General features: G+C 34.2%; 48 protein-coding genes, 2 tRNA genes and 1 riboswitch (1 of these 51 running past the window's edge). Of the genes, 26 read left to right on the top strand and 24 right to left on the bottom strand.

Features of this window, described 5'->3' with window-relative positions; translation table 11 throughout:
* The 11 genes from thiH to ACHRV0_RS00200 form a co-directional block, all read right to left on the bottom strand.
* Nucleotides 1-394 carry the 5' end (the start) of a 2-iminoacetate synthase ThiH gene (gene thiH, locus ACHRV0_RS00250; protein WP_129023990.1) on the bottom strand. It extends 743 nt beyond the left edge of the window, so the window shows 394 of its 1137 coding nt (coding positions 1-394); the start codon lies at nucleotides 392-394; its stop codon lies beyond the left edge, outside the window.
* A 79-nt stretch (nucleotides 395-473) separates the two neighbouring features.
* On the bottom strand, nucleotides 474-851 hold the full coding sequence (locus tag ACHRV0_RS00245; protein ID WP_129023989.1) for a GxxExxY protein: 378 nt from the start codon (nucleotides 849-851) through the stop codon (nucleotides 474-476).
* A gap of 143 nt (nucleotides 852-994) precedes the next feature.
* Nucleotides 995-1771 carry a thiazole synthase gene (locus ACHRV0_RS00240; protein ID WP_129023988.1) on the bottom strand — a complete coding sequence of 259 codons (777 nt, stop codon included), beginning with the start codon at nucleotides 1769-1771 and terminating at the stop codon, nucleotides 995-997.
* Nucleotides 1752-2390, bottom strand: a complete 639-nt coding sequence (locus tag ACHRV0_RS00235; RefSeq protein WP_129023987.1) for a thiamine phosphate synthase — start codon at nucleotides 2388-2390, stop codon at nucleotides 1752-1754. Before ACHRV0_RS00235 ends, ACHRV0_RS00240 begins: the two co-directional genes overlap by 20 nt.
* Entirely contained in the window at nucleotides 2380-3135 is a 756-nt protein-coding gene (locus tag ACHRV0_RS00230) for a hydroxymethylpyrimidine/phosphomethylpyrimidine kinase (RefSeq protein WP_395439540.1), read from the bottom strand. Before ACHRV0_RS00230 ends, ACHRV0_RS00235 begins: the two co-directional genes overlap by 11 nt.
* Nucleotides 3102-3716 carry a thiamine phosphate synthase gene (locus tag ACHRV0_RS00225; protein ID WP_395439538.1) on the bottom strand — a complete coding sequence of 205 codons (615 nt, stop codon included), beginning with the start codon at nucleotides 3714-3716 and terminating at the stop codon, nucleotides 3102-3104. Before ACHRV0_RS00225 ends, ACHRV0_RS00230 begins: the two co-directional genes overlap by 34 nt.
* Nucleotides 3717-3747: 31 nt before the next feature.
* Nucleotides 3748-5571, bottom strand: a complete 1824-nt coding sequence (gene thiC / locus ACHRV0_RS00220) for a phosphomethylpyrimidine synthase ThiC (protein ID WP_395439536.1) — start codon at nucleotides 5569-5571, stop codon at nucleotides 3748-3750.
* 85 nt (nucleotides 5572-5656) lie between these two features.
* A complete protein-coding gene (gene thiS, locus ACHRV0_RS00215) occupies nucleotides 5657-5863 on the bottom strand; it encodes a sulfur carrier protein ThiS (RefSeq protein ID WP_395439535.1) in 207 nt (68 codons plus the stop codon).
* A gap of 86 nt (nucleotides 5864-5949) precedes the next feature.
* A riboswitch (TPP riboswitch) is annotated at nucleotides 5950-6046 on the bottom strand.
* A gap of 98 nt (nucleotides 6047-6144) precedes the next feature.
* Entirely contained in the window at nucleotides 6145-6714 is a 570-nt protein-coding gene (locus ACHRV0_RS00210) for a DNA-3-methyladenine glycosylase I (protein ID WP_395439534.1), read from the bottom strand.
* Entirely contained in the window at nucleotides 6714-7394 is a 681-nt protein-coding gene (locus tag ACHRV0_RS00205; protein WP_395439533.1) for a hypothetical protein, read from the bottom strand. Before ACHRV0_RS00205 ends, ACHRV0_RS00210 begins: the two co-directional genes overlap by 1 nt.
* 14 nt (nucleotides 7395-7408) lie before the next feature.
* Entirely contained in the window at nucleotides 7409-8074 is a 666-nt protein-coding gene (locus ACHRV0_RS00200; RefSeq protein ID WP_089052684.1) for a queuosine precursor transporter, read from the bottom strand.
* A 171-nt stretch (nucleotides 8075-8245) separates the two neighbouring features.
* On the opposite strand from ACHRV0_RS00200, the gene ACHRV0_RS00195 reads away from it, so the two are divergent.
* Nucleotides 8246-10366, top strand: coding sequence for a M3 family metallopeptidase (locus ACHRV0_RS00195; RefSeq protein WP_395439532.1), 2121 nt, complete (start codon nucleotides 8246-8248; stop codon nucleotides 10364-10366).
* A 109-nt stretch (nucleotides 10367-10475) separates the two neighbouring features.
* Here the strand turns inward: ACHRV0_RS00195 and tsf are convergent, their stop codons facing one another.
* The 6 genes from tsf to ACHRV0_RS00165 all read right to left on the bottom strand — a co-directional run bounded on the left by tsf (nucleotide 10476) and on the right by ACHRV0_RS00165 (nucleotide 15146).
* Nucleotides 10476-11438 carry a translation elongation factor Ts gene (gene tsf / locus ACHRV0_RS00190; RefSeq protein ID WP_089052686.1) on the bottom strand — a complete coding sequence of 321 codons (963 nt, stop codon included), beginning with the start codon at nucleotides 11436-11438 and terminating at the stop codon, nucleotides 10476-10478.
* 139 nt (nucleotides 11439-11577) lie between these two features.
* Nucleotides 11578-12348 carry a 30S ribosomal protein S2 gene (rpsB, locus tag ACHRV0_RS00185; RefSeq protein WP_129023979.1) on the bottom strand — a complete coding sequence of 257 codons (771 nt, stop codon included), beginning with the start codon at nucleotides 12346-12348 and terminating at the stop codon, nucleotides 11578-11580.
* 176 nt (nucleotides 12349-12524) lie between these two features.
* Entirely contained in the window at nucleotides 12525-12911 is a 387-nt protein-coding gene (gene rpsI, locus ACHRV0_RS00180) for a 30S ribosomal protein S9 (protein WP_017497947.1), read from the bottom strand.
* Nucleotides 12911-13366, bottom strand: a complete 456-nt coding sequence (gene rplM / locus ACHRV0_RS00175; protein WP_026983738.1) for a 50S ribosomal protein L13 — start codon at nucleotides 13364-13366, stop codon at nucleotides 12911-12913. Before rplM ends, rpsI begins: the two co-directional genes overlap by 1 nt.
* Before the next feature lie 194 nt (nucleotides 13367-13560).
* Nucleotides 13561-14373, bottom strand: coding sequence for a ferritin-like domain-containing protein (locus ACHRV0_RS00170; RefSeq protein WP_129023978.1), 813 nt, complete (start codon nucleotides 14371-14373; stop codon nucleotides 13561-13563).
* Between the two features lie 26 nt (nucleotides 14374-14399).
* Nucleotides 14400-15146: a ferritin-like domain-containing protein gene (locus ACHRV0_RS00165; protein ID WP_395439530.1), complete on the bottom strand. Its 747-nt coding sequence runs from the start codon at nucleotides 15144-15146 to the stop codon at nucleotides 14400-14402.
* Nucleotides 15147-15340: 194 nt separating this feature from the next.
* Between ACHRV0_RS00165 and ACHRV0_RS00160 the strand changes: the two genes are divergently transcribed.
* Nucleotides 15341-16366 (top strand): LacI family DNA-binding transcriptional regulator, encoded by a 1026-nt coding sequence (locus ACHRV0_RS00160; protein WP_129023976.1) that lies wholly within the window; start codon nucleotides 15341-15343, stop codon nucleotides 16364-16366.
* Nucleotides 16367-16400: 34 nt separating this feature from the next.
* On the opposite strand, the gene ACHRV0_RS00155 is transcribed toward ACHRV0_RS00160, so the two are convergent.
* The 3 genes from ACHRV0_RS00155 to polA are packed head-to-tail and all read right to left on the bottom strand — an operon-like array spanning nucleotide 16401 to nucleotide 21522.
* The gene (locus ACHRV0_RS00155; protein ID WP_395439529.1) at nucleotides 16401-17519 is read right to left on the bottom strand and encodes a hypothetical protein; all 1119 of its coding nucleotides are present in this window, start codon (nucleotides 17517-17519) and stop codon (nucleotides 16401-16403) included.
* A 24-nt stretch (nucleotides 17520-17543) separates the two neighbouring features.
* Nucleotides 17544-18671: a hypothetical protein gene (locus tag ACHRV0_RS00150; RefSeq protein ID WP_395439528.1), complete on the bottom strand. Its 1128-nt coding sequence runs from the start codon at nucleotides 18669-18671 to the stop codon at nucleotides 17544-17546.
* 10 nt (nucleotides 18672-18681) lie between these two features.
* Nucleotides 18682-21522: a DNA polymerase I gene (gene polA / locus ACHRV0_RS00145; RefSeq protein ID WP_129023973.1), complete on the bottom strand. Its 2841-nt coding sequence runs from the start codon at nucleotides 21520-21522 to the stop codon at nucleotides 18682-18684.
* 313 nt (nucleotides 21523-21835) lie between these two features.
* Here polA and ACHRV0_RS00140 point away from each other — a divergent pair, with 313 nt between their 5' ends.
* The 7 genes from ACHRV0_RS00140 to ACHRV0_RS00110 all read left to right on the top strand — a co-directional run bounded on the left by ACHRV0_RS00140 (nucleotide 21836) and on the right by ACHRV0_RS00110 (nucleotide 26626).
* Nucleotides 21836-22081, top strand: a complete 246-nt coding sequence (locus ACHRV0_RS00140) for a hypothetical protein (protein WP_395439527.1) — start codon at nucleotides 21836-21838, stop codon at nucleotides 22079-22081.
* A 62-nt stretch (nucleotides 22082-22143) separates the two neighbouring features.
* Nucleotides 22144-22326 carry a hypothetical protein gene (locus tag ACHRV0_RS00135; RefSeq protein ID WP_395439526.1) on the top strand — a complete coding sequence of 61 codons (183 nt, stop codon included), beginning with the start codon at nucleotides 22144-22146 and terminating at the stop codon, nucleotides 22324-22326.
* Nucleotides 22327-22512: 186 nt separating this feature from the next.
* Entirely contained in the window at nucleotides 22513-23187 is a 675-nt protein-coding gene (locus tag ACHRV0_RS00130) for a response regulator transcription factor (protein ID WP_395439525.1), read from the top strand.
* A gap of 9 nt (nucleotides 23188-23196) precedes the next feature.
* The gene (locus ACHRV0_RS00125) at nucleotides 23197-24531 is read left to right on the top strand and encodes a sensor histidine kinase (RefSeq protein WP_395439524.1); all 1335 of its coding nucleotides are present in this window, start codon (nucleotides 23197-23199) and stop codon (nucleotides 24529-24531) included.
* A gap of 109 nt (nucleotides 24532-24640) precedes the next feature.
* Nucleotides 24641-24841, top strand: coding sequence for a hypothetical protein (locus ACHRV0_RS00120; RefSeq protein WP_395439523.1), 201 nt, complete (start codon nucleotides 24641-24643; stop codon nucleotides 24839-24841).
* A gap of 175 nt (nucleotides 24842-25016) precedes the next feature.
* Nucleotides 25017-26252 carry a metallophosphoesterase gene (locus ACHRV0_RS00115; RefSeq protein WP_395439522.1) on the top strand — a complete coding sequence of 412 codons (1236 nt, stop codon included), beginning with the start codon at nucleotides 25017-25019 and terminating at the stop codon, nucleotides 26250-26252.
* 71 nt (nucleotides 26253-26323) lie between these two features.
* Nucleotides 26324-26626, top strand: coding sequence for a co-chaperone YbbN (locus tag ACHRV0_RS00110; RefSeq protein WP_089052699.1), 303 nt, complete (start codon nucleotides 26324-26326; stop codon nucleotides 26624-26626).
* Nucleotides 26627-26647: 21 nt separating this feature from the next.
* On the opposite strand, the gene ACHRV0_RS00105 is transcribed toward ACHRV0_RS00110, so the two are convergent.
* Nucleotides 26648-27283 carry a polysaccharide deacetylase family protein gene (locus ACHRV0_RS00105; RefSeq protein WP_089052700.1) on the bottom strand — a complete coding sequence of 212 codons (636 nt, stop codon included), beginning with the start codon at nucleotides 27281-27283 and terminating at the stop codon, nucleotides 26648-26650.
* A 92-nt stretch (nucleotides 27284-27375) separates the two neighbouring features.
* Complete coding sequence (locus ACHRV0_RS00100) at nucleotides 27376-30657, bottom strand: DUF2723 domain-containing protein (protein WP_395439521.1); 3282 nt, start codon at nucleotides 30655-30657, stop codon at nucleotides 27376-27378.
* Nucleotides 30658-30902: 245 nt separating this feature from the next.
* On the opposite strand from ACHRV0_RS00100, the gene ACHRV0_RS00095 reads away from it, so the two are divergent.
* Both ACHRV0_RS00095 and ACHRV0_RS00090 read left to right on the top strand, forming a co-directional pair.
* Nucleotides 30903-30973: transfer RNA gene (locus ACHRV0_RS00095), tRNA-Gln, on the top strand.
* 108 nt (nucleotides 30974-31081) lie between these two features.
* Nucleotides 31082-31152: transfer RNA gene (locus ACHRV0_RS00090), tRNA-Gln, on the top strand.
* A 74-nt stretch (nucleotides 31153-31226) separates the two neighbouring features.
* Here the strand turns inward: ACHRV0_RS00090 and ACHRV0_RS00085 are convergent.
* On the bottom strand, nucleotides 31227-32051 hold the full coding sequence (locus ACHRV0_RS00085; protein WP_395439520.1) for a universal stress protein: 825 nt from the start codon (nucleotides 32049-32051) through the stop codon (nucleotides 31227-31229).
* A 174-nt stretch (nucleotides 32052-32225) separates the two neighbouring features.
* Here ACHRV0_RS00085 and rimP point away from each other — a divergent pair, with 174 nt between their 5' ends.
* From rimP to infB, 3 genes are read left to right on the top strand one after another with little or no spacing between them, the layout of a single operon-like run.
* Nucleotides 32226-32690, top strand: coding sequence for a ribosome assembly cofactor RimP (gene rimP / locus ACHRV0_RS00080; protein ID WP_164973666.1), 465 nt, complete (start codon nucleotides 32226-32228; stop codon nucleotides 32688-32690).
* 13 nt (nucleotides 32691-32703) lie between these two features.
* Entirely contained in the window at nucleotides 32704-33957 is a 1254-nt protein-coding gene (nusA, locus tag ACHRV0_RS00075; protein WP_089052704.1) for a transcription termination factor NusA, read from the top strand.
* Between the two features lie 59 nt (nucleotides 33958-34016).
* On the top strand, nucleotides 34017-36896 hold the full coding sequence (infB, locus tag ACHRV0_RS00070) for a translation initiation factor IF-2 (protein WP_395439519.1): 2880 nt from the start codon (nucleotides 34017-34019) through the stop codon (nucleotides 36894-36896).
* A 550-nt stretch (nucleotides 36897-37446) separates the two neighbouring features.
* Here the strand turns inward: infB and ACHRV0_RS00065 are convergent.
* Entirely contained in the window at nucleotides 37447-37836 is a 390-nt protein-coding gene (locus ACHRV0_RS00065) for an SPOR domain-containing protein (RefSeq protein WP_395439518.1), read from the bottom strand.
* Nucleotides 37837-38055: 219 nt separating this feature from the next.
* Here ACHRV0_RS00065 and ACHRV0_RS00060 point away from each other — a divergent pair, with 219 nt between their 5' ends.
* From ACHRV0_RS00060 to ACHRV0_RS00005, 12 genes are all read left to right on the top strand, one after another.
* On the top strand, nucleotides 38056-39384 hold the full coding sequence (locus ACHRV0_RS00060; protein ID WP_089052707.1) for a c-type cytochrome: 1329 nt from the start codon (nucleotides 38056-38058) through the stop codon (nucleotides 39382-39384).
* A gap of 32 nt (nucleotides 39385-39416) precedes the next feature.
* Nucleotides 39417-42470 carry a TAT-variant-translocated molybdopterin oxidoreductase gene (locus ACHRV0_RS00055; RefSeq protein WP_395439517.1) on the top strand — a complete coding sequence of 1018 codons (3054 nt, stop codon included), beginning with the start codon at nucleotides 39417-39419 and terminating at the stop codon, nucleotides 42468-42470.
* Nucleotides 42471-42504: 34 nt separating this feature from the next.
* Nucleotides 42505-43908: an NrfD/PsrC family molybdoenzyme membrane anchor subunit gene (nrfD, locus tag ACHRV0_RS00050; RefSeq protein ID WP_089052709.1), complete on the top strand. Its 1404-nt coding sequence runs from the start codon at nucleotides 42505-42507 to the stop codon at nucleotides 43906-43908.
* Complete coding sequence (locus ACHRV0_RS00045; protein ID WP_089052710.1) at nucleotides 43901-44425, top strand: DUF3341 domain-containing protein; 525 nt, start codon at nucleotides 43901-43903, stop codon at nucleotides 44423-44425. Before nrfD ends, ACHRV0_RS00045 begins: the two co-directional genes overlap by 8 nt.
* A gap of 8 nt (nucleotides 44426-44433) precedes the next feature.
* Nucleotides 44434-44979, top strand: a complete 546-nt coding sequence (locus ACHRV0_RS00040; RefSeq protein ID WP_089052711.1) for a cytochrome c — start codon at nucleotides 44434-44436, stop codon at nucleotides 44977-44979.
* Between the two features lie 27 nt (nucleotides 44980-45006).
* Nucleotides 45007-46401, top strand: a complete 1395-nt coding sequence (locus tag ACHRV0_RS00035) for a quinol:cytochrome C oxidoreductase (protein ID WP_129053101.1) — start codon at nucleotides 45007-45009, stop codon at nucleotides 46399-46401.
* A 19-nt stretch (nucleotides 46402-46420) separates the two neighbouring features.
* Nucleotides 46421-47611: a cytochrome c oxidase subunit II gene (locus ACHRV0_RS00030; protein ID WP_089052713.1), complete on the top strand. Its 1191-nt coding sequence runs from the start codon at nucleotides 46421-46423 to the stop codon at nucleotides 47609-47611.
* A 30-nt stretch (nucleotides 47612-47641) separates the two neighbouring features.
* Nucleotides 47642-49444 carry a cbb3-type cytochrome c oxidase subunit I gene (locus tag ACHRV0_RS00025; RefSeq protein WP_089052714.1) on the top strand — a complete coding sequence of 601 codons (1803 nt, stop codon included), beginning with the start codon at nucleotides 47642-47644 and terminating at the stop codon, nucleotides 49442-49444.
* Nucleotides 49445-49550: 106 nt separating this feature from the next.
* Complete coding sequence (gene ruvB, locus ACHRV0_RS00020) at nucleotides 49551-50573, top strand: Holliday junction branch migration DNA helicase RuvB (protein WP_089052715.1); 1023 nt, start codon at nucleotides 49551-49553, stop codon at nucleotides 50571-50573.
* Nucleotides 50574-50578: 5 nt separating this feature from the next.
* A complete protein-coding gene (locus tag ACHRV0_RS00015) occupies nucleotides 50579-51928 on the top strand; it encodes a cytochrome P450 (RefSeq protein WP_395439516.1) in 1350 nt (449 codons plus the stop codon).
* Nucleotides 51922-52848: a tRNA epoxyqueuosine(34) reductase QueG gene (gene queG, locus ACHRV0_RS00010; RefSeq protein WP_164975041.1), complete on the top strand. Its 927-nt coding sequence runs from the start codon at nucleotides 51922-51924 to the stop codon at nucleotides 52846-52848. The genes ACHRV0_RS00015 and queG overlap by 7 nt, the downstream gene beginning before the upstream one ends.
* Before the next feature lie 552 nt (nucleotides 52849-53400).
* On the top strand, nucleotides 53401-57671 hold a 4271-nt coding region (locus tag ACHRV0_RS00005; RefSeq protein WP_395439515.1), incomplete at its 3' end, for a beta strand repeat-containing protein.

The raw sequence follows: 57671 nt of genomic DNA, 5'->3' as shown, positions 1-57671 counted from the left end.
CTTCTCCAGTAACCAGTAAAACATGGTCAAAACCTGTATTTTTTAAGGCCTCAATTTCGATTTTTATTTCGGTATCAGTAAGTGTTTTTCGTTTGATTTTATTGTCTAAACTAAATCCGCAATACGTACAAATATTTTGACATTCGTTGCTTAAATAAAGCGGCGCATACATTTGAATCGTTTTTCCGAAACGTTTTTTAGTGATTTCATGGCATTTTTGTGCCATTTCTTCCAGATAATTTTGAGCTATGGGCGAAATTAAAACCAAGAAATCATCGAGACCGTATTTGGTTTTGGCTAAAGTTCGCTCAACATCTTTTGATGTGGTTTGGTATATTCTGGACTGGATATCATCCCAATTATATTGCTCAAAAATAGATTTGAATGTTTTCATTTTATTTTTTTATTTCACGCAGATTTTGCAGATTTAAGCAGATTAAAAATGATTTTTATTTTATTGCATCTTGCGTTTTTTATATTTTATTGGCAATTCTTTTAATATCACTTAAAATATTAAGAGTATTAAAATTAACGAGTATGCCTAATTTTTTATTAGAAAGTCGAAGGTAGGTTGCAATTTGCTTGTAATGTATCGGTGCTAATTCTTCGACAGATTTTAATTCAATTATTACTTTATCTTCAACTAGTAAGTCAAGTCTAAAAGCGGCATCTAATATTATTTCTTCATAATTAATGATAATTGCTACTTGTTTTTTGACTTTCAGTTCTAATTTTTCTAATTCATAGAATAGAGCGCTTTCATAGACAGATTCAAATAGTCCTGGTCCTAAATTATTGTATACTTTAAAAATTGCTCCTCGTACTAGATATGAAATTTCATTTTCTGTCATAATTCTTTAGTTTTAAAATTACTCAAAATTAAAGAATTTTCTTTCTTTTTTTGTTTTGTTAGTTTTTAAAAATTTGCAGTTTAACAATTTATTAATCAATATAAAATCTGCTTAAATCTGCAAAATCTGCGTGAAACAAAAATTTAATCATATAAAAATGAAGTTAAAGGGCTAGAAGCCACAGCATAGTTTTGTTGATTAGCAATTTTGGCTTCAAAAGCTTTTCTTCCTGCAATAACCGCTTCTTTAAATGCTTCTGCCATTAATTTTGGATTTCCTGCAACGGCAATTGCTGTATTTACCAAAACGGCATCAGCGCCAATTTCCATTGCTTTTGCAGCATCAGACGGAGCACCAATTCCTGCATCTATAATAACTGGAACATTGCTTTGTTCGATTATAATTTCTATAAAATCAATTGTTTTTAAGCCTTTATTACTGCCTATTGGTGATCCTAATGGCATAACGGCTGTTGTTCCAGCATTTTCTAAATGTTTGCACAACACAGGATCAGCGTGAATGTAAGGCAGTACAAAAAAGCCAAGTTTAGCCAATTCTTCGGTTGCTTTTAAAGTCTCAATGGGATCAGGCAGTAAATATTTTGGATCTGGATGAATTTCGAGTTTTACCCAATTTGTTTCTAAAGCTTCACGGGCTAATTGAGCAGCAAAAATGGCTTCTTTTGCATTTCTTGCGCCAGAAGTATTGGGTAATAAATTGATATTTGGGTGTTGTAAATGCGATAAAATGGCATCAGTATCAGTTTCTAGATCAATGCGCTTTAAGGCAACCGTAACTAACTCACTTTCTGATGCTAAAATAGCTTCCTCCATTTCTTTATTGGAGCCAAATTTTCCTGTTCCCAGAAATAAACGAGATTTGAAGGATTTATCCCCAATATTAAACAATGACGTTTGCATATAATTTTTCGTTTAATTGTTGAATTAATAGTTCTTTTTCGTCACTTTTTGTGATGATGCCTGAAACTGCAATTCCGTGAATTCCAGTTTCAATCAACGGATTTAAATCTTTCAGGGTGATTCCTCCAATGGCATACACTGGAATTTCAATGTTATTTTTTTTCAATTTTTCTAGGATTTCATAATAGCCAGATAAGCCTAATATGGGACTTAATTTTTCTTTTGTATTCGTAAATCTAAAAGGTCCTAAACCAACATAATCACAGCCATTTTTTGTATGATTTACAATATCTTCGAATGTATTTGCGGTTCCTCCAATAATTTTTGTAGCCCCTAATATTGCTCTTGCTTCATCGATTTTCATATCTGATAAACCTAGATGAACACCATCGGCAGCAATTTGCTGTGCGAGATATATATTATCATTTACAATAAAGTTGGCGAGATATTCTTCGCATAAAAATTTTACAGCTTCAGCTAATGCAAAGCTGTTTTTTGCAGTCTGATTTTTAAATCGCATTTGTATCCAGTCGCATCCTGCATCTAAAGCTTGATGAATGTTGTACAATTGTTGTTCGATTGTTTTTCCTTGTGAAATGTATTGCAATTTATTGTACATGATGATATCCGATTAAAGTTGATGTTGAACTCAGGTATTTTTCTATGTAGGTTTTAGCATTTTTACAAGCTTCATATAAAGTTTGGTTTAATGCAAGATTTGAAGCAATCGCAGATGATAAGACGCAGCCTGAGCCGTGTTTTTCAGAACATTTTTTATCGGTAGGAAGCAAATCAAAAACTTCATTTTTTAGAAATAAATGATCTGTTCCAACTGCGGCTTCGTTATGTCCGCCTTTCAATAAAAGATTAACAGGAATTTCATTTTGTAACCAAAGTTTCTTTGAAATAAACCCAGGATATAAAACTTCAATTTCATTATAATTGGGTGTGATTAGATCGATTTTGGATAATATCTTATTTAAATCCGAATAATCAGTAATTGAGAGAAATTCAAATTTTGTAGTTGATTTTAAAACAGGATCCCAAACGATTTGTGTAGTTGGAGATAACAGTTTTATAGTTGACAGAATTCGATTTAAATAATGAGCAGAAGGAACAATTCCGATTTTGACCACGCTGATTTTATAACTCAAAAAAAGAGTTTCAATTGAGCGAATCACAAAACTTAAATCCGTCCACTGAATTTCATAAAAGGTATCTTCAGTTTGAATAGTATTGGCAGTGATAACTGCAAAACCATTGACTTTATGCTGCTCAAAAGTTTTAATATCGGCAAGAATACCAGCCCCTCCCGAAGGATCAAGGCCGGCTATTGTAAGTGCAAAAGGGCGATTTGCTGACATAATTTAAATTCTTTTACAGGGTTTGTGTTGTTCCAAACAGCACCTAAAAGTGCGATGTTATCAAAACCATTCTCGAGCGTTTTTTGAATGTTTTCAGAATTAATTCCGCCTAAAGCAATGTTTTTTGTTTTATAATTTGTTCTTGATTTTAATGCTTCAAAGAGATCTGTTTTGGGATGATAGTTTTCTTTAGAAATACTTTTAAAAACAGGACTTAAAAAGGCATAATCGAAATCATTTTCTAGTGAATTAAAATCGTCTATAGAATGTGTTGATGTTGATATGAACTCGCTTTTATCTTTGACAGAATCTGAAAACTTTGAAAAAAGATGACGTTGATTTTTTCTTTCTTTTTCAGAAAAATGAATTCGATTAATACCAAAGTCTTTAGCCAAATCATGATGACTGTGTAAAACCAGTTTCGATCTAAATTCCATTTTTATTGGATGAATAAAATGTGCCATTTCCAATTCAGAAAAATCAGGTTTCCGAATATGAAGTAAAGACAATCCTTCTTCAAATAAAGAATGAAGAATTTCAATTTCATCTTCAATAAAAGAAGGATTCGTAATCACAATCATAACTTTCTTCTTGTTTCTTTTATCTTTTCACTTAAATATAAATCTCTTTTCCCTGCTCAATAAACTCTTCTGATTTCTCCTGCATTCCTTTTTCTGCGGCAGCAACATCTCTAATTTCCTGAGATATTTTCATAGAACAGAATTTTGGTCCGCACATCGAACAAAAATGCGCCACTTTTGCACCATCAGCAGGAAGTGTTTCATCGTGAAATTCTCTCGCTGTATCAGGATCTAAAGCTAGATTAAATTGATCTTCCCAACGGAATTCAAAACGGGCTTTACTTAAAGCATTATCGCGGTACTGAGCTCCTGGATGACCTTTTGCTAAATCTGCTGCATGTGCCGAGATTTTATAGGTGATTACGCCATCTTTAACGTCTTTTTTATTAGGTAAACCAAGATGTTCTTTTGGTGTTACATAACACAACATAGCACATCCGTACCAGCCTATCATTGCAGCGCCAATTGCTGATGTTATGTGGTCGTAACCCGGTGCAATATCTGTTGTTAAGGGGCCTAAAGTATAAAACGGAGCTTCATGACAATGCTCTAATTGTTTGTCCATGTTTTCTTTAATCATGTGCATTGGTACGTGTCCCGGGCCCTCAATAAAAACCTGAACATCATGTTTCCAAGCAATTTTGGTTAATTCACCTAAAGTTTCTAATTCGGCAAATTGTGCGGCATCATTGGCATCTGCAATCGAACCCGGACGTAAACCGTCTCCTAAAGAAAAAGCAACATCGTATTGTTTCATAATCTCACAGATTTCTTCAAAATGAGTGTACAAAAAGTTTTCTTTATGATGAAATAAACACCATTTTGCCATGATTGATCCACCGCGAGAAACGATTCCCGTTACGCGATTTGCAGTTAAATGAATGTAACGAAGTAAAACTCCAGCATGAATTGTAAAGTATGAAACACCTTGTTCTGCCTGCTCTATTAAAGTATCACGGAAAATTTCCCAAGTTAAATCTTCTGCAATTCCTTTTACTTTTTCTAAAGCCTGATAAATAGGAACGGTACCAATTGGAACTGGTGAATTTCGAATAATCCATTCTCTGGTTTCATGGATATTTTTTCCAGTAGATAAATCCATTATTGTGTCAGCGCCCCAGCGGCAAGCCCAGACTGCTTTTTCAACTTCTTCCTCAATACTTGATGTTACAGCGCTGTTACCAATATTGGCATTGATTTTTACCAAGAAATTACGTCCAACAATCATTGGTTCGCTTTCAGGGTGATTAATGTTATTAGGGATAATAGCTCTTCCGCAGGCAACTTCAGCTCGTACAAACTCGGGTGTTATTTTACTTTTTGGAGTATTTGCACCAAAACTATTTCCGCCGTGCTGGCATTGCATTGTTTTTGTTTGCTCATTTAAAAGCTCGATACGTTGGTTTTCGCGAATAGCAATGTATTCCATTTCAGGGGTAATAATGCCTTGTTTAGCATAATATAACTGCGTTACATTTGCGCCCTTTTTAGCACGTTTTGGCTGATGAAGATATTCAAAACGAAGATGATTCAGGTTTTCGTCGCGCAATCGGCTTTGACCGTAATCTGAAGAGATTTCATTTAAAATTTCGACATCATTTCGATCTAAGATCCAATTTTCGCGCAAGCGCGGCAGTCCTTTTCTAATATCTATTTCAACATTTGGATCAGTATATGGACCTGATGTGTCATAAACGGTTACGGGAGGATTTTTTTCAACTCCTCCGTTTGAAAGTTTGGTGTCGCTAAGATGAATTTCGCGCATAGCAACTTTTATCGGATGAATTTCTCCGTCGATGTAAACTTTCTTAGAATTAGGAAATGGTGTTCTTGATATTTGTTCTTCTGTAGTCATAGGGAAAAGAAGTTGTGAGTTATGAATTATTGTAGAGGTGCACAGCAGTGCATCTCTGTTTGAGTATGAAATTGGAGTTTAAATTCTATCCTCCCTGCGTAGCAGAAATAATTAAAATTTCGTCGGTTTCTTGTACGAGGAATTCGTTCCATTTGATTTTTGGAACAACAGTATTGTTAATAGCAACGGCGATTCCGTTTTGCTTGTGGGGAATTTCGAGATCAAGTAATGACTGAATGCTTAGAGATTCAGCATTAAAATGTTTAGTTTGTTGGTTGATTTTTAGTTCCATTCCTTTGTTTTTTTCGGTTTATCTAAGATTCACTGAAGTGAATCTCTACCTTAGGAATGGCTGCAATTGCGCATAAAAATGCGCTCAGAAGTCATCTTACTTTTCCCTACGCTAGTATGAACTAGATCAGGTTCAGAGGGTAAAATCTCAGCCTGCAAGTTGCAGACACCCCTAAAGTGTGAAGCAAATGTAATAAAATTTGTTTAGAAGTTTCAGGTTTTAAGTTTCAAGTTTTTTGAAAACTGAAAACGGTGACTGAAAACTACAATTGTAATTGAAAGCTATTTAGTTCTCGTCCAGCAATCTTCAATATGATCGTTGACCATTCCGGTCGCCTGCATATGGGCATAGATAACGGTTGAGCCAACGAATTTGAAACCACGTTTTTTTAGATCTTTGCTAATTGCATCAGAAATTGGAGTTGTGGCAGGAACATCTTTTAGACTCTTCGGATTATTGTCAATAGGTTTTCCATCTGTGAATTTCCATATATAATCAGAGAAAGTTCCAAATTCATCCTGAATTTTCATAAATGCCTGAGCATTTGTAACTGCTGACCTAATTTTGAGTTTATTTCGAACAATTCCCGTATTTTGAAGCAATTCTTCGATTTTATCTTCAGAATAACGGGCAATTTTTTTATAATCGAAATTGTCGAAAGCAGTTTTAAAGTTTTCTCTTTTATTTAAAATGGTAATCCAGCTCAATCCCGCCTGAAAGGTTTCTAGAATTAAAAATTCAAATAGAGTAGGGTCGTCATAAACAGGAGTTCCCCATTCTTCATCATGATATTTTTTGTATAAATCGCTTGAACTGCACCAGCCGCAGCGAATGATGTTTTCGTTTTTCATTATTTTCCAATTTGCCAGCTGTAGCCTTTTACAGTTGGAATGTAAGCCGAACGGCCTATTATAACTAAATTATTATAGATTTTTTTGTTGTATTTAATGCCAATTGCATTGCCAGAAGTATATAGTTTATTTTCTTTAAATACCACTTTTAATCGCCCATCTTGAAGTTTAGCATCAGATATTTTTTCAATAAACCAGGTTGAATGCCATTTAACTTCGATTTCATTTTGGGCAGTTTTGGTTACGCTTTTAACAAGTTTGACTGCTTCTTTTTGAATTTCAAAGTTTTGAGTAAGCTCTTTTTGAGTTAAGGTTTGTCCAATTTTACAGTTGCTTAATATTTTATGAAGGTTTGAAAAGCTTAATAATTTATTTTCGTTAGGGTCATTTTTTGGTTCAGAAGCGGCGGTGCTAATTGGCGTTTTTGATTCTTGAGTACGCTCGTTAATTTTGATTGGCTTTTTTACAGCAAAAGTATTTTTTCTACTAGAAACGGAGTCAGTAAGAATTTCTTTTTGTACAATGGTTTTTGAAGAAGCAGATGAAATTTCTTTTAGCGGTGCCGTTTTCAAAGAATTAACAGGGTGCACTTTTTTCTTAGGCTGTTTTTTCTCGTCATTTCCGCAACCGAAAAAAAGGAAAGCGATAAGGAATACTAATATCGTACAGTTTTTTTTCATGGCTTCATTTTGGTTTATCCTTTGTGAGATGAGCCTTCCTCGTCCAAATATTTTTTTATCAAATGATGTCCAGCATAAATTAATGGGGTTAGTAAAATTGCAATTGATAATTTAAAAGTGTATCCAATTAAAGCGGAAGAAAGAAAAGTATCAAAATCAATTTTTCCAGGCAGCCAAAAAGCAATTCCAAGAACAATAAACGAGTCAAATAATTGCGAAACTACGGTTGAACCTGTTGTTCTAAGCCAAATTTTTCGCTCGCCTGTGCGTCTTTTAAAGAACCAAAAAATCCATACATCAATTAATTGAGATGCCATGAAAGCGATCAAACTCCCTACGATAATCCACATACTTTGTCCAAAAACAGCTTGAAATTGCTCGTCGTTTACAGGACTTATTCCTTTTGCAGCAGGAATTACTATTGCCATAAAAAGGATTAAAAATGCATAAGCGATCAAACAGGCAGTTATAAAAGAGAGTTTTTTTACCCCTTTTTCTCCAAAATATTCATTAATCAAATCGGTTGTTAGAAAAACAACAGGCCATGGCAAAATTCCAATGCTCATTACAAATGGGCCAATTTGAATTAGCTTTCCACCAATAAGTTCTGCAACAACTGCATTCGTTATAAATATTCCGGCAAGGACAACAAAAACAATTTCTTTTCGGGTTTTAAACATCTTAATTTGGTAAATGATGTTTCAAATTTAAACTATTTCTTTATAACTTAAAAAGGATTGATTTTAAATTAAGCTGTTGTATTTAAGAGAATCGGAAAGTTAAAATTCTATTTTGAACGCTGATTTTAGTTACATTTGGAACAATAATATATTAGTTAAAAAATAATGATAATGAAAAAATTAATGACAATTTTTCTCATGGGAACAACTTTTTTTGCGGCCACCGCACAATCAAATTCAGATAACCCATTGCTCAAAAACTGGACAGGGCCATATGGCGGAGTACCTGCGTTTAATGAGTATAAGGTTGCGGATTTTAAGCCGGCAATTCAGTTTGCAATTCAAGAAAAACTAAACGAGATTGATGCTATTGCTAATAATCCGAAGGCACCGACTTTTGAAAATACAATTGCTGAGCTGGAACGTTCTGGAAAAACAATTACTAGGATTTTGACAGTATACGGAATTTACAGATCGAATTTGAGTACACCTGAGTTTAGTGCTGTAGATCGCGAGATGTCTCCTAAGTTTTCTGAATTCTCTGATAAGATTAATCAGAATAAAAAACTTTTTGCTAGAGTTGAGGCTTTGTACAATTCTAAAGAAAGTAAAAAACTGACCAGCGAACAACAGCGTTTAATCTGGTTGTATTATACTGATTTTGTTCGTGAAGGAGCTAAATTGAATGTGGCTGATAAAGAAAAAGTAGCTGATATTAATAAAAAACTAGCGAGTCTTTTTACTAAATTCAGCCAAAATTTATTGGCCGAGGAAAATAATCAATATGTAGCTTTAAAAACAGAAAGTGATTTTGATGGTTTACCGCTAGAAGTAAAAAATGCTGCTATTGCTGAAGCAAAAGAGAGAAAACTTGATGTTTTGGGCTGTATTGCTAATACACGTTCTTCAATTGAGCCATTCTTAACTTTTTCGAATCGTAGAGAGTTAAGAGAAAAAGCTTTCGATATTTTTGTGAAACGCGGTGATAACGGAAATGCAAATGATAATAATGCGACTTTGGTTTCTATTTTGCAATTACGTACTCAAAAAGCGAAATTATTAGGATTTCCAACTTTTGCAGATTGGAGTTTGTCTAATAAAATGGCAAAAGATCCTAAGAAAACATTGGATTTGATGATGTCTGTTTGGGAGCCGGCTGTAGAAAAGGTGCATCAAGATGTTGCTGAAATGCAGAAAATAGTAGATGCTGAAGGTGGAAAATTTAAAATTCAGCCTTGGGATTATCGCTATTATGCTGAAAAAGTTAGAAAAGCAAAATATGATTTAGATCAAAATGAGGTTAAGCCTTATTTGCAATTAGAGAATTTACGTGAAGGAATGTTTTGGGTTGCTGGAGAATTATTTAATTTAAGCTTCAAACAAGTTACAAATGTTCCTGTTTATCATCCAGATGTTCGTGTTTGGGAGGTAAGTAACAAAATAACGGGTAAAACAGTTGGGTTGTGGTATTTTGATCCGTATGCACGTGCTGGTAAACGTTCTGGTGCTTGGATGAATGCGTATCGTGATCAGCAAAAAATGGACGGTGAAGTACTTACAATTGTATCTAATAACTGTAATTTTATTAAAGGTGCTGCAAACGAACCTGTTTTGATTTCTTGGGAAGATGCAACTACATTGTTTCATGAGTTTGGACATGCGCTTCACGGATTATGTTCTAACGTAACTTATCCTAGTTTGGCAGGAACATCTGTGGCTAGAGATTATGTCGAGTTCCCGTCGCAATTATTAGAGCATTGGCTGGCTACACCAGAAGTGTTGAATAAATTTGCATTACATTATAAAACAAATCAACCATTGCCTCAGTCATTAGTAGATAGAATTGAAAAAGCGGCTAATTTTAATGAAGGTTTTGCTACTGTAGAAACCATTTCTAGTTCTTTAATAGATATGAAACTGCACTTGGCAACTACAACTATTGATCCTCATAAATTTGAGAAAGAAACTTTAGACGCGCTTCATATGCCATCAGAAATTGTAATGAGACATAGAATTCCTCAATTCGGACATATTTTCTCAGGTGATGGTTATGCGGCTGGATATTACAGTTATTTATGGGCAGATGTGATTAATGCTGATGCTTGGGAGGCTTTTACAGAAGGAAAAGGTCCTTATGATAAAGAAGTAGCAAAGCGTCTTTATGATAATGTTTTTAGTGTAGGAAATACTATAGATCAGGAGAAAGCATATGAGAATTTTAGAGGCAGAGCTCCAAAATCTGATGCATTAATGCGTGCTAGAAATTTTCCAATTGTAGAAAAGAAAAAGTAAAAATACTTTGCAATTGTAATAGACGCACTGCGGTGCGTCTTTATAATTTGATAAACATAAAAAAGCCCGAATAAATAAATATTCGGGCTTTTTCTATTGAAATAATATATTAACCTAAAGTAACTCTTTTGAAACCTGTAATTTCAACGTTGAATCCTTTAACGTAATCACCAACTTTTTTACTGTCATCTTTGATGAAGTTTTGATCAAGTAAAGCTTTTTCTTGATCTAAAGTAGTATTGTCAGAAATGAAACGTTGTACTTTTCCTGGAATAATTTTGTCCCAGATTTGTTCTGGTTTACCTTCAGCTTTTAATTCAGCTTTAGCATCTTCTTCCGCTTGTTTTAAAACTTCTTCAGTTAATTGAGAGAAAGAAATATATTTAGGAACATTTTTTAAAGTTTTTCCTAAACGTTTTGCTTCTTCGTTATCTTTTTCGATTACAGCAATACGAGCAGCAAGTTCAGATTCAACGAAAGCAGGATCAAAATCTTTGTAAGATAATGTATCAGCTCCCATAGAAGCAACTTGCATAGAAACATCTTTAGTTAAAACGTCAGCGTTAGGAATTGCAGCAGAAATTGCAGTTAAAGCAGCAATTTTGTTAACGTGAACGTAAGATCCAACAAAAGCACCTTCTAAAATTTCGAAACCACCGATTTCGATTTTTTCTCCGATAACTCCAGTTTGCTCGATTAATTTCTCAGCAACTGTAATTCCGTTGAAATCAGAAGCTAAAAATTCTTCTTTAGAAGAGAAGTTGATAGCTCTTTCTACTAAATCTTTAGCTAAAGTTACGAAAGCTTCATTTTTACCTACGAAGTCAGTTTCACAGTTTAAAGTAATGATAGCTCCTTTAGTGTGGTCTGCATTGATGAAAGAAACAGCAGCTCCTTCAGAAGACTCACGGTCAGAACGGTTAGCAGCAACTTTTTGTCCTTTTTCTCTAAGGATTTGTATAGCTTTATCGAAATCTCCTTCAGCTTCAACTAAAGCTTTTTTACAGTCCATCATTCCGGCACCTGTAGATTGTCTTAATTTATTTACGTCTGCAGCAGTAATTGTTGCCATAATATTTTTGAATTTTAATGTTAAAAGTAAAAATTCCATCTTCTAAATCCCAAACTCCAATTTTATTAAATTATCAACATAACGTTTTTAATTTTGTATTTGGAGTTTGGAATTTAAAATTTGGAATTTAAAATTTGATTTATTCTTCAGTTGCAGGAGCAGCTTCAGCTTCAACAGCAGGAGCAGCTTCTTCAGCAGGAGCTTCAGTCTCTTTTTCAGAACCTCTGTCAGAAAGACCTTCGATTACTGCAGTAGTTACTAAAGATAAAATTTTGTCAATTGATTTAGAAGCATCATCATTTGCTGGAATTACGTAATCAACCTCTCTTGGGTCAGAATTCGTATCAACCATTGCGAAAACTGGAATGTTTAATTTTTGTGCTTCTTTTATTGCGATGTGTTCAGCTTTGATATCTACTACGAACAATGCAGCTGGTAGTCTAGACATGTCAGCGATTGAACCTAAGTTTTTCTCTAATTTAGCACGTAAACGATCAACTTGCAAACGCTCTTTTTTAGATAACGTCATGAAAGTACCATCTTTCTTCATTTTATCGATAGAAGACATTTTTTTAACTGCCTTTCTGATAGTTACGAAGTTAGTAAGCATTCCACCTGGCCATCTTTCAGTGATGTAAGGCATGTTTGCAGCTTTTGCTTTATCAGCAACGATGTCTTTTGCTTGTTTTTTGGTAGCTACGAATAAAATTTTTCTACCTGATGCAGCGATTTTTTTCAAAGCTTCATTAGCTTCTTCAATTTTAGCTGCAGTTTTATATAGATTGATAATGTGAATACCATTACGCTCCATATAAATGTAAGGAGCCATGTTTGGATCCCATTTTCTAGTCATGTGTCCGAAGTGAACACCTGCTTCTAGTAATTCTTTTACTTCTATTTTGTTTGCCATTTTTGTACTAGTTTACGTTCTGTTGATTAGCAATGTATAAATGGCGATTTCTCTGGCTTTATACATTTAGATGCTAAACTATATCCTACCTCGGTAGGAGAGCAACAATAACTGTGTTTTTTAATTTCAATAAATAATTGATAATGTCTTGTCCCATTTGAACAAGACAGGTAATATTAACGTTTAGAGAATTGGAATCTCTTACGAGCTTTCTTCTGACCGAATTTCTTACGTTCAACCATTCTTGGATCTCTTGTTAATAAACCTTCTGGTTTCAAGATAGCTCTGTTTTCGATGTTCACTTCACACATTACACGTGCTAATGCCATTCTTACAGCTTCTGCTTGACCAGTTGAACCACCTCCGTAAACGTTTACTTTTACATCAAAGTTACTTGCATTTTCTGTCATAGATAATGGTTGTAAAACTTTGTATTGTAAAGTTGCAGTTGGAAAGTAAGTTGCGAATTCTTTTTTGTTTACAGTGATTTTACCTGTTCCTTCAGAAACATATACACGTGCAACAGCGGTTTTTCTTCTACCGATTTTGTGAATAACTCCCATTACTTAAGATCGTTTAGGTTAACAGTTCTAGGTTTTTGAGCTCCGTGAGTATGCTCAGCACCTACAACAACATTTAGATTTCTAAAAAGTTCAGCTCCTAATTTGTTTTTAGGTAACATTCCTTTTACAGCTTTTTCTACTAATAATGCAGGGTTTTTAGATTGCAATACTTTAGCAGTTAAAGTTCTTTGTCCTCCTGGGTAACCTGTATGACGCATGTAAATTTTGTCATTCATTTTTGTACCTGTAAGGTTAATTTTTTCTGAGTTGATAACAATTACGTTATCTCCACAGTCAACGTGCGGTGTGTAACTTGGCTTGTACTTACCTCTTAAGATCATCGCAACCTTTGAAGCAAGACGTCCTAAGTTGTGACCTTCTGCATCAACAACAATCCACTCTTTAGTTACAGTGGCTTTGCTAGCTGAAATTGTCTTGTAGCTTAATGCGTCCATAATATTATTTTAATTAAACATTCCATCCCCAATAAAGGGGATGCAAAAGTACAATTAATTATTTTAAAACCAAATACCTTAAAAGAATATTTTATATCCTGAAAATCAGGCTCTCAGTTTTTATTTTTAAAACTAAAAAAAAACCAGCTTCACATTAAGGCGAAGCTGGTTCAATTTGTGGAGTGTTTTTGTTATTAAACAATAAAAATATTGGCAATATCTACAACTTGCTGAGTGGTTAAAGGTTCGTCGTAAGCTTCTGATCCTGCGGAAGCTCCAAAGGCCGCAGCAGTATTGAATCCTGCTTGAGTGGTAACTCCTTCGCCATCGTAAACCGCTTGAGTTGCAGACGGCATTCCTGCTCCTCGATCAGCATTCGAAATCCAGCCTTTTAATTTGCGGAGCCTTCGCACTTCAGATGCGTGACGTGCTTCGACAGAATGAATTTGAAGAGCTGCAGTCAATAAATCTGGTGTAGTTATTAAGTTAGCGGCTTGCCCTTTGTAAGCTCTCACGCCGGTATCTTCAAAAGCTTGTGCTAAGGCAAGAAAGGTTGGGTAATCGTGAAAAGGGTCAAATGTGCCGCCCACTGTAAAGTCAAAGGTAGGTTTAGGAACGAAGTTTGCACTTGCTGAACCACCTAATCCTGCGATTAAAAATTTAACGTGACTTGACTCGTGAGCTGCTATTTGTTGAAAGACTTTTAAATCTCGTCCGCCATTTTCTAAGGCCGGAATGACACCAGAATCCAGCGCCATGGCATAAAACTCATTTTCTAGATATTCTAGTGTTAAGGCAAATTGTAAAGCCCCGATTGGGGTGGCGGGTGTTGGGGTGATATCTTTTGCTATTGCTTTATTTGCCAATGCTGATAATCCAAAAGGAATTGATGCCAGCGCCAGATTTTTACTGATATTTCCAAATTGTGAAAAACTGTCTCTTCGTGAACCTGTACTATTCATTATACTATCATCAGTAAAGGTTTCTATAAATTTTAAAATATTCATAATTTCTAAGTTTTAGCTGGTTAAGATTAAGGTAAATATTTGGCAGTAAATTTTGTAGTAATAAATCCTCCGGCAATTGGTAGGATTTTTGAAGGATCTTTTGCGACATCTAAACCATTTGAAGGGTTTACAATATCGTCGCCTGCAAAATCTTTGGAGTTTGGATTGATCAAGCTTCTTATTGCCGAAGCGTGTCTGGCTTCAACTGAAACAATTTTTCCTGCCAGTAATAAATAATCAGCGCTTTTAATTAGTCGTCCCGCGCCATTGTAAGCGGCAACGCCTGTATCTTCTAGTGCTTTTGCGGTAGCTAAAACTTCGTTACGGCTGTTAAAATTTAAAGAGCCATAACTGAAGGCTAAGGAAGGAAGTAATTGAGAGCTTGGATCTGGGAGTGCTCCAGTCAAAGCAGCTTTAAAAAAGTCTCTATGAACTACTTCATGATGGTATAAGTCTGTTAAGACTTGACGCTCAATATCATTAAATACAGTGTTGAAATTTGATGAATTTACAACTTTGGTATAAAAATCGGCTTCTAATTGTTCTAAGGCGTATGCATAAGTAAGTACGCCAAAATCTCCAGAACCTAAATCAAAAACTCCATTTTTTATTCCAGGTAAAGAGTTGTCCTCCATATTATTATCGTTGTCATTGTCGCTGCAACCAGCTAAAACCAAACCTGCGGTAACTAATGTTAGTCCACTGAGCTTAAGAAAGCTCCTTCTATTATTCAGTGAAGGATCAACTTCATGAATTTTAACTTCGTTTTTCATAATCTAGGTTTTTATTAAGGTTAATAACATGCTATTAAGTTATTAACGAAATTTTAGCACTAGTGGTTTTAAATAATCGCTGTTTTTGAATATTATTTCGAAAAGGCCTTATGATTTCAAATAGTAGCAGCAGTTTTTTGTTTTATTTTAGGTAATTCTACTATATTTGTATTAATTACATAAAATATTAATAGATGAAAGCTAAAGCAACTCTAAAACAAATTGCGAAAGAACTTGGTGTTTCTGTATCTACGGTGTCTAAGGCGCTAAATGATAGTCCGGAAATTAGTGAGCAGACGAAGGTGAAGATTAAGGAGTATGCCAAACTCAAAAATTATAAACCAAATGTTATTGGTCTGAATTTGAAGAATCGTAAGACTAAAACGATTGGTGTAATTATACCTAATATATTAAACTCTTTTTTCGCCAAAGTTTTTAGCGGAATCGAAAAAGTGGCAGATAAAAAAGGATATAACGTAATTACTTGTATTTCGAATGAATCTTTAGAGAAAGAAGTTCATACACTTGAAATGTTAAGCAACGGAACAATTGATGGTTTTATTCTTTCGGTTTCTGAAGAAGCGCAAAAGCTTCAAGATTACAACCACTTTTCGGCTATTATTAATGATGGGACTCCAATTGTAATGTTTGATCGTATCGCTGATGAAGTAGAATGTGATAAAGTTGTGGTAGATGATTTTGATTCTGCATTAAACTCGACTCAGCATTTAATTGATTTAGGATGCAAAAACATTGCTTTAATTTCTTCTGTAGATAATTTAAGTGTTGGAAAATTAAGAGCTGATGGATATTTAAAAGCGTTAAAAGACAATAATATTCCAATAAACGAAAAAATCATTCTTCGTACCGATTCAGAAGAAGATATGAAAGCTAAAATTGATGCTATTTTTGAAAATAAAATTGATGCCATTTTCGCTTTAGATGAAAATGATTCTGTTGCGGCTTTAAGAGTAAGTTTGAAAAAAGGATATAAAGTTCCTGAAGATATTTCGATAATTGGTTTTGCTGACGGAATTTTGGCTTCAAGACGTTTGTCTCCAAGTTTAACTACAGTAAGCCAGCACGGAATTGAAATTGGTGAAGTTGCGGCAAAAAGATTAATTCAGAGGTTAGAAGAGCCGGAAGGTGAAACTTCGGACTATGAAACTATCGTTATCAAAACAAAATTGAAAGAGCGAGAATCGACTAGAAAAGCATAAATAAAAAATATCCGTCTTTAAGACGGATATTTTTTTATAAAGAATACGGGAATTTAGGATTTTTATACTTTTTTAATTTTTCAAAAGGAACTAGAAATGATTCCTCACAAGATCTTGCGGCTCTGTAAAAGATTGGCGTGAATTCTATACCTTTTTCGGTGTAACTCCAAGACGGAAAATCCCAATATTCTTCATTGGTATAATCGCAAGGATCATCATCGTCATTTTTTGGTTTTTCGAAATGAAACTCTGAGTTAAGTACAGCTAGTAATTTAGGAGCAAAATAAGTACTTCTGTATTTTGAATAGTTATCAAAATTGCTTTGTTCTTCGGTGGTAACACTTTTATCAAATGCAATGATGTCATCTATTTCATAATCTTTTCCATTGTTTAGATCAATCAAATAACCACTTCCTCCAAAATCAGGATGTTCACCGCCACAGTAATAAGATGAAAACATTTCAAAACCCAATAAGTTTGTATTGAGGAAATTTATGGTAGTTCTTCCTTCGATCCCTTTTCCCTCACTATACTCAAAACTTGAAGAGCAGCCGAGCTGTGATAATGTGTTTTCAATATGAATTTTTTCTAAAATTGGATTTATAACAGCCTTGTTTCTCTCTGAAAAGTTACTTCCTAATCTAAAGAAATCCGAATCGCAATGTTTTTCAGAATACCAGACAAATTCCTTATTATTGTAAATCGTGGTTTTTTGTTTTTTGAATTCTAAGAATTTATATTTTACCAGATTCAAACGTTCGTCATCAAACCTGATTGATAGGTTTGATTTGTAATTGTCAAAATTAACAGGTTCAAGATGAACAGCCAGTTGTTTGTCTTTAGCATCATACCAAAAACCATCGAAATTATTGCCTGATTTTTTCAGGTAAAACTTTTCAGTAACAATATCGCCGGGCTTAAAATAGAAAGTATAATTGTTATTGTCTTTTAATTTTGCTTCAAGTTTAATGTCTTTTAATGAATTTTTATAGAAATATACGGCGTTTAGATTAGTCTCATTATCCGATTTATAAACTTGAAGGGTCATATAGATTGTGCTTTTCCCTAAAGTTCCTTCTAGATAATAAATTTTGTCCTGACAAAATGAAATCGTGGAGTACATTATAAATAGAAACAAAAAAGCTTTTTTCATGATAGTCAATTTTAAAATGCAATATTATTTTGTTTTTTTGACAATGTACAAGTTTTTACTTTCATCGTCAGAAATTAAGGTAAACTTCAAATTTGGATTTGAATAATAATTGTATTTTTTTTTCGCAGCGTTTTCCATTTCTGTCCAGTTGTCTTTTGTAGTGCTGTATATTGATTTTTCCTCGTTGCTGTAATCATCCAAAAAAATATCTTCTTTTTTAAATTTTAGTGTGTCTTTTGCAAAAAGTATATTGACATAAGCAATTCCATCCCAGTAATAATAAGTATAAGGGCTGTTGGACTGGGTTTGTCCTGCCATATTTGAATTATATTCTACTTTTTGATAATATCGAACCTTTATTTTATCGTTTGGTATATCATGAAATACATTTTCATTATCAATCTTTTTATGCTGCTTCGAGCTTAGATCTCGGGCATTATTATAAATGTCTTCACCTGCACCATAAACTACATACCATTGGTTGTTTGCGTAATAAATTATAGATTCTCTTTTATCAGAAGGTATCGAGTGATCTCTCCAGCTATAAAAAGACTCTAAGTAAATACAATTGGGTACAATAGTATCATAATAATATTTAGATAATTTTTCAGCAGACCAACTTAAATCTTTGTTTACAGGAATAAATGCTTTTTTTGTTTTGTTCCCATCTACGGGCCAAGTTTGGTAATAAAGCAGGGCTTTGTTTACTATTTGTTTGTTAAGCAAAACAATCTCGCCAAATTCAGATTGATCAGATGAGGAAGTTTTAAAGCCTATTGTATCTAAAACTTTTCCAAAGGAATCCATTTTAAATAATGTGTTACTGTAATTATCGCCAGTATTTCCTCCCCCGTGATCATAAGGTTCAGATTTGGTAATTACTTTAACCATGATTTTGTCATTAGCAATCTCAAGTATCTGAAACGTATAGCAATATTTGGCTCCTTTTTGAAATATTGATATATCATGATTGCCAAATTTTTTAACTTCAGATAGATTTTTATAAGCCACAAATTCACTTGGCAGTTTTTTGCGGGGAAAAAGATTTATTACAAAAGTATCCAAGCCTAAAGCTAAGCTAACATTGATCTGGTAGATTATAAATAAGACAACTATTGTTACAAGGGAATACGTTATCGTTTTTTGTTTCATTTCTGCCTTTCTAATGTGCTTCCAGCCAGTCTTTACCTAAGCCAAGTTCAACTTCTAAAGGAACAGAGAGTTTAAAAGCATTTTCCATTTCATGTTTGATCATGGGCTGGATTTTTTCTAATTCGTCATTATGTACATCAAACACAAGCTCATCATGTACTTGAAGCAACATTTTAGATTTCCAGTTTTCGTCTTGTAATTTTTTATGAATGTTAATCATTGCAATTTTAATTACATCGGCAGCGCTTCCTTGAATTGGCGCGTTTACAGCATTTCGTTCGGCTGCACTTCTTACAACTGCATTTGCCGAGTTAATGTCTTTTAGATAACGACGACGACCTAGAATAGTTTGTACGTAACCTTTTTCTCTGGCAGAATCAATCTGTTCTTGAATATATGATTTTAATCTTGGGTAAGTTTTGTAATAAGCATCGATCAAAGCAGCACTTTCACTTCTTGACAACGAAGTCTGATTGCTTAATCCGAAGGCAGAAACACCATATATAATTCCGAAGTTTACAGTTTTAGCATGGCTTCTTTGTTCGCGGGAAACTTCTTCCAGCGCTACATCAAAAACTTTTGCTGCGGTTGCTTTATGAATATCTTCTCCGTTTTGAAATGCTTTAATCATGTTTTCTTCGCCACTTAAAGCGGCAATAATTCTCAATTCGATTTGAGAGTAATCGGCAGAAATTAAAGTATGATTTTCATCGCGTGCTACAAAGGCTTTACGAATCTGACGTCCTCTTTCTGTACGAATTGGAATGTTTTGCAGGTTTGGATTGTTAGAACTCAAACGTCCTGTTGCCGCAACAGTCTGCATATAATCAGTATGAACACGTAAAGTCTTTTTGTCAACTTGTTCTGGTAAAGCTAAGATGTAAGTACTTTGCAATTTTACCATCTGACGCCAATCTAAAATTTGTTTTACAATTGGGTTGTCATTTGCTAAATAAGTTAATACTTCTTCGCCGGTTGCATATTGACCAGTTTTGGTTTTCTTTTGCTTTGCTCCGCCAATTTTAAGTTTATCAAATAAGATATCTCCTAATTGTTTTGGAGAGGCAAGATTAAATTTCTCTCCAGCGGTTTCGTATATTTTTTGTTCTAAAGATTTGATCTCAACATCCATTTCTTTAGACATTGCGTTTAAAAAATCAACATCTAATCGAATTCCTTCGGTTTCCATTGCAGCTAAAACGCTTACTAATGGAATTTCGATTTCGTCAAATAATTTTTTAGTTTCAGTTTTGTCTAGTTCTACAGTGAAGATTTCTTTTAATTGCAAAGTAACATCAGCATCTTCGGCAGCATATTCTTTAATGTCTTCAAGAGGAACATCACGCATCGAAAGCTGATTTTTTCCTTTTTTACCTATTAAGGTTTCAATTGATTTTGGAGAATATTTTAAATAGGTTTCTGCCAAAATATCCATATTATGACGCATATCTGGATTAATCAAATAATGCGCAATCATGGTATCAAAAAGTTTTCCTTTTACAGTAACGCCATAATTAGAAAGAATCTTTAAATCGTATTTAAGGTTTTGCCCAATTTTTTCGATGTTTTCATTTTCAAAAAACGGAACAAATTTGTCTACTAATATTTTTGCTTCTTCTTGATTTTCTGGAAACGGAACATAAAATGCTTTTCCTTTTTCATAAGAAAATGACATCCCCACAAGTTCTGCATGCAAAGCATCGATTCCTGTAGTTTCGGTATCAAAACAAACCGAAGTTTGGTTTTGTAAATTTTGTAAAAGCAATTTTACTCCTAAATCTCCTTGAATGGTTTGATAGGAGTGAGGTGTGTTTTCTAATGTGCTGTAAAAAGACGTTCTTGCAGTTTCTGTATCTTCATCTGCGGAAGCACTTCCAAATAAATCAAACTGTTCTTCGTTTTTTGGCTGTGGCTTTTTGTATAATTTGGCATCTGGAGCAGCTGCAGGAGCAGTTTGTGTTCCATCAGTTTTAAACAAGTTATCAAATTGTTCGGCCATTCTTCTAAATTCCAATTCTTGAAAAATCGCATCAGTTTTTTCAATATCAGGGCGCGTTAACTCATAATCATTCTCATCAAAAGTTACAGGACAGTCTAGTAAAATTGTTGCCAGTTTTTTAGACAATAAACCTTTTTCTTTATTGGCTTCAATATTCTCCTTCATTTTTCCTTTCAGCTTATCGGTATTAGCCAAAAGATTTTCCATTGTTCCAAATTCTTTCAACAGTTTTTTGGCAGTAACTTCACCAACGCCGGGAAGTCCAGGAATGTTATCGGCAGCATCTCCCATCATACCAAGAAAATCGATTACTTGTTCAGGGCGTTCGATTTCAAATTTTTCTAATACTTCAGGAACACCCCAAATTTCAATTCCATTACCCATACGAGCAGGTTTGTACATAAAGATGTTTTCAGAAACCAATTGAGCAAAATCCTTATCAGGAGTTACCATAAAAACTTTATAGTTCTCTTTTTCGGCTTGTTTAGCAATTGTTCCAATTAAATCATCGGCTTCAAAACCAGCAACTTCGATAATCGGAATGTGCATTGCTTTTAATAATTCACATATATAAGGTACCGCTATTTTAATAGCTTCAGGAGTAACATCTCTATTTGCCTTGTATTCTGGAAACAATTCATTACGTAATTGACTTCCGCCTTTGTCAAATGCTACGGCCAAATGGTCTGGTTTTTCTCTTTTAATAACATCTAAAAGTGAGTTCATAAAACCCATAATTGCAGATGTATCCATTCCTTTTGAGTTAATTCTAGGGTTTTTTATAAAAGCATAATAACCACGAAAAATTAATGCGTATGCATCTAGAAGAAAAAGGCGTTTTTGAGTTGACATATAAAAAATATTAGTCTGTAAAAATAAACAATTGAGGTCTCAAAAATTAAAGTTACAAGATTTTTTTTCCACTATATAAGCGATATAAGTTCAATTTAGCATCACGCATAGCGTAGAGACGCACTGCAGTGCGTCTAATATTTTAATGATCTAGAATATCTAAATGAACTTATATCGCTTATATGGTAAAAAAAGCAAAAGTTAATGTCAAGTTAAAATTTTTTATTCGGAGATTTCTTCATTTTCTCTTCATGTTACAGGGGTAATTTTGATCTGTAAAATAAAAGGAATTGAATATTAAATCTTAGAAATTATGAAATCGAAGATTCACGAAAACAAAAAAAGCAAACAGCTAAGCTTGAGTAGAAATTTATTAATGTTATTAGTCGCAGTTTTAGGAACAAGTGCAATGGTTCATGCATTTCCTGCAAAAGAGGACAAAACGGTTCCTGCAAAAGAAGTAAAAGCAACAAAACACAAAAAAAATAAATCTGATAAAAAAACAAAATCAGAAAAAAATACAGCTTCAAAAGAAGAGATAGTAAAAGTAAAAAAATAAATATGTATAAGGTTTAAGGTTATTAATAAAACAAGTGTAATTAATTTAAAAAATTAGAAATCATGAAAAATTTATTTATTGTATTAGCAGCAGTTTTAGGAACAAGTGTAATGGTTAGTGCTCAAACAACTCCAACTCAGGTAGCTCCTGCAAAAGAGGTGAAAGCTACAAAACACCATCATAAATCAAACAAAAAAGCAAAAGCTGAAACTCCAAAAGAAGAAACTGCTACCGTAAAAAAATAAACATTGCTAACGCTTTGTCTTCATAAGATTGTAAGGAGGCAAAGTAGGATTAATGATTGTGGAGAATGCGGTTGAAGAAAGCTGATGAAGAAATTTGTCAGCTTTTTTTGTTCGTTAATTTTTTAATAATGTGTCATTTGATTTTTGATAATTGATTAATTTTAGTTGCACTTAAAAGATGTTTTTATGAATGTTTTGATTGTTGAAGATAATAAAGAGCTTGCTGTAGAGGTATACGACTTTCTTTGCAATGCAGGTTATGTTTGTAAAATTGCAAATAACTGCATGGATGCTCTTGATGAGTTTAACAGTAATGATTATGATGCAATGCTGCTTGATTTAGGATTGCCGGATGGTGATGGTTTTGAGGTTTTACAGGCAGTTCGTAAAACAAAATCAAAAATTGCAGTTATTGTTCTTACGGCTAGGGGGGAATTGGATGACAGAATTAATGGTCTTCATTTAGGTGCCGATGATTATTTGACAAAACCTTTTGCACTTACGGAACTTGGAGCAAGATTATTTGCTGTAATCCGCAGAATTCATGGCTTTACTTTGAATAATTTAAGTATACACGGATTTTTGCTGCAGCTTCAGGATTACAAAGTTAGTTTTGATGAAATTGCGATAAACTTGACCAAAAAAGAGTTCGACATTTTTCAGTATCTTGTTTTGAATAAAAATCGTGTAATTACGAGATTACAATTAACCGAGCATATTTGGGGGGATATTTTGGAGGTTAATTCAGATTCTAATTTTATTGATGTTCATGTTCGAAACCTTCGAAAAAAATTAGATAAACATGCACCAATAGATTGGTTTGAAACTGTTAGAAATGTGGGTTATCGTATTAATGAATAAACAAATATTGTGAAGATAAAACATCAATTGGCAATTTTTAATGCACTGACACGCTTGTTGGTGATTTTAATTTTATGGTTGATGCTTCCTATTTTAGTCGAAAAGGTGGTTTATAGACATGTCAATAATGGTCTTATTGAGAAAAAAGAAAAGTTTATAGAGCATTTAAATCAGCAGGAAATTAATGATTTTATCGAAAATGAAGGCGATTCTACCGAGACTTATTCTCAGTTTTCTACACTTCACAGTGAGTTTTTAGTTCTTTCGAAAGCTCCAATTATACCCAATCAAAAAAAAACAACCTTTACAAATGAATTTCGCATTATTGAAGGGGAAGAAAATGAATATAGAATTCTGACGCATCATTTTAGTTTTGGGAATGAAGGCTACCAGCTCGAAATTGGCAGTAGCCTTGGTGAGGTAAATGATCTTACTTTTATAATTAGGTTTTTTATTATTATAGTTTTATTTGTCATTCTTTTGGTGACTTTTTTAGCTGATACCGTTTATATCGAGTATTTATTAAAGCCATTTTATAAAATTATTGATACAAAAATAAGGCGCGTCAATGAACCTGAAGTTTTTGATCATACGCCTATAAAAGCAAAATCCAGAGATTTTAGAGAGCTGGATTTGGTTTTGAACCAAATGATGGATCGTATTGCGGAACTTTTTAAAAAAGAAAAGCAGTTTATTTCGAATGTTTCTCATGAACTTCTTACACCAATTGCTTTGCTCAAAAGCAAGTTTGAGAATTTATTACAGAATGAATCTTTAGATGAGAACGCTTTTGATAAAATAGCTGGTTCGCTAAAGACATTAGATATGCTGAAAAAAATCATCAATAATCTATTGTTGATTTCTAGAATAGAAAACAATCAATATGAAGCGAATGAGGAAATTAATTTTCATGAAATTATAAATGATGTCGAGGAGGATCTGCAAGATCGAATTGAAGATAGAGGAATTCGATTTGTAAATGAAATGAAGAACGATTTGATTTTTAGAGGAAATAAAACCTTGCTTCATATTCTTATTTATAATTTGGTAACCAATGCAATTAAGTATAATAAACCAGACGGAAGTATTATAGTGAGCGATGGTTTTATGCAAAATCAATATTATATTTCAATTGCAGATTCTGGGATAGGTATGAGTGATTCTCAAATTGAAAATATCTTTAATAGGTTTGCGAGAGTCAGCTCTGATCAGGAAGGGCAGGGGCTGGGTCTTGCGATAGCAAAAAGTATAGCTGTTTTTCATCATATTGAAATCAAAGTTGTGTCAAATATAAATGAGGGAACAATTTTCACTTTATCTTTCCCTGATATGGCTAAAATCTAATTATTTGTTAAAATTTTTCTTACTTGCAAAACTTCATGTTGTCTTCATTTTACGGTTTTACCTTTGGGTTATAAATAAGAGATAATAATCACAAAAAAAAAAAACAATCATGAAAAAATTAGTAATGTTAGCAATTGCTGTTCTAGGAACAACTGCAATGATAAACGCTCAAACAACTCCAGCAAAAGCTGCACCAGTAAAAGAGGCTAAAGCTCCTAAAAAAGACAAAAAAGCGGACAAGAAAACTGCAAAAGCAGAAACAGCTAAACCAGAAGCAGCTAAGCCAGAAGCAGTAAAAGCAAAAAAATAAAAAGCATTAGTTTGCTAAAGTAACCTATGCTAGGCATAAGGTTTTAGAAAAAAAATTGTAATAAAAAAGCTGATAGAGTAATCTATCGGCTTTTGTTTTTGTTTGAGTTAAATTTTTGATAATAAAAAGCGATAAAATTTTCATTCTTTGTTACTTTGCTTAAAACTGTAAATAAATGATCCTTCGTTTTGTAATTCTATGTGCTCTATTTTTGCTTATTGAGTTCTATTCCTATCAAGCTTTCCGAACTTTAATTAAATTAAGATGGGTTTTAACTGCATATCAAATTATTAGTGCACTGCTTCTTGTATTTATAATTTATTCTTTTTCTCAGGTAGATCGATCTGTTGGGCAAACCAAACAATTTATGTTTACAACAGGTTTGATGTTGCTTGTTTACGTACCGAAAATTGTAATTACGTTAGTTTTATTTAGTGAAGACATTTTTAGAATTGGTGCTAGTATCTTGAATTATTTTATTTATAATGCGCCTCGTAAGGAAATGATGCCCGAGAGACGAAAGTTTGTAAGTCAGATAGCATTAGGATTGGCCGCAGTGCCTTTTTTATCTTTGATTTATGGAATATTTGAAGGGAAATATAATTTTAAGGTAATCAAGCAAACTATTTTTTTTCCAGATTTGCCAGATGCATTTGATGGGTTTAAAATTACTCAGATTTCAGATGTACACAGCGGAAGTTTTGATAATCCTGAAAAGATAAACTATGCAATTGATTTAATAAATGAGCAGGAATCTGACATGATTTTGTTTACAGGAGATATTGTAAATACTCATGCTAAGGAAATGTATCCTTGGCTGGAAACGTTCAACCGTATTAAAGAGTATAAATATGGTAAATTTTCGGTTCTAGGAAATCACGATTATGGCGAGTATGTAACTTGGTCTTCTGAGAAAGAAAAAAGGGAGAACTTTGAGGCAATAAAAAATCTTTATGGTCAAATTGGGTTTGATTTAATGCTTAATGAACATAGATATATTCAGAAAGGTGATGATAAAATCGCTTTAATTGGTGTAGAAAACTGGGGAGCAAATTTTAAGAAAGCTGGGGATTTAAATAAAGCTTCAGAGCAGGTAAATCAAGATGATTTCAAAGTTTTAATGAGTCATGATCCTAGTCATTGGGAATATGAAGTAAAAAAACATCCTAAAAACTTTCATTTAACCTTGTCTGGTCATACTCATGGCATGCAATTTGGAATTGAGATTCCGGGGTATTTTAAATGGAGTCTCGCACAATATATTTATAAACAATGGGCAGGATTATACGAAGAGTCTAAAAGATACGTTTATGTTAACCGCGGGTTTGGTTTTCATGCCTATCCTGGAAGAGTTGGAATTATGCCTGAAATAACGGTCATTGAACTAAAAAAGGGGAACAATGTGGCTTAATTCGTTAAAAATGCTACATTTGTATTAATTATCTTTTTTAACTAGATTAAAAGAATTAAATTTTTGGTTTTATGTCAAAATTTGGAGAACTTATAAATGCTCAGGTTCCAGTGTTAATTGACTTTTACACAGATTGGAACGAATCATCAGTATCGATGCATCCTGTTATTAAGGATGTTGCGGCTGCGCTAGGCGACAAAGCTAAGGTAATTAAAATTGATGTAGATAAGAATCAAGAATTGGCTGAGGCATTGCGAATTAAGGGTCTGCCTACATTGATGATTTATAAAGAAGGGCAAATGATCTGGAGACAGTCTGGAGAACTTGATGCAAATACTCTTATCGGTATTGTTCAAGATCAATTTGATTTTTAAAAGTTAAGGTAGTGATATTATTTAGTGAATAATATCAAACTTGTAGCCGTTTTCTTTTAAGAAATGCAGTGTTTTTGGAAGAGCAAATTTTAAATTTGGTGAAGCTTTTATGCTGTCATGAAATACAATTACACTTCCTGATTTTACATTTTTTGTAACGTTTTCGAGGCATTTTTCAGGAGTAATACTTTGGTCAAAGTCAGCGCTCAAAACATCCCACATAATTATTTTATAACCTAATTTTCGTAAAATTTTAGATTGTGCCTTTTTGATCTTCCCATAAGGCGGGCGAAATAATAAATTACATGTTTTTTCTTCTTCTAAAATAGCAGCGCAGTTTTTTACATTTTCAATATAGTCATCATTATTACTTTTCCATCCATTAACATGGTTCATGGTGTGGTTTCCTATGCTGTGTCCGTCAGTTATAAGCTTTTCAAACAAGGATAAGTTGGCTTTAATGTTTTTTCCAATACAAAAAAAGGTAGCTTTTGCATCAAATTTTCTCAATTCAGCTAATACCCAATCTGTAATCTCTGGAGTTGGGCCATCATCAAAGGTTAGGTATATTTTCTTTTCGTTGTTTGGAATGTCCCAACAATATTTAGAAAACACCGTTTTTATGAATGAATTAGTTTTTACCCAATAAAAGCTCATTGTTAACTTATTTAGAGATAAGTAAATTTAAAAAATGCAGCACTGTTTATCAAGCAGTACTGCATTTTTTTAATTAATATATTTTTCGTATATTATTCTTTTTCGCGTCCAAAACGCTCAAAAATATTTACATACGTATTAAACGTTGTTTTGTGTTTTTCGTAAAAAGCTTTATCGTTGTTTTCTTTCATTACTTGTAGCAGGCTTCTGTATCGTTCAATATCAGTGATAATGTCAATAGCTAAATCTGTTTGATCAGAACCGCTCAAAGTTTTGTAATAATCTAGATTTTCTCTGTACTTATTAACTAGCTTTTCTAATAAATCGTGTGCTTTATCTTTTTCTCCTACTTTGTAATATCCACCAGCAAATGGCTCAACTAAAGAGTAATAACCAAACTTGTCTAACGGCATTTTTGTAATTGCTAAATTGATAATGTTTTTAGCTTTGTCAATTTTACCTTCGGCAATAAGTTCGTTCATTAAACGAGATAAATTTGTTCTATAAGTAATGCTGTTTCTTCTAGTTTCTGGATCATGATAGATTTTTTCACTTTCACTGTTGCCCCAGTCCCATTTCATTACAATGTTATACATTTTATCGGCGTCAATTTGTCCCATGTCCATTGGTCCGCCATCTTTAGAAGGAACATTTTTAATAGGAACCAGTTTGTAAACCATTCCATCTAGCTGTAAATAGTTTTTCAACCATAAATAATCCTCGTCATCAAAAGCGCCTCCACTAAAATAAATTGGTCGTTTCCAATTGTTATTAGCTAAGATGTCAAGCATCATTAATCTATTTTTGTAGATTGCACTCCCTTTAATGTCTATGTCCATATAAGGAACAATAGAGTCATTGTATTTAGGATTTACAACTTTGTTTTTAATAATAGCATTTTTATCAATGTTTACTCTAATCTTATTTGTTGGGTAAAAATGAATTGTCTGCCCATTTTGTAATCCTACAGTTGATTTAGGGTTTTTGATAAAATCGATAAAATCAGTGATGTTCCAGCGTGTTTCTATCTTTGGAATATGAGCCACGTAATCTAATTTGTCTCCAACATATTGCTCATGTGTAAATGATATAGGCAGAGGGTCAGATTCATATGATTTTGCTTTCATTTGGTCTATATACCAATCTGTCATGAAAAGACTGGTGTTTACAATTTTTACATCTGTTCTGAAATGCTCAATTTCTTGGGCATACCAGAGAGGGAAGGTATCATTGTCTCCAATAGTAAACAAAATGGCATCTTTATCGCATGAACTTAAATAAGCTTTAGCCATTGCAACAGCAGTATATCTGTTTGATCTATCATGATCATCCCAGTTTTGCGCTGCCATTAAAACAGGAGCGGCTAATAAACTTCCGGCAATAATAATAGGTCCTGCAATTTTTGGAGCAATATATTTTTGGATACTTTCGTATAAAGAGTAAACTCCAAAACCAATCCAAATTGCAAAGACATAGAATGATCCTACCAAAGCATAATCTCTTTCTCGAGGTTCAAAAGGTCTTTCGTTTAGGTAAATTTTTAATGCAATTCCAGTAAATAAGAATAACGCTAAAAGCACATAAAAACTTTTAAGATCTTTGTTGGCATGGTACATTAATCCAATTAAACCTAAGATAAACGGAAGGAAAAAATAAACATTTCTTCCTTTGTTGTTTAAAACGTCAGAAGGTAAGTTGTCTTGAGATCCTAAATGTACAGAGTCAAGAGCTTTGATTCCACTAATCCAGTTTCCGTCTAAATTGTCATATTTTCCTTGAACATCACTTTGGCGTCCAACAAAATTCCACATTAAATATCTCCAGTACATATATCCGAATTGATATTCGAACATGAAACTGAAATTATCTACAGTTGAAGGTTTTTCGATTATTAAATAGTCTTTATAGCTTTGTAAGAATTTAACATAGCCTTCGTTGTCAATTTGTTTTTGAGCGAAAGCATGTTTAAATTCAGAAATCGTTTTTTCAACTTCATTTCTTAATTGAGCAGTTGCTTTGTTGTATTCGTCTTCGCTCAATTGGCTTGCGTCAATTCCGTATTTTGCTAAATCATCTTCATAATTGTAATTTGGGTTGATTCTGAATTTAGGCGGATTTGTAAAGCTGATGTAGTTCTGGATGTGTCCAGTTTCGGTACTCCACATTCTTGGCAGAATTGTTTTCTGATTGTCATCTGAATTTTGATCTGCATTTTTATAATTATTGGTAATGATATATTTACCCGTTTTATCATCTCTCTCGTAGTTGGGTTTTTTGTCTAAGTATGGATTTTTAGCATCCAGACCTGCGAAAACTTCAGTGTATTGAGGACCATAGAATAATGGGTTTACTCCATATTGCTCACGATTATAGTAAGCTAAAACTTCGGCAGCATCCGATGGCTTGTTTTCATTGATAACTGTATTTGCGTTAGCACGCACAGGAAGCATCATCCAAGTCGAAAAACCTATAAATATAAATAAGATGCAAAGTATAATAGTGTTGTAAAAAATTAAACCTTTTTGTTTGGTGAATTTTAATCCAAAATAGAAGAATGCAACTAGAAGTAAAACAACAAAAATAGTTCCTGAATTAAATGGTAATCCCATGCTGTTTACCATGAAAATTTCAGTTTTACCAAAGAATGCCATTGTTAAAGGCAAAAGTAATTTGAAGATAAATAATAAAATTCCAATTACAACAACATTTGCAATAAGGAAATTTTTAATAGTAACTTTTTCGTAATGTTTAAAATAATAAAGAAACCCGATTGATGGAATCGTTAATAATGCCATAAAGTGCACACCAAACGAAAGTCCAACAACTAAAGATATGATTAATAGCCATTTGTTTCCTTTTGGTTTGTCCATATCTTGTTCCCAGCGTAATCCCAGCCAGAAAAGTAATGCTATAAGTAATGAAGCCATTGCGTATACTTCGGCTTCAACGGCATTAAACCAAAAGCTGTCTGAGAAAGTGTAAGCTAATGCTCCTACAAAAGAACTTCCCAGAATTACAATAGAATTGTTTTGGTCAATTTCGGCAAAACGAGCTACGATTTTCTTTAAAATCATAGACGATGACCAGAACATGAATAATATTGTAAAGGCGCTTGAAAAAACAGACATCATATTTACCATTAAGGCTACATGCTGCGCATCTATTGCAAACATTGCAAAAAAGGCACCCATCATTTGAAATAAAGGTGCTCCCGGAGGGTGACCTACTTCTAATTTTGCCGCTGTGGCTATGTATTCCCCGCAATCCCAAAAACTCATGGTAGGTTCAACTGTTAATGTATAGGTGATTAAAGCGATTGCAAATGCAAACCAACCAATAATTGTATTCCATTTATTGAAATTGAATTGTGCCATATTTAGGTGTTAAAATTTTGAATGTTTTTAATCCTACAAAGAAAATGTTTTTTTGTGTAAAGAAACGAGCATTAACAAAAAATTCTATAAAAGTATAAGTGAAGAGTAATTTGTTGTTTATGAGTGTCTTCTGATGTTTTGAATCAGTATGAAGGTGAAAAATGAAAAAAAAATGATTTTTTTTGATAAAAAAGCTTGTGCAAATTAAATAAAGGCTTAAATTTGCACTCGCTTAACAGCACTGCTGGTCTATGGTGTAATGGTAACACAACTGTTTTTGGTGCAGTCTTTCTAGGTTCGAGTCCTAGTAGACCAACATAAAAAGCCTCTCAATCGAGAGGCTTTTTTTATGCAAAAAAAATATCTCTAAAAATTTGCATAAACTAAATAAAGTTATAATTTTGCACCCGCTTAACAGCGCTATTGGTCTATGGTGTAATGGTAACACAACTGTTTTTGGTGCAGTCTTTCTAGGTTCGAGTCCTAGTAGACCAACATAAAAAGCCTCTCATTCGAGAGGCTTTTTTTATGCCGTAAATTTAAGTGTGTTTATTTTGCTTGGATGTTTTTTATATTTTAAAAGTAATAATAGGTTTAACGGCGTGATTTACTAAGCCTTCGCTGATACTTCCGTTAAAAAAGTGCGCAAAACCAGTTCTTCCGTGTGTACACATTCCAATGATATCTGCGTTTATCTTGTTAGAAAAGTTTATGATTCCTTTTTCGATATTAGTATCGTTGTAAATATTTGTGGTGTAATCTGAGAGGTTAAACTCCGTGATGAAATCGGTTATAGCTTTTTCTGCTGCGTGTGTAGTTTTGAAGCTGTTTGGTGTGCAAATTGTAACTAAATGCAATTTTGATTGGAATGTTTTGGCAAAGTCAAGGAGTTTTTTGAATGGTTTTTTTGCTTCTTCTGAAAAATCAGAAGCAAATACGATATTGGATGCATTAAAATTTTTGATGTCTTTTTTGATTACCAAAACAGGAATATCAGAATTGCGTACTACTTTTTCGGTGTTGGAGCCTATTAGTAATTCTTCAACGCCAGAAGAGCCGTGAGATCCCATTACAATTAAATCTATATTGTGGTCTTTGCTTACTTGAGTGATTCCGTGAATCGGCCTGTCCATTTTTACGATTTCAGTCACTTGAATGCCGTCTAGGTATGGTTTTGATGAAATTTCGTCCAGCATTTCGTTTGCTTTTTTCATGAATAGCATGGTTTCGGGAATGCTGGCGCCGCCTAAAACGGCATCGTTCATTTGGCTTGGAAGTTCAAGCATATGAAGGATGATGATTTCGGAGTTGTTTTTTTTGGCAATTTGCGCAGCGACTTTTAAGGCGTCTTCTGCGTGTTCAGAGAAATCAGTAGGTACTAGAATTTGTTTCATGGTTTTTGGGTTAAATAATGAGAAATTCTGTTAAATTAATGCTTCTATAAAGATAAGAAATATTTTTAGAGCGATCTATTTATTTTGATTTATAAAAAAATCACTATATTTGCACCGTTATTTATTAAAATCTAAATAATGAGGGGACTAAGTGTCCCCTCTTTTTATAAAATTATGACATTTAAAGAAAAAGTAAACGGATTAATTGCGGAGGCTCTTTTAGAAAAGCCGTCAATCTTTTTGATTGATTTGGCTGTTTCTGATGCTTTTAAAATTAGTGTAGGTTTAGATGGTGATACAGGAGTGGCGCTGCAGGATTGCATCGATATTAGTCGAGCAATTGAGAATAACTTGGATCGTGAAGAACAAGATTTTTCTCTTGAAGTAGCATCAGTTGGAGTAGGGTCTCCTTTGAAATTGGTAAGACAATACAAGAAAAATATTGGTAGAACATTGATTGTTACTACAAATACTGAAAAAATTGAAGCAGAATTAGTAGAAGCTAACGATGTTTTTATAATTTTGTCTTGGGAAGCAAGAGAACCGAAAAAAATAGGAAAAGGAAAAGAAACAGTTCAAAAAGAGCAGCAAATACCTTATACAGAAATTAAAGAGGCAATTGTTACAGTAACATTTTAATTAAAGAATTCGCATGGAAAATTTAGCATTAATCGATTCATTCTCAGAGTTTAAAGACAATAAACTTATTGATCGTGTAACGCTTATGGCAATTTTAGAGGACGTGTTTAGAAATGCATTAAAGAAAAAATACGGTTCTGATGATAACTTCGACATCATTATAAATCCTGATAAAGGAGATATGGAGATTTGGAGAAGAAGAGTAATTGTTGCTGACGAAGATCTTGATTTTGAAAACGAAGAGATTACTTTGACTGAAGCAAGAATGATCGAAGCGGATTTTGAAATTGGTGAAGAAGTTTCTGAAGAGGTTAAATTGATTGATTTAGGGAGAAGAGCTATTTTGGCTTTGCGTCAAAACTTAATATCTAAAATTCACGAACACGATAATACAAATCTTTATAAACAATTTAAAGATATTATTGGTGATATTTATACTGCAGAAGTACACCACGTACGTCCAAGAGTAGTTATCTTAGTTGATGATGAAGGAAACGAAATTGTACTTCCAAAAGAAAAACAAATTCCATCTGACTTTTTCCGTAAAGGAGATAATGTTCGTGGAATCATTGAAAGCGTTGAATTGAAAGGAAACAAACCTCAAATTATTATGTCTAGAACTTCTGAGAAGTTCTTAGAAAAATTATTTGAACAAGAAATTCCAGAAGTATTCGACGGTTTGATTACGGTTAAAAATGTAGTGCGTATTCCTGGTGAAAAAGCAAAAGTAGCGGTAGATTCTTATGATGATAGAATTGATCCAGTTGGAGCTTGTGTAGGTATGAAAGGATCTCGTATTCACGGAATCGTTCGTGAGTTAGGAAATGAAAATATCGACGTAATTAACTACACAAATAACATTCAATTGTTTATTACAAGAGCATTAAGCCCTGCGAAAGTTTCTTCAATCAAAATTGACGAAGAAAATAAAAGAGCTGAAGTATTCTTGAAATTAGAAGAAGTTTCTAAGGCGATTGGTAGAGGTGGTCACAATATTAAATTAGCGGGTCAATTGACGGGTTATGAATTAGATGTTATTCGTGAAGGTGATGTTGCTGGTACAGTTGCAGATGAAGACGATGTTGAATTAACAGAGTTTTCAGATGAAATTGAAGAATGGGTAATCGAAGAATTTGCTAAGATAGGTTTAGATACTGCAAAAAGTATTTTAAAACAAGAAGTAGAAGATTTAGTAAGAAGAACAGATTTAGAAGAGGAAACGATTCTAGATGTTATGAAGATACTAAAAGAAGAGTTTGACAGCTAGTTAATGGCTGAAGTCTGGCTCTAACAACACAACGAAAAAGGTAATAATAAAAAGGTTATATGTCTGAAGAGAGAGTAATAAGAATAAATAAGGTTTTAAGGGAATTAAATATCTCGTTAGAAAGAGCTGTTGATTATCTAAAAGATAAGGGTATTGCTATTGATGCAAATCCAAACGCGAAAATTTCTGATAGTGAGTTTAATATCCTGCAAAGCCAATTTGCGGGCGATAAGGGGAATAAGGAAGCTTCTAAAGAGGTTGGAGAAGAGAAAAGAAAAGAAAAAGAAGCATTACGTGTAGAGCGTGAGAAAGAAATTGAAGACAAACGCAGACAAGATGAGGAGCGCCAAAAGCAACAGGAGATTATAAAAGCGAGAGCGGTTGTAACTGGACCTGTGCAAGTAGGTAAAATAGATTTAAATCCGAAGAAACCTGCAGTTGTTTCTACTCCTACTGAGGAGCCAGTTAAAGCTGAAGAGCCAAAAGCAGTTATTACTCCAACTCAACCAGAAAAACCAGTTCAGAAAGAAGTTGTACAGCCTGAGCCAGCGGCTCCTGTAGTTTCTGAAGAAAAAAAGGTAGAGAAACCTATTATTACAGAGAAAAAAGAAGTTAAAGCTGAAGTTTCAAAAACAGCGCAAGAGCCTATTGTTTCAACAGATCCTGCAACTGCCGAAGAAACGATCACAACTCAATATCAGAAATTATCTGGAACAACTCTTACGGGGCAGACAATTGATTTATCTCAATTTAATAAACCTAAGAAAAAGAAAGAAGATCCTAAAATTACGCCTAATAAACCGGGTGCGCCAGGTGTTGGAAATAATGCTAACAAGAATAAGCGTAAAAGGATTGCTCCTAAACCAGGAACTCCAGGGGCGCCAAAACCTCAAGGGGCTGGTAATGCGCCAGGAACTCCAAATCCAAATAAGATAACGCCAAACAACGGCGGTGGCGGATTTAATGCAAACAGAAGTGCGAGACCTGGTTTTGTAAAAGGAAACCGTCCGGCTATTGTAGCTAAAGTTGAGCCTACTGAAGAAGAAGTAAAAAACCAAATTAGAGAGACTCTTGAAAAACTTCAAGGTAAAGGAGGGAAATCTAAAGCGGCTAAATATAGAAGAGATAAAAGAGAAACGCACCGTCAGAAATCTGATGATGAGCAAAGAGCTCTTGACGAGGGAAGTAAGACAATTAAAGTTACTGAATTTGTTACTGTAGGTGAAATTGCCATCATGATGGATGTGCCGATTACAAAAGTAATTGGAACTTGTATGTCTTTAGGTATCATGGTTACGATGAATCAGCGTTTAGATGCTGAAACATTAACAATTGTAGCTGATGAATTTGGTTATGAAGTTGAGTTTATTACTGTCGATATAGAGGAAGCTATCGAAGTGGTTGAAGATAAAGAAGAAGATTTAGTAACTAGAGCGCCTATTGTTACTGTAATGGGGCACGTTGACCACGGTAAAACATCTTTACTGGATTATATCCGTAAAGAAAATGTTATCGCTGGAGAGTCGGGTGGTATTACACAGCACATTGGAGCTTATGGAGTTACTCTTGATAATGGTCAGAAAATTGCATTCTTAGATACACCAGGTCACGAGGCGTTTACCGCGATGCGTGCACGTGGAGCTCAAGTTACAGATATCGCTATTATCGTAGTAGCTGCGGATGATGATATCATGCCGCAAACAAAAGAGGCAATTTCTCACGCACAAGCTGCGGGAGTGCCAATTATATTTGCAATCAATAAAATTGATAAACCAAATGCTAATGTTGAGAAAATTAAAGAGCGTTTGGCTAGTATGAATTTACTTGTTGAAGATTGGGGTGGAAAAATTCAGTCACATGATATTTCTGCGAAAGTCGGAACAGGAGTAAAAGAATTATTAGAGAAAGTTTTATTAGAAGCTGAAATCTTAGATTTAAAAGCGAATCCAAATAAAGCTGCACAAGGAACTGTTGTTGAGGCTTTCTTGGATAAAGGAAAAGGTTATGTTTCGACAATTTTGGTACAACAAGGTACGTTGAAAATTGGAGATTATATGCTTGCTGGAAAACACCATGGAAAAGTTAAAGCAATGCATGATGAAAGAGGTCATACAGTTTTAGAAGCTGGTCCTTCGACTCCGGTATCTGTTTTAGGTTTAGATGGTGCTGCAACTGCTGGTGATAAGTTTAATGTATTCGAAGATGAAAAAGAGGCTAAGCAAATTGCGTCTAAACGTTCTCAATTAATGCGTGAACAATCTGTACGTACACAGCGTCATATTACACTTGATGAAATTGGTCGTCGTATTGCTCTTGGTCAGTTTAAAGAATTGAATGTAATTCTTAAAGGAGACGTTGATGGATCTGTTGAAGCATTATCAGATTCGTTCTCTAAACTTTCTACTGAAGAAATTCAAATTAATATTATCCATAAAGGTGTTGGTGCAATTACAGAAACTGACGTTATGTTGGCCTCTGCTTCTGATGCGATCATTATTGGATTTAACGTTCGTCCTGCTGGAAATGCTAGACAGCTTGCTGATAAAGAAGAAATCGATATCCGTTATTATTCTATTATTTATGCAGCTATCGATGACTTGAAAGATGCAATGGAAGGAATGTTAGCTCCTGAAATGAAAGAGGAAATTTTAGGAACGGCTGAGATTCGTGAGATTTTCAAAATTTCTAAAGTTGGCTCAATTGCAGGATGTATGGTAACTGATGGTAAGATTTTAAGAAGCTCTAAAATTAGAGTTATTAGAGATGGAGTTGTGGTGCATACCGGAGAATTAGTTGCTTTAAAACGTTTTAAAGATGATGTTAAAGAAGTTTCTAAAGGTTATGACTGTGGTATACAAATAAAAGGATTCAATGATATTGAAATGAATGATGTTATTGAGGCCTATCATGAAGTTGCTATCAAAAAGAAACTTAAATAGTAGAATTCCTATTTTAGATATAAATCCCGATTTTTTCGGGATTTTTTTTGTTTAAAACTGTTTGGTTTTGATAAGGGATTTTTTTTGATTGAGTTTTTTTGTGGTTACTGTTTTCTTTGGAGATTTTTTTTGCGAGGTAATATGTTTAGACGTTTTCTTTGTAGAATGCCTTGCTGCTTGTTATTGGGTTTGATTAGTAGGATGTGTTGATAGGTTCGTGCTAAAGAGATTATGGGGATAAAGGTTGAAAACGAGTAATTGTAAGGGTGGTTTGTGGGAGTTTGGTGTATAGGGTTGTTTTTTGATAAAAAGCGCTGTTTTGGTTTGGTAGCAAGTTGTTGGGAATGATTTTTAGGAGTGGTGCTTTTGTTATGATAAAGCAAAATAGTTACTGCTAAAAATGAAAAAAATAAATTTTGGATTTGGGCTTTGTGTTTAGATGTTGGTTTTTGTTTGGTATTTTTAAATACCTCGTTATAATAAAAAACCACAAAAGAAACTCAGTGGAGAGTTGCTTTTGTGGTTCTTTATTTCTTGTTGTTTTTGTTTTTTATTTATTCGGCTTTAGCAGGAATACATTTTTGTATTTTTTCTTGATGTCTGCTAGATTTCTTTCTGCTTCAATTCTTGACTTAAAACTGCCTACAATTACTTTGTAGTTTGGCGTATTGAAAATTATTGTGCCATCAATGTTTGAGTATTCTCTTTTAAAGTCAGCCAGCGTTTTTTTTGCTTCGTCGCTTTTCCCGCTGAAAATTTGAATTCTATAGGAATCATTTGTACTTATTGATGTGTTAAATTTACGTTTCTCGTTCATTAATTGCTCAAATTTGGGATCTTGATTTACTGTTAAATTTTGATCTTGAGCATGAATATTGTTTGCTAAAGCAAAGATTACTAATGTTAAGAAAACGTTTTTTGAAGGGGTTAAAATTCTCATAATGTGATGGTTTTTGTGCAAAAATAATATTTAAAGTTTGTATGGAAAATTTTAATATTATTTAGAATTGATATAAATTGATATTTAAGAGTATTTTAAGGTTTTGAGAATAGTTCATAAGTCGTATTTTTGTGCAAGTTTTAAAAGAAGGTATTAATTTTAGTCTGATTTACTACAGAAAAAATCATACCAAAAATTAGTAGATAATTATTATACTATATGAAAAAGGTGGGTAACCATAATTCGATCTCCAGAAAATTATTACTTAGTTTATCGCTAACGTTAATTTTCTCCCTAACTTCATTTGCTCAAGATCCTGCTGCTCCTGCGGCTCCTGAAGCTGCTGCTCCGGCTGCGACTACAGGTGGTGATCCAGTAAAAGGGAAAGAACTTTTTAATGCAAATTGCGCTGCATGTCACAAATTAGATGCTAAATCAACAGGTCCTGCTTTAAGAGGAATTGCGGATAAGCACGATAAAGCTTGGCTTTATAAATGGGTGCATAACAGTTCTGACATGATTAAGTCAGGTGATCCTGTTGCGGTTAAACTTTTTGAGGAAAACAATAAAGCAGTAATGACTTCTTTTCCTCAATTATCTGAAGGCGATATTGATAATATTATTGCTTTTACTTCTGAGAAAAAAGCTGAGCCTGCTGCTGGTGCGCCAGGAACTGTTCCTCCTGGACAAAAAGTTGAAGGCGGCGGTATTTCTAACAATATTATTTTAGGAGCTCTTGCTCTTGTAATGGCTATTTTAGTTGTTATGTTGTTCATGGTGAACAAAGTATTAACTAAAGTTGCAAGTAATAACGGAATTGAAGTTGCGCCAAAAGAAGGCAGAACTCCAATTTGGAAAGCTTTTGCTAAAAATCAATTTTTAGTTTTAGTTACTTCTATATTTTTACTTTTAGCTAGTGGTTATTTTGTATACGGTTACTTGATGCAGGTAGGTGTTGATCAAAATTATGAGCCAATTCAGCCAATTCACTATTCTCACAAAATTCACGCTGGAGATAATGAGATCAATTGTAAATATTGTCACTCTGCTGCACGTGTAAGTAAAACTGCTGGTATTCCTTCATTAAATGTTTGTATGAACTGTCATAAAAATATTTCTGAAGTTGCTGAGACTACTGCTACTGCAGAGTACAGTAAAGCATTCTACGATGGAGAAATTCAAAAATTATATGATGCTGTTGGATGGGATAAGACTAAACAAGCTTATACTGGAAAAACTAAGCCTGTAAAATGGGTTCGTATTCATAATCTTCCTGATTTTGTTTATTTCAATCACTCTCAACACGTTTCTGTTGCAGGAGTTGAATGTCAAACTTGTCACGGTCCGGTACAAGAATTTGAAATCATGAAGCAATACTCTAAATTAACAATGGGATGGTGTGTTGATTGCCATAGAAAAACTGATGTTAAGATGGAAGGAAATGCATATTATGATAAAATTCATGCTGAACTTTCTAAAAAATACGGTGTAGAGAAATTAACTGCAGCGCAAATGGGAGGTTTAGAATGCGGTAAATGCCACTATTAATCGAATTATTAAGATTTTAATATTTATATACAATGTCATCAAACAAAAAATACTGGAAAAGTGTTGAAGAACTAGAAAATAGTTCTATTGTTGAGGCGCTTAGAAATAACGAATTTGTTGAAGAGATTCCTACGGATGAATTCTTAGGAAATGCAGATGCTTTAGCTACATCTGGAACTTCACGTCGTGACTTTTTAAAGTACGTAGGATTTAGTACTGCGGCAGTTACACTTGCTGCTTGTGAAGGTCCTGTGCACAAGTCTATCCCTTATGTATTACAACCAGAGCAAATCATTCCTGGTGTTGCAGATTTTTATGCAACTACTGTTTTTGATGGTTTTGATTTTGCAAATCTTTTGGTAAAAAGTCGTGAGGGTCGTCCAATTAAAATTGAGAACAATACTATTTCTGGAGCTAAATTTTCTGCTAATGCTAGAATTCATGCATCTATCTTAGGATTATACGATAGTATGCGTTTGAAAGAACCTAAATTAGATGGAAAAAATAGCAGCTGGTCAGCAGTTGATTTAAAAATTAAATCAAGTTTAGCTGATGCAAAAGCAAAAGGAGGTCAAGTAGTATTATTAACAAATACATTAGCAAGTCCATCTACTGAGAAATTAATAGGTGAGTTTATTGCTAAAAATCCAAATGCTAAACATGTAGTTTACGATGCGGTTTCTTCATCTGATGCGTTAGATGCTTTTGAAACTGTTTATGGTGAAAGAGCTTTAGTAGATTATGATTTTTCAAAAGCTTCATTAATTGTATCTGTTGGTGCTGATTTCTTAGGAGATTGGCAAGGTGGTGGATATGATTCTGGATATGCAAAAGGGCGTATTCCTCAAAACGGAAAAATGTCTCGTCATTTTCAGTTTGAATCAAATATGACATTATCTGGAGCTGCAGCTGATAAGCGTGTTCCAATGACGACAGCTGATCAAAAACAAGCTTTAGTTCAAATTTATAATGTTGTTGTTGGTGGTTCTGTTCCGGTTTCTTTAGATGCTAAGTTTAAAGCGGAAGTTGAAAAAGCAGCTCAACAATTAAAAGCAGCAGGTTCTAAGGGAATTTTAGTATCTGGCTTAGAGGATAAGAATGCACAATTATTAGTTTTAGCTATTAATCAAGCATTGTCTAGTGAAGCTTTTAATACAGCTGAAACAAGACAAATTAGAAAAGGTTCTAATGCTGTAGTTGCTCAATTGTTAAAAGATATGAATGCAGGAAGTGTTCATACTTTAATTATGAGTGGAGTTAATCCTGTTTATACTTTAGCTGATTCTGCTTCTTTTGTTTCTGGACTGAAAAAAGTAAAAACGTCAGTTGCTTTATCTTTAAAAGAAGATGAAACTGCTGCTATATCAACAATCGCTGCGCCAGTTCCTCATTATTTAGAGTCATGGGGAGATTTAGTGATTACAAAAGGAACTTATAGTTTAACGCAACCTACAATTCGTCCAATTTTTGATACAAAACAACTTCAAGATGTTTTATTGTCATTAAATGGTGTTGCAGGAAATTTCTACGATTACCTTAAAGCTAATTCAGGGTCAATTATCGCAGGATCTTCTTGGAACAAAGTTTTGCATGATGGTGTTTTTGCATATGGTTCAAGTGCTTTAAATGGTGGTTCTTATGATTACGCAGGTGCTGCAAGTGCACTTTCAAAATCAAAAGCTGCTGGAGAGCTTGAATTAGTTTTATATACTAAAACTGGAATGGGAGACGGGCAACATGCAAACAATCCTTGGTTGCAAGAGTTTCCAGATCCAATTACAAGAGTTTCGTGGGATAACTATGTTACGGTTTCTAATGCTGATGCAAAGAAATTTAATTTATCAAATGAAATTGTTGCAAACGGTGGTTTGAATGGTAGTTATGCTACTATTACTACTGCTGATGGAACTAAATTAGAAAATGTACCTGTAATTGTTCAACCTGGACAAGCAGTTGGTACAGTTGGTTTAGCTGTAGGTTACGGTCGCAAAGCGGCTTTAAAAGAAGAAATGCAAGTAGGTATTAATGCTTACGCTTTATATAAAAACTTCAATAATGTTCAAGCTGTTTCTATTGTAAAAGCTAATGGAGAGCATGAGTTTGCATGTGTTCAAGGGCAAAAAACATTAATGGGAAGAGGAGATATTATTAAAGAAACAACTTTAAAAATATTTAATACTGAAGATGCTAAACATTGGAACGAACAACCAATGGTATCTTTAGATCACCAAGAAGTTGAAGCTACTACTGTTGATTTATGGGAATCATTTGATCGTTCTACTGGACATCACTTTAACCTATCAATCGACTTGAACGCTTGTACTGGATGTGGAGCATGTGTTATTGCTTGTCATGCAGAAAATAACGTTCCTGTAGTAGGTAAATCTGAAGTTAGAAGAAGTCGTGATATGCACTGGCTGCGTATTGACAGATATTATTCTTCTGAAAGTACTTTTGCTGGAGATAACGAAAGAAAAGAAGGTATTGCTGGTTTATCTAGTTCATTGTCTACATTCAATGAAATGGAGAAACCTGGAGATAATCCTCAAGTAGCATTCCAACCTGTAATGTGTCAGCACTGTAATCACGCACCTTGTGAAACAGTTTGTCCAGTTGCTGCGACTTCACACGGTCGTCAAGGTCAAAACCACATGGCATACAACAGATGTGTTGGTACTCGTTACTGTGCTAATAACTGTCCTTATAAAGTTCGTCGTTTTAACTGGTTCTTATACAACAAAAACAGTGAATTCGATTATCACATGAATGATGATTTAGGTCGTATGGTATTGAATCCAGATGTAAATGTACGTTCACGTGGTGTTATGGAAAAATGTTCTATGTGTATTCAAATGACACAAGCTACTATATTAAATGCTAAAAAAGAAGGCCGTTCAATTGTTGATGGAGAATTCCAAACAGCTTGTTCAAGTGCTTGTTCTTCTGGAGCAATGATATTTGGTGATGTTAATGATGCCGAAAGTAAAGTTGCTAAATTAGCAGCTGATGATAGATCATATCATTTATTAGAGCATGTAGGAACAAAACCTAATGTGGTTTACCATGTTAAAGTTAGAAATACTTAGAATAAATTATTAATAAGAAACAATATAAAGGATTATGTCGTCTCACTACGAAGCACCCATTAGAAAACCTTTAGTTATAGGTGATAAATCATATCACGATGTAACTGTAGATGTGGCAGCACCTGTTGAAGGTCCTGCAAATAAACAATGGTGGATTGTATTTTCAATCGCATTAATAGCCTTCCTTTGGGGGTTAGGTTGTATAATTTACACCGTATCTACCGGTATTGGAACATGGGGATTAAATAAAACAGTTGGTTGGGCTTGGGATATTACTAACTTCGTTTGGTGGGTTGGTATTGGTCACGCTGGAACTTTGATTTCTGCAGTACTATTACTTTTCCGTCAACGTTGGAGAATGGCTATTAACCGTTCTGCAGAAGCAATGACTATTTTCTCGGTAGTTCAAGCAGGTTTATTTCCAATTATTCACATGGGACGTCCATGGTTAGCATACTGGGTTTTACCTATTCCAAACCAGTTTGGATCTTTATGGGTAAACTTTAACTCACCATTACTTTGGGACGTATTTGCGATTTCAACTTATCTTTCAGTATCATTAGTTTTCTGGTGGACTGGTTTATTACCTGATTTTGCAATGCTTCGTGATAGAGCTATAACTCCGTTTAATAAAAGAGTTTATTCTATCTTAAGTTTTGGATGGAGTGGTAGAGCTAAAGATTGGCAGCGTTTTGAAGAAGTATCATTGGTATTAGCTGGTTTAGCAACTCCTCTTGTACTTTCTGTACACACAATTGTATCGATGGACTTTGCTACTTCTGTAATTCCAGGATGGCATACAACAATTTTCCCTCCATACTTCGTTGCTGGAGCGGTATTCTCAGGATTTGCGATGGTAAATACATTGTTGATCGTTATGAGAAAAGTTTCTAATCTTGAAGCGTATATCACATTACAACATATCGAATTGATGAATATCATTATTATGATTACAGGTTCGATTGTAGGTGTTGCTTATATCACTGAGTTATTCGTAGCTTGGTATTCTGGAGTAGAGTATGAGCAATATGCGTTCTTAAACAGAGCTACTGGACCTTACTGGTGGGCATATTGGTCAATGATGACTTGTAACGTTTTCTCTCCACAGTTTATGTGGTTCAAAAAACTAAGAACAAGTATCATGTTCTCATTTATTATTTCGATTGTGGTAAACATCGGAATGTGGTTTGAAAGATTCGTAATTATTGTTACTTCTTTACATAGAGATTATCTTCCATCTTCTTGGACAATGTTCTCACCAACATTTGTTGATATTGGAATTTTCATCGGAACAATTGGTTTCTTCTTTGTATTGTTTTTATTATACTCTAGAACATTCCCTGTAATTGCACAGGCAGAGGTTAAAACAATTCTAAAAGGAACAGGAGATAATTACATTAGAGAAAGAGCAAAAAATAAAGATTCACATCATGAGTAATAAAGTAATATACGCCATTTATAATGACGATGATATTTTGATGGATGCAGTAAAGAAAACTAGAGCTGCACATCATCATATTGAAGAGGTTTTTACTCCATTTCCTGTTCACGGATTGGATAAAGCAATGGGTTTAGCACCAACAAGATTAGCAATTTGTTCTTTTCTTTACGGATGTGTTGGTATTTCATTTGCTACATTTATGATGAGTTATATCATGATTCACGATTGGCCACAAGATATTGGGGGGAAGCCGAGTTTTAGCTTCATTCAAAATATGCCTTCTTTTGTGCCTATTATGTTTGAGATGACTGTGTTTTTTGCAGCCCACTTAATGGTTATTACTTTTTATATGAGAAGTAGATTATGGCCTTTTAAAGAAGCTGAAAATCCAGATGTAAGAACAACAGATGACCATTTTTTAATGGAAGTTGCTGTGAATAATAATGAAGCAGAACTAGTTACTTTTTTCGAGGGAACTGGAGCTGTTGAAGTTAAAGTAATTGAAAAGAATTAATTGTAGCTATGAAAAGGATATATAAAATAACACTTTTAGTTGGTATAACTATTTTAGTTTCATCTTGCCACAATAATTCGGCACCAAACTATCAGTATTTCCCTAATATGTATGAGTCTTTGGCATATGAGCCATATGCAGAAGCAAAAGTATTTAAGGGTGGTAAAGAAGGACAGCTTCCTGTAGAAGGAACTATCAATAGAGGTTTTGAGCCTTATGAGTATGAAAATTCAACTGCAGGTTATGAATTGGCGAAAGCTAATTTAAAATCACCTTTGACTGAAGCAGAAAAAAGTTCTGAAAAAGGAAAAGAACTTTTCGATATTTACTGTATAAGCTGCCATGGTGCAACTGGAAATGGTAAAGGTAAATTAGTTGAAAGAGAGAAATTTCTTGGAGTACCTAGCTATAAAGACAGAGAGATCACCGAAGGAAGTATCTTTCATGTTGAGACTTATGGTTTAAATGCAATGGGTTCGCATGCAAATCAATTAAGTGCCCACGAACGTTGGTTAGTTGCTGACTATGTTCTAAAACTAAAAAGCCAATTATAATTGTTGAACAAACTGATCGTAATAGATATGTATACATTTTCAAGTAAATTAAAAACTTTTTCTTTCATCCTAATGATTGTTGGTATATTAGGAATAGGATATGGTTTTTTAACTGCTCCTAAAGATATTCAAGAAGTTGAAAAAATTCTTGCTGCAGATGCTCATGGTTCTCATGGTGCTGCACATGAAGCAACAGCAGAAGCTTCTCATACAGAAGCTGGGCATCACGAAACTGCTGAGGCATCTCATGATTCACATAAAGGTGGTGAACATGCAAAAGTTAATGCCGCTGATGAACATACAGAACATTTAAACCATGTACTGCACCAATTACAAAATAAACCATGGTCTGCATTGTATGTAGCTTGTATTTTCTTTTTGTTGCTTTCAATGGGAGTTTTAGCATTTTATGCTATTCAACAAGTTGCACAAGCAGGTTGGTCTCCAGTTTTGTTTAGAGTAATGCAAGGTATTACAGCTTATTTACCAGTTGGTTCTGTAATTTTCTTTATTATTTTGGTTCTTTGCGGACTGCATTTTAATCATATTTTTGTATGGTTAGGTGAAGGTGTTACGGATCCAAAAAGCCCTAATTATGATGCAATTATTGCTGGTAAATCAGGATATTTAAACTTTCCATTTTGGATTGTTAGAGCAGGTATCTTTTTATTAGGATGGAATTTATACAATTATTTCTCTAGAAAAAATTGTTTAGCTCAAGACGAAGCTAATGACGATTTGTACTACAAGAAGAACTTTAAGGCATCAGCAGGATTTTTAGTATTCTTTATTGTGTCTGAATCTATTATGTCATGGGATTGGATTATGTCATTTGACCCACACTGGTTTAGTACATTATTCGGATGGTATGTTTTTGCTTCTTTCTTTGTAAGTGGAATCACAACAATCGCTTTAGTGACTATTTATTTAAAATCTAAAGGATATTTAGAGTTTGTTAATACAAGCCACATTCACGATTTAGCTAAATTCATGTTTGGTATTAGTATTTTCTGGACATACTTATGGTTCTCTCAGTTTATGTTAATTTGGTATGCAAATATTCCTGAGGAGGTTACTTATTTCATCACAAGAATTCAATTGTATAACTTGCCATTCTTTGGTGCAGTGGTTATGAATTTTGTTTTCCCATTATTAATCTTAATCAATACTGATTTCAAACGTCTAAGCTGGATTATTGTAATGGCTGGTATTGTTATTTTATTAGGACATTATATTGATTTCTTTAATATGATTATGCCTGGTACAGTAGGAGATAAATGGTTTATTGGAGTTTCTGAAATTGCGTCTATTCTTTTCTTTTTAGGATTGTTTATTTTTACAGTATTTACTGCATTAACTAAATCTCCTTTGCTTGCAAAAAGAAATCCTTTCATAGAAGAAAGTAAACATTTTCATTATTAATATTTAAAGAAATAAACAGATGACAAGTTTGTTGGTAATTGTAGTTTTAGTTTTATTAGCAGTTGCATTATGGCAATTGACCAAGATATTTGATCTTACTCAAGTAGGATCTTCTTCGGACGATTCTCAGGTTGCATCAGATAATGATAATAATATTCAGGGATATATTATGTTTGGCTTTTTAGCTTTCATTTATATATTTACTATTTATGGTTTACTAAAATGGGGTAATTTAGTGCTTCATACACCAGCTTCTGAGCATGGGCTTTTAGTAGATAGTTTGATGAATATTACTTGGGTATTAATCTTTACAGTTCAAGTTATTACTCAAGGCTTACTGCACTGGTTTTCTTTTAAAAATAGAGGACATAAAGATAAAAAAGCTTTATTCTTTGCAGATAGTAATAAATTAGAAGCAATTTGGAGTATCATTCCATCTGTTGTTCTAGCTTGTTTAATTCTTTATGGATTATATGCTTGGAATAATATCATGTTTGTTGATAAAGATGAAGATGTTGTAGAGATCGAATTATATGCTCAACAGTTTAAATGGACTGCAAGATATGCAGGTCAAGATAATGTTTTAGGAAAAGCAAACGTTCGTTTAATTGAAGGAATAAATACATTAGGAGTTGATATGTCTGACCCTAATTCACAAGATGATATTGTAGTTTCTGAGCTTCATATTCCTAAAGGTAAAAAAGTGCATTTTAAAATGCGTTCTCAAGATGTGCTGCATTCAGCTTATTTTCCTCACTTTAGAGCACAAATGAACTGTGTTCCTGGTATGGTTACTGAGTTTGCTTTTGTTCCAACTTATACTACTGCTGAATACAGGGAGTTGCCATTTATGGTTGAGAAAGTTGCAAACATCAACAAATTAAGAGCTGAAAAAAGTATTGAGTTAGTTGCAAAAGGAGGTACAGCTTTAGATCCTTATACATTTGATTATTTATTATTATGTAATAAAATTTGTGGAGCTTCACACTATAACATGCAAATGAAAGTTGTTGTAGATACTCCAGAAGAATATAAAAAATGGTTAAGCGAGAAAACTACTCTAGCTCAGGATATTAAAGCGGCAGCAGCTGCTAAAAAGCCTGAAGCAGAAGGTGCTGCACCAAGTGATACTACTGCAAAAGTTATCGATACTGTAAAAGCAGTTGTAGATACAGTTAAAGCAGCTGTAGCTAAAGTTGCGATGAAATAATATTATTAAGAAAATTTAAAGTACACATATATGTCAGCAGAAGCGCACGGTCACGATCACGGACACGATCACGAGCACGAACATCATCATAAAGACACGTTCATTACTAAATATATTTTTAGTATTGATCACAAAATGATCGCTAAGCAATACTTGATTACAGGTATTATCATGGGGATTATTGGTATCGCTATGTCTTTGCTTTTCAGAATGCAATTGGCTTGGCCAGAAGAGTCTTTTAAAATCTTTAATGTTTTATTAGGAGATAAATTTGCACCTGATGGTGTAATGGCAAATGATATTTATCTAGCTTTAGTTACAATTCACGGTACCATTATGGTATTCTTTGTACTGACAGCTGGTTTAAGTGGAACTTTTAGTAACTTACTTATTCCGCTTCAAATTGGAGCGCGAGATATGGCTTCTGGATTTATGAACATGATTTCATACTGGTTGTTTTTCTTATCTGCTGTAGTTATGTTATGTTCTTTATTTGTTGAGGCTGGACCAGCTTCTGCAGGTTGGACAATTTACCCACCATTAAGTGCTTTACCACAAGCGATCCCAGGATCTGGAACTGGTATGACTTTATGGTTAGTTTCGATGGCAATCTTTATTGCATCTTCTTTAATGGGATCATTAAACTACATCGTAACTGTTATTAACTTAAGAACAAAAGGAATGTCTATGACTAGACTTCCACTTACAATCTGGACATTTTTCGTAACAGCTATTATTGGTGTTATTTCATTTCCAGTATTATTATCAGCTGCTTTATTGTTGATTTTTGATAGAAGTTTTGGTACTTCATTCTTCTTATCTGATATCTATATTGCAGGAGAGGTTTTACACTACCAAGGAGGTTCTCCAGTATTGTTTGAGCACTTATTCTGGTTCTTAGGTCACCCTGAGGTTTATATTGTAATCTTACCAGCGATGGGTCTTGTTTCTGAAATTATGGCTACGAACTCTCGTAAACCAATCTTTGGATATAGAGCGATGATTATGTCAGTTCTTGCAATTGCATTTTTATCAACTATCGTATGGGGTCACCATATGTTTATCTCTGGAATGAATCCTTTCTTAGGATCTGTGTTTACCTTTACAACTTTATTAATTGCAATTCCATCTGCTGTAAAAGCGTTCAACTGGATTACAACTTTATGGAAAGGTAACTTACAATTTAACCCTGCAATGTTGTTCTCTATTGGAATGGTTTCTACTTTCATCACAGGAGGTTTAACTGGAATCATTTTAGGAGATAGTACTTTAGATATTAACGTTCACGATACTTACTTCGTAATTGCTCACTTTCACTTGGTAATGGGTATCTCTGCACTTTACGGAATGTTTGCTGGTATTTACCACTGGTTCCCTAAAATGTACGGAAGAATGTTAAATAAAAACTTAGGTTATATTCACTTTTGGATTACTGCAGTTTGTGCTTATGGGGTTTTCTTCCCAATGCACTTTATCGGATTAGCAGGTTTACCAAGACGTTATTATACAAATACTAACTTCCCATTATTTGATGATTTACAAAATGTGAATGTTTTAATTACAACATTTGCTCTTGTAGGAGGAGCTTTCCAATTAGTATTCTTGTACAATTTCTTTAGTAGTATTTTCTACGGTAAGAAAGCGGTTCAAAATCCTTGGAGATCTACGACATTAGAATGGACAACTCCAGTTGAACATATTCATGGAAACTGGCCAGGTGAAATTCCTCACGTATATCGTTGGCCGTATGACTACAGTAACCCAAATCATGATGTAGATTTTGTTCCTCAAAATGTACCAATGAAGGAAGGTGAAGAAGTTTTACACCACTAAAATAATAGAAAGACTGTCAGAGATGACAGTCTTTTTTTTATGTGTTATTTTAAATAGTTAAATTGTTACTGTTTACATACTGATTTACTTTGTATATCTTTGTAAAATGAATGAGAATTTAGATCCAACAACCAAAGGATATAACCCAGAAGAATTAGATCTTGAAAAGAGATTACGCCCATTGTCATTTGATGACTTTGCTGGACAAGATCAGGTTTTAGAAAACTTGAAAGTTTTTGTAGCCGCCGCAAATCAACGTGGTGAAGCGCTTGATCATGCTTTATTCCATGGACCTCCTGGACTCGGAAAAACGACTTTAGCTAATATTCTGGCTAATGAATTAGAGGTTGGAATAAAAATTACTTCTGGACCCGTTTTAGATAAGCCTGGTGATTTAGCAGGATTGTTAACAAATCTTGATGAAAGAGATGTTTTGTTTATTGATGAAATTCATCGTTTAAGTCCTATCGTTGAAGAATATTTGTATTCGGCAATGGAAGATTTCAAAATTGATATTATGATTGAATCTGGCCCAAATGCTAGAACAGTGCAGATCAATTTGAATCCGTTTACTTTGATTGGCGCAACAACTCGTTCAGGATTATTAACTGCTCCAATGAGAGCACGTTTTGGTATCTCATCTCGATTACAATATTATTCTACTGAACTTTTGACAACAATTGTAGAAAGAAGTGCAGGGATATTAAAAATGCCTATAGATCTTGAAGCTGCAATTGAAATTGCAGGCCGCAGCCGCGGAACTCCTCGTATAGCAAATGCACTACTGCGACGAGTTCGTGATTTTGCACAGATAAAAGGTAATGGTACTATTGATATTGAGATTTCTCGATACGCATTAAAAGCTTTAAATGTTGATGCGCATGGCTTGGATGAAATGGATAATAAAATACTATTAACTATTATAAATAAGTTTAAGGGAGGGCCGGTAGGTCTTTCTACTTTGGCTACAGCCGTATCTGAAAGCAGTGAAACTATTGAGGAAGTATATGAACCTTTCTTGATTCAAGAGGGATTTATTATGCGTACACCCCGTGGTCGTGAAGTTACAGACAAAGCATATAAACATTTAGGTAAGTTAAATACAAATATTCAAGGAGGTTTGTTTTAGCAGTTATGTCTAATAATGTAAAATATAAGTACCCAAATAAACTATCAATAGTTCGGTTTTTTAAAGATGCTGAAGGGGTTAGAAAAAATCCGATTCCTTTTCATAAGAAATATTTTGAAAAATTTGGAGATTCTTTCTCCATTAGAATTGGTTTCTCAAAGCATATCATTTTGTCGAGAGATAATGAAATTGCGCAATATATTTTAGTTAAAAATCAAAAGAATTATCATAAATCTAAATTTCAATCGGTATATCTTTCTAAGTATTTAGGGAAAGGTCTTTTAACCAGCGATGGTGATTTTTGGTTAAAGCAGAGACGTCTTATCCAGCCGGCATTTCATAAACAAAAAATGAATCAGTTGGTTGATAATATGAATGTAACTATTAGTGCTGAATTGGATAATCTAGGAGAAGAAAAGCCGATAGATCTTTTTCCAATAATGAGTAATCTTGCATTTAATGTTGTGGCAAAATCTCTGTTTCAGCTCGCAACTGCAGAAAGTAAATTCGAGCGGATTAAATATATTATTGAAGAAGTACAGCATTTTTTAATTAAAGAAATTCGGCTTCCGCATAAAGCTTGGTGGTTCTCATTAAGTGGTCAAGTAAAAAAGCATCTCAAGTTAGCAGAAGAGAATAATAGTATTATTCGTGAAATTATCGAGGAACGGAAAGCTTCAAATGAAGAAATAAATGATTTATTGAATATGCTTTTAGAAACTAGATATGAAGATACTGGTGAAAGCATGTCTGTAGAGCAATTGATTGATGAAATTAAAGTTTTGTTTATTGCGGGACATGAAACAACTGCAAATGCTTTAACATTTACGCTTCATTTGTTAGGGAGTAATCCAGAAGTGCAGGAAAGGATTTTTGAAGAAATTTGTCAAATTGAGTCACAAACTGAAAATGTTATTGAACAACTTCAAAAAATGACCTATTTGAATTCCGTTTTGAACGAATCTATGCGTTTATATCCGCCAGCTTGGATTACAGACAGGCAGAATCTTGAAGATGATTCTTTTGGGCAGTTTAAAATAAAGAAAGATACTCTTATTGGCATTTCTTTTTATGAATTGCACCGTAATCCTAAGTATTGGAAGAATCCAGATGAATTCATTCCTGAACGATTTCTAGGTGAGCAAAAAAAAGAGTCAATGCAATATTTTTATCCCTTTGGTGCAGGACCAAGGATGTGTATTGGAACTGGCTTTGCCATTTATGAAATGTGTCTTACAATATCTCAAATTGTAAAAAAATATGTGATTAAATCTAATGATAGTGTAATACTGTTTAATCCATTAATTACTTTAAAGCCTGTTAACGTTAAAGTTTCATTCTCTAAAAGATGCTGATTAATTCTAAAGAGACATATTCAAAATTTATAAAATCAGAAGCCAAACGACTTGGCTTTATTTCGTGTGGAATATCGAAAGCTGGTTTTTTAGAACAAGAAGCTCCACGGCTTGAGAAGTATCTAAAAAACAATTACAATGGTCAAATGGCTTATATGGAGAATCATTTTGATAAGAGACTTGACCCAACTTTATTGGTTGATGATGCAAAAAGCGTTGTTTCTCTTTTGCTTAATTACTATCCTTCGGAAGTTCAAAATGAGGAAAGTTTTAAGATTTCCAAATATGCATACGGTCAGGATTATCATTTTGTTATAAAAGAAAAATTAAAAGAATTTCTTCATTCGATTCAAGAGAATATTGGCGAAGTTTCTGGTCGTGCTTTTGTTGATTCTGCACCAGTTTTAGATAAAGCCTGGGCAGCAAAAAGTGGTTTAGGATGGATTGGAAAAAACAGTAATTTAATTACCCAAAAAGTTGGTTCTTTCTACTTTATAGCAGAACTTATTTTAGATTTAGAATTAGAATATGATCACGCAGTAACAGATCATTGCGGTTCTTGCACTGCTTGTATTGATGCTTGTCCTACACAAGCAATAGTTGCGCCATATGTGGTCGATGGCAGCAAATGTATATCGTATTATACTATTGAATTAAAAGAAAATATGCCACATGAAATGAAGGGGAAATTTGACGAATGGATGTTTGGATGCGACACTTGCCAAGATGTTTGTCCTTGGAATCGATTTTCTAAACCACATTCAGAACCATTGTTTAATCCTAATCCCGAATTACTTTCTTTTTCTAAAAAAGATTGGCTTGAAATTACCGAAGAAACTTTTCGGTTAGTTTTCAAAAATTCGCCTATAAAAAGAACAAAATTTGATGGACTTAGGCGAAATATTAATTTCCTAGAATAAATTTACTCTTTCTATTTTACATTCATATTTAAAGAAACTTTTCTTCTTATAAAATAAAAACACACAATATTGATTTTTAATTAGTTATGTGTGTTTTGTTTGTTTTGGCGCCATATATTTTGTAGGATAATTTTACAGATTAATCATTCAAATCTCGTCATGCTGTTTTTTCTATAAAATTTTAAGAAATTTCTGCTGTTTTATTGTCGGATTGTTATGTTTTTAAGGTTTAAAGGTTAATTTGTTTTTAAGGATTGTGCATTTCAACGTTTTTTCATGTAGTTTATCGACTAATGTAGTTAGTATTGAGGTCTTTGTATACTTTCGCAGCACCAAATTTACTTAACTAACCCCCAAAGACATTGTGTCTTGAACCTAAATGCATTATGGTCCAAACGCTTAACTATCTTTTGTGCGATTTTGAAAAGCTCTTTTTCAATTATCCTAAATCCGTTTACATTATTTTTTCGTATCTGTATTATAATCTGAAGGCCAAATTTTGGTTTTCAGCTTCCAAATTTTCTATACTCCCAACTAATACCCTGTTTGTCTATGCGTAACTTTACTTTTAGCATGCCTAGTTTTGCTAGGTTCATTTTTGTTGTTTTGTTATTTCTGTCAGCATCTATAAATACATTTGCACAAGTTTGTGGTACACCTGGAGTTGATGGCCCTATAGCGATAACAGGTTCTGTAAATACTTATTTCCCAATTAGCGGTGATATCACTTTAAATGCTGGGGCTCAATCTATTTTATTAGGTAAAGTACCAGATACAGACAGGCATAATAATAATTTTGGTGGAACTCCAATTTCTGCAGGAGATTTGATCTTAATTATTCAAATGCAGGATGCTACAATCGATTATAGAGATAATGCTAATTATGGTTCAGGAATTACAACGAGTGGTTCAGACTCTAAAGGGGGTACGGGATTTACTAATATTGGTAATACTGGTGTTTTTGAGTATGTTATTGCGACAAATAATGTACCAATAACGGGAGGAAACTTAACATTTAAAGGCACTGGAAGCAATAACGGTGTTAGAAATAGTTTTTATAATGCAATTGCGACAACATCAACAGGGAAGAAGACATTTCAGGTTATAAGGGTACCTCAATATTCTAATTTAACGCTAAATTCGGACATAACTACACCGCCCTTTAATGGAGTTGCGGGTGGCGTAATTGCTTTTAATGTTTCAGGAACATTCAATTTTAACGGAAAGAAAATTGATGGAAATGCGAGAGGATTTAGAGGAGGATTTAGTCCTCAAGCTTATTCAGGTGCAAATAATGCATCTATATACGTAGCGAATACTTCAAATACGATTGTTTCTGGAAAAGGAGAAGGAATTGCAGGAACCCCTCGATTTATGTGGGACGGTTTTAATCAGGTTGACAATGTTGTTGAAGGCATGCCAGGAGGTTCTGCAGGTAGAGGAGCCCCTGCTAACGCAGGTGGCGGTGGTAACGATCATAATACAGGCGGCGGCGGCGGCGGTAACGGCGGTTTCGGCGGTTTAGGTGGTTATGGCTGGCAGGGATTTCCTGGAGGAGATCGCTGGCCAAACTTTACAGGAGGAGGAAGGCCGGGCTTTAAATCTTATACTCAAACTATACCACCATTAACTCGCCTTATTATGGGGGGTGGTGGTGGTGCCGGTGATGCCAATAATGCTGTTGATGGAGTGAAAGGAGGTGTTGGAGGTGCTATTGTACTTATTAATGCAGGGACTGTTCAAGGGACGGGAACAATTGAAGCCAATGGTGGAGATGGAGCTCCGGGAGTTTACTCAGGTTCACCAGATGGTGCCGGAGGAGCAGGAGCAGGAGGAACGGTATTATTAAATATTTCTAATAGTAGCACAGGGGCTATTACCATTAATGCAAAGGGAGGAAATGGAGGAAATACAGAAAGAGATACTAACAATGAACACGGGCCCGGTGGTGGTGGTGGTGGTGGGGTTATTAGACACAATATTGTCGGTTCAGTAGCAATTACTACAAATGTAAATGGAGGGGGAGCTGGAGTGACAAGAGGAGCTGCTAATAACGTTGGTAGTACATCCCATGGAGCAGAGCCTGGAACAGATGGACATGTATCGACTTTTACTTCTCAGGATCTACCGCCTAATTTACAAGTAAATGCAAGTTGTTTTCCTATTTTGGAGACAACAGTAAGGGCATTAACAACAAGTGAAGTATGTGGTTCGATTGGTGAGAAAGTTACATATGAGATTCAAATAAAGAATACTGGAGCAGGAAATGCGGCTGGAGTTTTATTAGATTTCTCTTTTCCAGCAAGTATTGAATTTGATGCTGCAACAGCATCTTATTCAACGGAGGCTTCAGGTCCCTCTGGGGCTTTGTCGAGTACAGGCTCAGCTAATAATCCTTTAATTGGAAATTTTAATATTGCACAAAACGGAGTTGTCACTATAACTTTAGTTGGAAGAATATCAGGTACACTTGCTGCAGGGAAACATAGTTCTAGTGCGCAAGCTCAGTACTTAGATCCAACTCGAAGGCTAGATGCCACTAGAAAAATAACTGCTGCTTTAAATGGATATGGTACAGTAAATAAAAAATATGAAGGAGCGAACCAAGCAGATGTTCCGGGAACAAATTTTAATGGCACTGGTTCAACAATAATAGTTGATGATATTACAATTTTGGCACTGCCAGCAGCTCCAACAGTTAATACAACTCAGGGAAATTGTACAACTCCAACTGGAACTATAACGGTTACAGCACCTGCAAATGGCCCGAACGTAAGTTATACTTTAACAGGAACAAATCCAGTAACTGCATCAACAAGTAATGCAACTGGTGTTTTTCCTGGCTTGGTATCAGGAACTTATCAAATAACCACAACCAATGCACAGGGATGTACTTCGCTTCCAACTACTGGGATATCAATTACTGCGGTTTCAGGAGCACCTACAGCTACGGGGGTTTCAATTTGTGTAGGAGGATCTGGATTGTTAACAGCTACATCTACATGTTCAAGTAGTTTTGTGAATTCAGGAACTACAATATCGGGGGCATGGACATCTACCAGTCCAAGTGCAAATCGTACTGGCACTATAATCAATAGTAATACTTGCAATGGTGCTTTTACTTCTACTAGTAGGAATTATGTTTCAACTCTTTTTCAAGTAAGTATTACAGGTAATTATGTGTTTGAAATGGTTGACAATAATTCTTATGATGGTATGGGGTATATTGTCTCTGGATCTTTTACACCAGGTAGTTGTTCTGCTGGATGGATTAGAGGTGATGACGATAGTGCTGGAAATGGCAGCAATGAACCTCAATTAGGAGGAAATGTAGGATCTGGTACGATGAATTTGACGGCTGGAACTACTTATACATTGATATCTACTACTTATGGAGCTACTGGAAACTATTCTTTTTCTTGGACAATTTCGCCTCCAAATACGGGACAGGTAATGTTGCAGACCCCAGGAACGATTAATTGGTATACATCCCCTTCTGGTGGTGCATCAATAGGCTCAGGAAACTCTTTTAATCCAGTAGGAGTTACAGGTTCAGGGATACAAGATACAAATACAGCTAAATCTGTTACTTTTTATGCGGCATGTTCTAGTAATCCAAGTTGTAGAACGGCAGTTAACTTTGTCATTAATGAAAAACCAACTATAACAGGAATAGTACCAGCATCACGATGTGATTCAGGAGAAGTAACTTTGGGGGCAACAGCTTCATCAGGAACAATAAATTGGTATACTGTAGCAACAGGAGGATCTATAATAGCCACAGGAACAAGTTATAAAACACCAAGTTTATCTACAACTACAGATTATTATGTAGAGGCTGTAGCTAACGGATGTACTTCTGCAGCTAGAACTAAAGTTACAGCAACAGTAAATACGACACCAACAATTACTAGTACAACTCCTAGGTCAGGATGTGCAGGAGAAACAGTTATTTTGTCTGCATCAGCCTCGGCAGGGACAATCAACTGGTATAGCAACGTGACAGGAGGAATCTCGTTAGGAACAGGTACAAATTTTACTACACCGAATTTATCTGCAACTACTACTTATTATGTAGACGCTACTAGTAATAATTGTACTACCGGATCTAGAGTTGCAGTAGCAGCTACAGTATATCCACTTCCAACAGCATATGCGGTTACAGGTGGTGGAACATATTGTACAGGAGGAATAGGATTTGCAGTTGGATTAAGCAATTCAGATAGTGGAGTAAGTTATCAATTACAATTAGGAGGAGTGAATAATGGAACTCCTGTTATAGGAACGGGTACTGCGATCAGTTTTGGAACAAAAACAGCAGCAGGAACTTATACTGTTGTTGCAACTAATACTAATTCGGGAACATCTTGTACTGCTACAATGACAGGAAACGCTGTTATTACTATAAGTACTTTTCCAGCTGCATTAGCATTAACAGGAAGTACTATTTGTGTTTCACCTGGAGGAAACGGTACAATTACCTCTTCAACTTCAGTAAGCGGAGTAAATTATCAATTATATAATTCAAGCAATACACCAGTTCAAGGATCAATACCTGGAACTGGATCAGGTTTAACATGGTCAAATCTTATTGCAGGAAATGGATATTATGTAGCGGCTACTAATGCATCAAACTGTTCAACAAATAGTAATACAGTTAATGTAGCGACTACCCCAAATCCTGCAGCACCGACATCTCCAGTTAACGTAACGGTATGTGAGACAGGTTCATCACAGACTCTAACGGCTACCGCTACAGTACCATCAGGATCAAGTATTGTTTGGTATGATGCAGCTTCAGGAGGCAATGTAGTAAGTCCAGC

This window comes from Flavobacterium sp. FlaQc-30 (assembly GCF_044005885.1).
GTDB lineage: Bacteria > Bacteroidota > Bacteroidia > Flavobacteriales > Flavobacteriaceae > Flavobacterium.
Note: the sequence above shows the minus strand (reverse complement) of the source record. Positions and strands in the feature narration are given on the sequence as shown.

Excerpts from the sequence above, each read along its gene's own strand:
- ACHRV0_RS00245 (WP_129023989.1), bottom strand. The coding sequence starts at position 851 with ATGACAGAAAATGAAATTTCATATCTAGTACGAGGAGCAATTTTTAAA.
- ACHRV0_RS00240 (WP_129023988.1), bottom strand. The coding sequence starts at position 1,771 with ATGCAAACGTCATTGTTTAATATTGGGGATAAATCCTTCAAATCTCGT.
- ACHRV0_RS00235 (WP_129023987.1), bottom strand. The coding sequence starts at position 2,390 with ATGTACAATAAATTGCAATACATTTCACAAGGAAAAACAATCGAACAA.
- ACHRV0_RS00230 (WP_395439540.1), bottom strand. The coding sequence starts at position 3,135 with ATGTCAGCAAATCGCCCTTTTGCACTTACAATAGCCGGCCTTGATCCT.
- ACHRV0_RS00225 (WP_395439538.1), bottom strand. The coding sequence starts at position 3,716 with ATGATTGTGATTACGAATCCTTCTTTTATTGAAGATGAAATTGAAATT.
- thiC (WP_395439536.1), bottom strand. The coding sequence starts at position 5,571 with ATGACTACAGAAGAACAAATATCAAGAACACCATTTCCTAATTCTAAG.
- thiS (WP_395439535.1), bottom strand. The coding sequence starts at position 5,863 with ATGGAACTAAAAATCAACCAACAAACTAAACATTTTAATGCTGAATCT.
- ACHRV0_RS00210 (WP_395439534.1), bottom strand. The coding sequence starts at position 6,714 with ATGAAAAACGAAAACATCATTCGCTGCGGCTGGTGCAGTTCAAGCGAT.
- ACHRV0_RS00205 (WP_395439533.1), bottom strand. The coding sequence starts at position 7,394 with ATGAAAAAAAACTGTACGATATTAGTATTCCTTATCGCTTTCCTTTTT.
- ACHRV0_RS00200 (WP_089052684.1), bottom strand. The coding sequence starts at position 8,074 with ATGTTTAAAACCCGAAAAGAAATTGTTTTTGTTGTCCTTGCCGGAATA.
- ACHRV0_RS00195 (WP_395439532.1), top strand. The coding sequence starts at position 8,246 with ATGAAAAAATTAATGACAATTTTTCTCATGGGAACAACTTTTTTTGCG.
- tsf (WP_089052686.1), bottom strand. The coding sequence starts at position 11,438 with ATGGCAACAATTACTGCTGCAGACGTAAATAAATTAAGACAATCTACA.
- rpsB (WP_129023979.1), bottom strand. The coding sequence starts at position 12,348 with ATGGCAAACAAAATAGAAGTAAAAGAATTACTAGAAGCAGGTGTTCAC.
- rpsI (WP_017497947.1), bottom strand. The coding sequence starts at position 12,911 with ATGGGAGTTATTCACAAAATCGGTAGAAGAAAAACCGCTGTTGCACGT.
- rplM (WP_026983738.1), bottom strand. The coding sequence starts at position 13,366 with ATGGACGCATTAAGCTACAAGACAATTTCAGCTAGCAAAGCCACTGTA.
- ACHRV0_RS00170 (WP_129023978.1), bottom strand. The coding sequence starts at position 14,373 with ATGAATATTTTAAAATTTATAGAAACCTTTACTGATGATAGTATAATG.
- ACHRV0_RS00165 (WP_395439530.1), bottom strand. The coding sequence starts at position 15,146 with ATGAAAAACGAAGTTAAAATTCATGAAGTTGATCCTTCACTGAATAAT.
- ACHRV0_RS00160 (WP_129023976.1), top strand. The coding sequence starts at position 15,341 with ATGAAAGCTAAAGCAACTCTAAAACAAATTGCGAAAGAACTTGGTGTT.
- ACHRV0_RS00155 (WP_395439529.1), bottom strand. The coding sequence starts at position 17,519 with ATGAAAAAAGCTTTTTTGTTTCTATTTATAATGTACTCCACGATTTCA.
- ACHRV0_RS00150 (WP_395439528.1), bottom strand. The coding sequence starts at position 18,671 with ATGAAACAAAAAACGATAACGTATTCCCTTGTAACAATAGTTGTCTTA.
- polA (WP_129023973.1), bottom strand. The coding sequence starts at position 21,522 with ATGTCAACTCAAAAACGCCTTTTTCTTCTAGATGCATACGCATTAATT.
- ACHRV0_RS00140 (WP_395439527.1), top strand. The coding sequence starts at position 21,836 with ATGAAATCGAAGATTCACGAAAACAAAAAAAGCAAACAGCTAAGCTTG.
- ACHRV0_RS00135 (WP_395439526.1), top strand. The coding sequence starts at position 22,144 with ATGAAAAATTTATTTATTGTATTAGCAGCAGTTTTAGGAACAAGTGTA.
- ACHRV0_RS00130 (WP_395439525.1), top strand. The coding sequence starts at position 22,513 with ATGAATGTTTTGATTGTTGAAGATAATAAAGAGCTTGCTGTAGAGGTA.
- ACHRV0_RS00120 (WP_395439523.1), top strand. The coding sequence starts at position 24,641 with ATGAAAAAATTAGTAATGTTAGCAATTGCTGTTCTAGGAACAACTGCA.
- ACHRV0_RS00115 (WP_395439522.1), top strand. The coding sequence starts at position 25,017 with ATGATCCTTCGTTTTGTAATTCTATGTGCTCTATTTTTGCTTATTGAG.
- ACHRV0_RS00110 (WP_089052699.1), top strand. The coding sequence starts at position 26,324 with ATGTCAAAATTTGGAGAACTTATAAATGCTCAGGTTCCAGTGTTAATT.
- ACHRV0_RS00105 (WP_089052700.1), bottom strand. The coding sequence starts at position 27,283 with ATGAGCTTTTATTGGGTAAAAACTAATTCATTCATAAAAACGGTGTTT.
- ACHRV0_RS00100 (WP_395439521.1), bottom strand. The coding sequence starts at position 30,657 with ATGGCACAATTCAATTTCAATAAATGGAATACAATTATTGGTTGGTTT.
- ACHRV0_RS00085 (WP_395439520.1), bottom strand. The coding sequence starts at position 32,051 with ATGAAACAAATTCTAGTACCTACTGATTTCTCTGAACACGCAGAAGAC.
- rimP (WP_164973666.1), top strand. The coding sequence starts at position 32,226 with ATGACATTTAAAGAAAAAGTAAACGGATTAATTGCGGAGGCTCTTTTA.
- nusA (WP_089052704.1), top strand. The coding sequence starts at position 32,704 with ATGGAAAATTTAGCATTAATCGATTCATTCTCAGAGTTTAAAGACAAT.
- infB (WP_395439519.1), top strand. The coding sequence starts at position 34,017 with ATGTCTGAAGAGAGAGTAATAAGAATAAATAAGGTTTTAAGGGAATTA.
- ACHRV0_RS00065 (WP_395439518.1), bottom strand. The coding sequence starts at position 37,836 with ATGAGAATTTTAACCCCTTCAAAAAACGTTTTCTTAACATTAGTAATC.
- ACHRV0_RS00060 (WP_089052707.1), top strand. The coding sequence starts at position 38,056 with ATGAAAAAGGTGGGTAACCATAATTCGATCTCCAGAAAATTATTACTT.
- ACHRV0_RS00055 (WP_395439517.1), top strand. The coding sequence starts at position 39,417 with ATGTCATCAAACAAAAAATACTGGAAAAGTGTTGAAGAACTAGAAAAT.
- nrfD (WP_089052709.1), top strand. The coding sequence starts at position 42,505 with ATGTCGTCTCACTACGAAGCACCCATTAGAAAACCTTTAGTTATAGGT.
- ACHRV0_RS00045 (WP_089052710.1), top strand. The coding sequence starts at position 43,901 with ATGAGTAATAAAGTAATATACGCCATTTATAATGACGATGATATTTTG.
- ACHRV0_RS00040 (WP_089052711.1), top strand. The coding sequence starts at position 44,434 with ATGAAAAGGATATATAAAATAACACTTTTAGTTGGTATAACTATTTTA.
- ACHRV0_RS00035 (WP_129053101.1), top strand. The coding sequence starts at position 45,007 with ATGTATACATTTTCAAGTAAATTAAAAACTTTTTCTTTCATCCTAATG.
- ACHRV0_RS00030 (WP_089052713.1), top strand. The coding sequence starts at position 46,421 with ATGACAAGTTTGTTGGTAATTGTAGTTTTAGTTTTATTAGCAGTTGCA.
- ACHRV0_RS00025 (WP_089052714.1), top strand. The coding sequence starts at position 47,642 with ATGTCAGCAGAAGCGCACGGTCACGATCACGGACACGATCACGAGCAC.
- ruvB (WP_089052715.1), top strand. The coding sequence starts at position 49,551 with ATGAATGAGAATTTAGATCCAACAACCAAAGGATATAACCCAGAAGAA.
- ACHRV0_RS00015 (WP_395439516.1), top strand. The coding sequence starts at position 50,579 with ATGTCTAATAATGTAAAATATAAGTACCCAAATAAACTATCAATAGTT.
- queG (WP_164975041.1), top strand. The coding sequence starts at position 51,922 with ATGCTGATTAATTCTAAAGAGACATATTCAAAATTTATAAAATCAGAA.